The 57671-nt window shown below is 46.3% G+C and carries 51 protein-coding genes (1 of these 51 running past the window's edge); 25 read left to right on the top strand and 26 right to left on the bottom strand.

What is annotated here, in order from left to right:
- On the top strand, positions 1 to 574 hold the 3' end of the coding sequence (locus QT996_RS16300; RefSeq protein ID WP_333047744.1) for an AAA family ATPase. It extends 5486 nt beyond the left edge of the window; only the last 574 of its 6060 coding nucleotides appear in the window; its start codon lies off the left edge, out of view; the stop codon is at positions 572 to 574.
- 9 nt (positions 575 to 583) lie between these two features.
- Positions 584 to 2083, top strand: a complete 1500-nt coding sequence (locus QT996_RS16295) for a response regulator (RefSeq protein ID WP_333047743.1) — start codon at positions 584 to 586, stop codon at positions 2081 to 2083.
- Between the two features lie 198 nt (positions 2084 to 2281).
- Here the strand turns inward: QT996_RS16295 and hisB are convergent, their stop codons facing one another.
- Positions 2282 to 2920, bottom strand: a complete 639-nt coding sequence (hisB, locus tag QT996_RS16290) for an imidazoleglycerol-phosphate dehydratase HisB (protein ID WP_333047752.1) — start codon at positions 2918 to 2920, stop codon at positions 2282 to 2284.
- A 207-nt stretch (positions 2921 to 3127) separates the two neighbouring features.
- Positions 3128 to 3904 carry an enoyl-ACP reductase FabI gene (gene fabI, locus QT996_RS16285; RefSeq protein ID WP_006634022.1) on the bottom strand — a complete coding sequence of 259 codons (777 nt, stop codon included), beginning with the start codon at positions 3902 to 3904 and terminating at the stop codon, positions 3128 to 3130.
- A 329-nt stretch (positions 3905 to 4233) separates the two neighbouring features.
- Here fabI and ntcA point away from each other — a divergent pair, with 329 nt between their 5' ends.
- From ntcA to QT996_RS16270, 3 genes are all read left to right on the top strand, one after another.
- Positions 4234 to 4899: a global nitrogen regulator NtcA gene (ntcA, locus tag QT996_RS16280; RefSeq protein WP_445176781.1), complete on the top strand. Its 666-nt coding sequence runs from the start codon at positions 4234 to 4236 to the stop codon at positions 4897 to 4899.
- Positions 4900 to 4976: 77 nt separating this feature from the next.
- Positions 4977 to 6659: a DUF3084 domain-containing protein gene (locus tag QT996_RS16275; RefSeq protein WP_333047742.1), complete on the top strand. Its 1683-nt coding sequence runs from the start codon at positions 4977 to 4979 to the stop codon at positions 6657 to 6659.
- Positions 6660 to 6695: 36 nt separating this feature from the next.
- Complete coding sequence (locus tag QT996_RS16270) at positions 6696 to 7091, top strand: pre-16S rRNA-processing nuclease YqgF (RefSeq protein WP_333047740.1); 396 nt, start codon at positions 6696 to 6698, stop codon at positions 7089 to 7091.
- A 133-nt stretch (positions 7092 to 7224) separates the two neighbouring features.
- Here QT996_RS16270 and QT996_RS16265 read toward each other — a convergent pair whose 3' ends face one another.
- On the bottom strand, positions 7225 to 7695 hold the full coding sequence (locus tag QT996_RS16265) for a hypothetical protein (protein ID WP_333047739.1): 471 nt from the start codon (positions 7693 to 7695) through the stop codon (positions 7225 to 7227).
- Between the two features lie 444 nt (positions 7696 to 8139).
- Positions 8140 to 9720, bottom strand: a complete 1581-nt coding sequence (locus tag QT996_RS16260) for a photosystem II high light acclimation radical SAM protein (RefSeq protein WP_333047738.1) — start codon at positions 9718 to 9720, stop codon at positions 8140 to 8142.
- 375 nt (positions 9721 to 10095) lie between these two features.
- Between QT996_RS16260 and QT996_RS16255 the strand changes: the two genes are divergently transcribed.
- Both QT996_RS16255 and QT996_RS16250 read left to right on the top strand, forming a co-directional pair.
- Positions 10096 to 10485 carry a DUF1830 domain-containing protein gene (locus tag QT996_RS16255; RefSeq protein ID WP_333047737.1) on the top strand — a complete coding sequence of 130 codons (390 nt, stop codon included), beginning with the start codon at positions 10096 to 10098 and terminating at the stop codon, positions 10483 to 10485.
- Between the two features lie 237 nt (positions 10486 to 10722).
- Positions 10723 to 11313, top strand: coding sequence for a hypothetical protein (locus tag QT996_RS16250; protein ID WP_333047736.1), 591 nt, complete (start codon positions 10723 to 10725; stop codon positions 11311 to 11313).
- A gap of 407 nt (positions 11314 to 11720) precedes the next feature.
- Here the strand turns inward: QT996_RS16250 and QT996_RS16245 are convergent, their stop codons facing one another.
- The 6 genes from QT996_RS16245 to purL form a co-directional block, all read right to left on the bottom strand.
- Positions 11721 to 12806: a DUF3474 domain-containing protein gene (locus tag QT996_RS16245; RefSeq protein WP_333047735.1), complete on the bottom strand. Its 1086-nt coding sequence runs from the start codon at positions 12804 to 12806 to the stop codon at positions 11721 to 11723.
- Between the two features lie 737 nt (positions 12807 to 13543).
- Complete coding sequence (purF, locus tag QT996_RS16240) at positions 13544 to 15010, bottom strand: amidophosphoribosyltransferase (RefSeq protein ID WP_333047734.1); 1467 nt, start codon at positions 15008 to 15010, stop codon at positions 13544 to 13546.
- A 708-nt stretch (positions 15011 to 15718) separates the two neighbouring features.
- Positions 15719 to 16045, bottom strand: coding sequence for a type II toxin-antitoxin system RelE/ParE family toxin (locus tag QT996_RS16235; protein ID WP_333047733.1), 327 nt, complete (start codon positions 16043 to 16045; stop codon positions 15719 to 15721).
- The gene (locus QT996_RS16230) at positions 16042 to 16290 is read right to left on the bottom strand and encodes a type II toxin-antitoxin system ParD family antitoxin (RefSeq protein WP_333047732.1); all 249 of its coding nucleotides are present in this window, start codon (positions 16288 to 16290) and stop codon (positions 16042 to 16044) included. Before QT996_RS16230 ends, QT996_RS16235 begins: the two co-directional genes overlap by 4 nt.
- Positions 16291 to 16516: 226 nt before the next feature.
- The gene (locus QT996_RS16225) at positions 16517 to 18247 is read right to left on the bottom strand and encodes a bifunctional serine/threonine-protein kinase/formylglycine-generating enzyme family protein (protein ID WP_333047731.1); all 1731 of its coding nucleotides are present in this window, start codon (positions 18245 to 18247) and stop codon (positions 16517 to 16519) included.
- 199 nt (positions 18248 to 18446) lie between these two features.
- A complete protein-coding gene (gene purL / locus QT996_RS16220; RefSeq protein WP_333047730.1) occupies positions 18447 to 21011 on the bottom strand; it encodes a phosphoribosylformylglycinamidine synthase subunit PurL in 2565 nt (854 codons plus the stop codon).
- A 135-nt stretch (positions 21012 to 21146) separates the two neighbouring features.
- Here purL and QT996_RS16215 point away from each other — a divergent pair, with 135 nt between their 5' ends.
- The 3 genes from QT996_RS16215 (at position 21147) to QT996_RS16205 (ending at position 24792) form a co-directional block, all read left to right on the top strand.
- Complete coding sequence (locus tag QT996_RS16215; protein WP_333047729.1) at positions 21147 to 21752, top strand: pentapeptide repeat-containing protein; 606 nt, start codon at positions 21147 to 21149, stop codon at positions 21750 to 21752.
- Positions 21753 to 21787: 35 nt separating this feature from the next.
- Entirely contained in the window at positions 21788 to 22975 is a 1188-nt protein-coding gene (locus tag QT996_RS16210) for a flagellar assembly protein H (RefSeq protein ID WP_333047728.1), read from the top strand.
- A gap of 62 nt (positions 22976 to 23037) precedes the next feature.
- Positions 23038 to 24792 carry a DUF3352 domain-containing protein gene (locus QT996_RS16205; protein ID WP_333047727.1) on the top strand — a complete coding sequence of 585 codons (1755 nt, stop codon included), beginning with the start codon at positions 23038 to 23040 and terminating at the stop codon, positions 24790 to 24792.
- Positions 24793 to 24889: 97 nt separating this feature from the next.
- On the opposite strand, the gene mrdA is transcribed toward QT996_RS16205, so the two are convergent.
- Positions 24890 to 26716: a penicillin-binding protein 2 gene (gene mrdA / locus QT996_RS16200; RefSeq protein ID WP_333047726.1), complete on the bottom strand. Its 1827-nt coding sequence runs from the start codon at positions 26714 to 26716 to the stop codon at positions 24890 to 24892.
- 548 nt (positions 26717 to 27264) lie between these two features.
- On the opposite strand from mrdA, the gene QT996_RS16195 reads away from it, so the two are divergent.
- Together QT996_RS16195 and cysE are read left to right on the top strand one after the other, a co-directional pair.
- Entirely contained in the window at positions 27265 to 27747 is a 483-nt protein-coding gene (locus tag QT996_RS16195; protein WP_333047725.1) for a hypothetical protein, read from the top strand.
- A gap of 171 nt (positions 27748 to 27918) precedes the next feature.
- A complete protein-coding gene (gene cysE, locus QT996_RS16190) occupies positions 27919 to 28716 on the top strand; it encodes a serine O-acetyltransferase (RefSeq protein ID WP_333047724.1) in 798 nt (265 codons plus the stop codon).
- Positions 28717 to 28864: 148 nt separating this feature from the next.
- Here the strand turns inward: cysE and QT996_RS16185 are convergent, their stop codons facing one another.
- Entirely contained in the window at positions 28865 to 29446 is a 582-nt protein-coding gene (locus QT996_RS16185; protein WP_333047723.1) for an Npun_F5749 family FMN-dependent PPOX-type flavoprotein, read from the bottom strand.
- 72 nt (positions 29447 to 29518) lie between these two features.
- Here QT996_RS16185 and QT996_RS16180 point away from each other — a divergent pair, with 72 nt between their 5' ends.
- Both QT996_RS16180 and QT996_RS16175 read left to right on the top strand, forming a co-directional pair.
- Positions 29519 to 30637, top strand: a complete 1119-nt coding sequence (locus tag QT996_RS16180) for a tocopherol cyclase family protein (RefSeq protein WP_333047722.1) — start codon at positions 29519 to 29521, stop codon at positions 30635 to 30637.
- A gap of 61 nt (positions 30638 to 30698) precedes the next feature.
- The gene (locus QT996_RS16175) at positions 30699 to 31199 is read left to right on the top strand and encodes a plastocyanin/azurin family copper-binding protein (RefSeq protein WP_333047721.1); all 501 of its coding nucleotides are present in this window, start codon (positions 30699 to 30701) and stop codon (positions 31197 to 31199) included.
- 93 nt (positions 31200 to 31292) lie between these two features.
- Here the strand turns inward: QT996_RS16175 and clpS are convergent, their stop codons facing one another.
- Complete coding sequence (clpS, locus tag QT996_RS16170) at positions 31293 to 31586, bottom strand: ATP-dependent Clp protease adapter ClpS (protein ID WP_006633998.1); 294 nt, start codon at positions 31584 to 31586, stop codon at positions 31293 to 31295.
- 253 nt (positions 31587 to 31839) lie between these two features.
- Positions 31840 to 32442, bottom strand: coding sequence for a superoxide dismutase (locus QT996_RS16165; RefSeq protein ID WP_333047720.1), 603 nt, complete (start codon positions 32440 to 32442; stop codon positions 31840 to 31842).
- Between the two features lie 381 nt (positions 32443 to 32823).
- Between QT996_RS16165 and QT996_RS16160 the strand changes: the two genes are divergently transcribed.
- Positions 32824 to 33363: a phosphate-starvation-inducible PsiE family protein gene (locus QT996_RS16160; protein ID WP_333047719.1), complete on the top strand. Its 540-nt coding sequence runs from the start codon at positions 32824 to 32826 to the stop codon at positions 33361 to 33363.
- A 359-nt stretch (positions 33364 to 33722) separates the two neighbouring features.
- Here QT996_RS16160 and QT996_RS16155 read toward each other — a convergent pair whose 3' ends face one another.
- Entirely contained in the window at positions 33723 to 34274 is a 552-nt protein-coding gene (locus QT996_RS16155) for a peroxiredoxin (protein ID WP_333047718.1), read from the bottom strand.
- Positions 34275 to 34393: 119 nt separating this feature from the next.
- Between QT996_RS16155 and QT996_RS16150 the strand changes: the two genes are divergently transcribed.
- The gene (locus tag QT996_RS16150) at positions 34394 to 35743 is read left to right on the top strand and encodes a peptidylprolyl isomerase (protein ID WP_333047717.1); all 1350 of its coding nucleotides are present in this window, start codon (positions 34394 to 34396) and stop codon (positions 35741 to 35743) included.
- A gap of 105 nt (positions 35744 to 35848) precedes the next feature.
- Here the strand turns inward: QT996_RS16150 and QT996_RS16145 are convergent, their stop codons facing one another.
- The gene (locus QT996_RS16145; protein ID WP_333047716.1) at positions 35849 to 36601 is read right to left on the bottom strand and encodes a tetratricopeptide repeat protein; all 753 of its coding nucleotides are present in this window, start codon (positions 36599 to 36601) and stop codon (positions 35849 to 35851) included.
- A 110-nt stretch (positions 36602 to 36711) separates the two neighbouring features.
- Here QT996_RS16145 and QT996_RS16140 point away from each other — a divergent pair, with 110 nt between their 5' ends.
- From QT996_RS16140 to QT996_RS16130, 3 genes are all read left to right on the top strand, one after another.
- On the top strand, positions 36712 to 37017 hold the full coding sequence (locus QT996_RS16140; protein WP_333047715.1) for a hypothetical protein: 306 nt from the start codon (positions 36712 to 36714) through the stop codon (positions 37015 to 37017).
- Positions 37018 to 37166: 149 nt separating this feature from the next.
- Positions 37167 to 37871 (top strand): pentapeptide repeat-containing protein, encoded by a 705-nt coding sequence (locus QT996_RS16135; protein ID WP_333047714.1) that lies wholly within the window; start codon positions 37167 to 37169, stop codon positions 37869 to 37871.
- A 626-nt stretch (positions 37872 to 38497) separates the two neighbouring features.
- Positions 38498 to 39229 (top strand): cytochrome c biogenesis protein CcdA, encoded by a 732-nt coding sequence (locus QT996_RS16130; protein WP_445243929.1) that lies wholly within the window; start codon positions 38498 to 38500, stop codon positions 39227 to 39229.
- A gap of 62 nt (positions 39230 to 39291) precedes the next feature.
- On the opposite strand, the gene QT996_RS16125 is transcribed toward QT996_RS16130, so the two are convergent.
- The gene (locus QT996_RS16125; RefSeq protein ID WP_333047713.1) at positions 39292 to 39489 is read right to left on the bottom strand and encodes a hypothetical protein; all 198 of its coding nucleotides are present in this window, start codon (positions 39487 to 39489) and stop codon (positions 39292 to 39294) included.
- 8 nt (positions 39490 to 39497) lie between these two features.
- On the opposite strand from QT996_RS16125, the gene QT996_RS16120 reads away from it, so the two are divergent.
- Entirely contained in the window at positions 39498 to 40910 is a 1413-nt protein-coding gene (locus QT996_RS16120; RefSeq protein WP_333047712.1) for a cytochrome c biogenesis protein, read from the top strand.
- A gap of 449 nt (positions 40911 to 41359) precedes the next feature.
- On the opposite strand, the gene queF is transcribed toward QT996_RS16120, so the two are convergent.
- Entirely contained in the window at positions 41360 to 41779 is a 420-nt protein-coding gene (queF, locus tag QT996_RS16115) for a preQ(1) synthase (protein ID WP_190743417.1), read from the bottom strand.
- 145 nt (positions 41780 to 41924) lie between these two features.
- Here queF and QT996_RS16110 point away from each other — a divergent pair, with 145 nt between their 5' ends.
- Complete coding sequence (locus tag QT996_RS16110; RefSeq protein WP_333047711.1) at positions 41925 to 42521, top strand: hypothetical protein; 597 nt, start codon at positions 41925 to 41927, stop codon at positions 42519 to 42521.
- Between the two features lie 84 nt (positions 42522 to 42605).
- Here the strand turns inward: QT996_RS16110 and speD are convergent, their stop codons facing one another.
- The 6 genes from speD to QT996_RS16080 form a co-directional block, all read right to left on the bottom strand.
- The gene (speD, locus tag QT996_RS16105) at positions 42606 to 43028 is read right to left on the bottom strand and encodes an adenosylmethionine decarboxylase (protein ID WP_333047710.1); all 423 of its coding nucleotides are present in this window, start codon (positions 43026 to 43028) and stop codon (positions 42606 to 42608) included.
- Between the two features lie 363 nt (positions 43029 to 43391).
- On the bottom strand, positions 43392 to 44453 hold the full coding sequence (locus tag QT996_RS16100; protein ID WP_333047709.1) for a pentapeptide repeat-containing protein: 1062 nt from the start codon (positions 44451 to 44453) through the stop codon (positions 43392 to 43394).
- 507 nt (positions 44454 to 44960) lie between these two features.
- Positions 44961 to 45143 carry a hypothetical protein gene (locus QT996_RS16095; protein WP_333047708.1) on the bottom strand — a complete coding sequence of 61 codons (183 nt, stop codon included), beginning with the start codon at positions 45141 to 45143 and terminating at the stop codon, positions 44961 to 44963.
- A gap of 797 nt (positions 45144 to 45940) precedes the next feature.
- Positions 45941 to 47152 (bottom strand): histidine kinase, encoded by a 1212-nt coding sequence (locus QT996_RS16090; protein WP_333047707.1) that lies wholly within the window; start codon positions 47150 to 47152, stop codon positions 45941 to 45943.
- A 400-nt stretch (positions 47153 to 47552) separates the two neighbouring features.
- Complete coding sequence (locus tag QT996_RS16085) at positions 47553 to 48035, bottom strand: BON domain-containing protein (protein ID WP_333047706.1); 483 nt, start codon at positions 48033 to 48035, stop codon at positions 47553 to 47555.
- Positions 48036 to 48527: 492 nt separating this feature from the next.
- On the bottom strand, positions 48528 to 49082 hold the full coding sequence (locus QT996_RS16080; protein WP_333047705.1) for a hypothetical protein: 555 nt from the start codon (positions 49080 to 49082) through the stop codon (positions 48528 to 48530).
- 69 nt (positions 49083 to 49151) lie between these two features.
- Between QT996_RS16080 and QT996_RS16075 the strand changes: the two genes are divergently transcribed.
- Together QT996_RS16075 and QT996_RS16070 are read left to right on the top strand one after the other, a co-directional pair.
- The gene (locus QT996_RS16075) at positions 49152 to 50573 is read left to right on the top strand and encodes an S-layer homology domain-containing protein (protein ID WP_333047704.1); all 1422 of its coding nucleotides are present in this window, start codon (positions 49152 to 49154) and stop codon (positions 50571 to 50573) included.
- Positions 50574 to 51113: 540 nt separating this feature from the next.
- Positions 51114 to 52148 carry a histidine kinase gene (locus QT996_RS16070; RefSeq protein WP_333047703.1) on the top strand — a complete coding sequence of 345 codons (1035 nt, stop codon included), beginning with the start codon at positions 51114 to 51116 and terminating at the stop codon, positions 52146 to 52148.
- 542 nt (positions 52149 to 52690) lie between these two features.
- Here QT996_RS16070 and QT996_RS16065 read toward each other — a convergent pair.
- Together QT996_RS16065 and holA are read right to left on the bottom strand one after the other, a co-directional pair.
- The gene (locus QT996_RS16065; protein WP_333047702.1) at positions 52691 to 53728 is read right to left on the bottom strand and encodes a hypothetical protein; all 1038 of its coding nucleotides are present in this window, start codon (positions 53726 to 53728) and stop codon (positions 52691 to 52693) included.
- Between the two features lie 230 nt (positions 53729 to 53958).
- Positions 53959 to 54936, bottom strand: coding sequence for a DNA polymerase III subunit delta (gene holA, locus QT996_RS16060; protein ID WP_333047701.1), 978 nt, complete (start codon positions 54934 to 54936; stop codon positions 53959 to 53961).
- Between the two features lie 176 nt (positions 54937 to 55112).
- Between holA and QT996_RS16055 the strand changes: the two genes are divergently transcribed.
- Complete coding sequence (locus QT996_RS16055; protein ID WP_333047749.1) at positions 55113 to 55853, top strand: DUF1868 domain-containing protein; 741 nt, start codon at positions 55113 to 55115, stop codon at positions 55851 to 55853.
- A gap of 265 nt (positions 55854 to 56118) precedes the next feature.
- The gene (cbiE, locus tag QT996_RS16050; protein ID WP_333047700.1) at positions 56119 to 57423 is read left to right on the top strand and encodes a precorrin-6y C5,15-methyltransferase (decarboxylating) subunit CbiE; all 1305 of its coding nucleotides are present in this window, start codon (positions 56119 to 56121) and stop codon (positions 57421 to 57423) included.
- Positions 57424 to 57671 lie beyond the last annotated feature (248 nt).

Below are 57671 nucleotides of genomic sequence, written 5' to 3'. Positions count from 1 at the left end.
CATTGGCTTTGAATTGATGGAGGCAATCGACGGTCAAGACTGCCTGAATAAAGCACTGTCATTTCAACCCGACTGTATTATAATTGACTTAGTAATGCCAGTGATGGACGGCTTTGAAGCGGTGCGGCGGCTCAGAAAAATTCCTGCCTTGAAGGATGTAATTGCGATCGGAACTTCAGCTAGCATTTTAGCCGTCGATTCCCAGGGGATTTTCCAGGCTGGTTGCAACGCTTTCCTCCTAAAACCAATTCGGGCAGAACAACTGTTAGAATGCTTGGGCGAGCATTTAGGGCTAGAATGGATTTATGAGGAGCGAACAACTTTCAGTTCAGAAGGTATCTTCACACATCCCCCTTCCCTAATCCAAGACCAACAACTGATTGCTCCCCCTTCGGAAGAAGTTGCAGTCCTGTTCGATTTAGCCATGAAAGGTGAACTCCTCAGTATTGAGGATCGAGCCAGCAAGCTGAAAGCAATAGATATGCGTTATGCACCTTTTGCCAATCAGTTGCTTGAATTAACTAAAAACTTTGAAGAGGACAAATTAGTAGAATTTGTTCAACAGTTTAGATGAGGATTAAGAATGAGTAGCGAATCTTTAAACAGAGGAACCATTTTAATTGTGGATGATACGCCCACTAATTTGGGTTCAATATTAGATTTTTTGAGCGCATCTGGCTTCACTGTTTGGGTAGCTCGCAGTGGGTCTAGCGCTCTCAAAAAAGTGCAATATTCCCAGCCTGATTTAATTTTGTTGGATGTTTTGATGCCAGAAATGGACGGCTTTGAGACCTGCCAAAACCTGAAAGCGAATGAGTTAATTAAAGACATCCCAGTCATTTTTATGACCGCGCTGGACGATACAGAAAGCAAAGTCAAAGGCTTTAATGTGGGGGGAGTTGATTATATCACTAAGCCCCTTCAACACGCAGAGGTTTTAGCTCGCGCTATCACGCACCTGAATCTGCGAAATTTAACTAAAAAGCTTCAGGCACAAATTGTCGAGCGCGAGCGAGCGCAAGCCGACCTGCAAGTTTTGACACAAGAGCTAGAGACGCGAGTAGAAGAGCGCACCGCTGAACTTTCCCAAACGAATGCACGCCTCAACCAGGAGGCTGCTGAACGCAAGCTTGCAGAAGCAGCTTTGCAAGCATCGGAAGCGCGAGAGCGGCACAAAGCCCTAGAGCTCGAAAATTCCCTGCACGAACTCAAGCAGGTGCAAAGCCAGCTCATTCAGAGCGAAAAAATGTCCGGGCTAGGCCAACTCGTAGCTGGCGTAGCTCATGAAATCAATAATCCAATTAATTTTATTTATGGAAATCTTTCCTATGCTCTGGAATATTCAAAAGCTTTGGTCACTATCCTTGACCTCTACGAAAAGCACTATCCTAATCCGGCTCCAGATATACAAGCAGAAATCGCAACAAGCGAGCTAGATTATCTCAAAGACGACTTGCCTAAATTGTTCAAATCGATGTACTTAGGAGCCGATCGCATCCGCGAAATTGTTTTATCTCTGCGCCTCTTCGCACGGCAAGAAGGATATGAAATGAGAGCGGTCAACCTTCACGAAGGCATCGACAGCACGCTGATGATTTTACAGAGTCGGCTAAAATTTAAGTCAGACCGTCCCTCGATTGAAGTAGTGCGGGACTATTGCCCAAATCTGCCCGAAGTGGACTGTTATGGGGGAGAAATGAATCAGGTATTTATGAATGTACTTGCAAATGCGATCGATGCTATTGACGAGTGGAACAAGCAGAGATCGCTAGAAGAAATTAAAGCGAATCCTAGCGTGATTCGGATTAGCACAGAAGTAACAAGCAACAATTGCGTAGCTGTCCGAATTGTGGACAATGGGCCAGGGATCTCGGAAGAGGTTCGTCGCCACGTATTTAACCCGTTTTTTACAACAAAACCCCCCGGTAAGGGTACAGGGATTGGGTTGTCGATTAGCTGGCAAATTGTAGTGGAAAAACACCGGGGAAGCTTGGAGTGTAATTCTGCACCAGGCAGGGGAACAGAGTTTACTATTCAGATTCCGATTCAGCAGGAGTCTCCTGTCTTGTCGCTGTCAGGTTGATGCTCTGCAAAAAAGTTAGTGAATCCATAGGGTTAATTTTTTAAACGACTCCCCAATCTAGCAAGCTTAACAAAAGTTGTGTTGCCACTGCTTGTCAAGTTTCCTCACCAACGCTCGTCATCCCAGGGGCTATACATAGCAGATATATTTTGAGTGAGAGCTTTGCAGTAGCCCAGAAGCGCTACTGCAAACCCCATACTACAAAACTCCTTTAGAACTCGGAATCCGAGTGGCGCGCCGCGGATCGATTTCTACGGCCATCCGCAGAGCTCGCGCAAATGCCTTAAACGCCGCTTCTACAATGTGATGAGAATTTCCGCCCTGCAACTGTCGAATGTGCAGTGTCATTTGAGTGTGGTTCACCACCGCCGAAAAAAACTCTCTCACTAATTCAGTATCGTAAGTGCCGATCCGTTGGTTGGGAATTTCCAAGCTGTAACTTAAGTGAGGCCGTCCCGAAAAATCTAGCACTACTTCAATTAAAGCTTCATCCAAAGGTGCGATGAAATGCCCGAAACGAGAAATGCCCGATCGATCTCCGACAGCTTTGGCCAGGGCTTGGCCTAAGGTAATTCCCACATCCTCGTTGGTGTGGTGGTCATCTATCTCCAAATCACCGATCGCCTGCACGTCCAAATCGATCAATCCGTGAGAAGCAATCTGGTGCAACATATGGTCTAAAAACGGAATCCCCGTAGACGCCTTGCAAGTTCCCACACCGTCGAGATTGAGGCTGGCCGTGACATCCGTTTCTAGTGTCGTGCGTTTCACCAACGCGGCCCTAGCTGGTTGAACTGAATTTGCAGGAGGCACAGAAGGGCGATCGATTATCTCCATAATTTGCAATGGGTCATTCATTAGTTATTGATAATTAGTAATTGAAGATTACAGCTTGAGCCGCGCTGATTTTCAAGTGTTTAGTTAAGAGAATTATGCAAAACTAAAAACTCTCGAAAGGGGCGGGTTTTGCATAAAACTTACTTGTTATAGTTAAAGTTTATTGTCTCAACCCGCCCCTACATAACTCAAAATTCTCGACAACTGTTACATTCCCATGATTTCGTAACCGGCATCGACATACAAAACTTGACCCGTAATCCCGCTAGCGAGATTGCTGCACAGAAAAGCCGCAGCATTTCCCACTTCCTGCTGAGTCACCGTCCGCCGCAGTGGCGCCACTTCCTCAACGTGGTGGATCATGTCCAGAATACCGCCAACTGCTGACGAAGCCAGAGTCCGAATCGGGCCAGAAGAAATTGCATTTACCCGAATATTTAACGGGCCCAGTTCAGCAGCCAGATAACGAACATTCATTTCCAAAGCCGCCTTAGCAATTCCCATCACATTATAATTAGGAACTACCCGGACGCCGCCCAAATAAGTCAGCGTCACAATACTGCCGCCCTCGGCCATCAGGGGTTTAGCAGCAGCACAAAGCCGCACCAGCGAGTAAGCGCTAATATCCAAAGCATTGGAGAAACCTTGGCGCGAGGTGTTGGTGAAATCTCCCGAAAGTTCGTCCTTGCCGGCAAAAGCCAGACAGTGGATCAGGACATCTAACTTGCCCCACTTGTCGGCGATGGTTTGAAAAGTAGACTCAATTTCGCTCTCGTCTTGGACATTGCAGGGCAAATACAGACTGGGATTGAGCGGTTCCACCAGTTCAGCGACTTTGCGCTCGTGCTTGCCTTTCTCGTCCTTCAAATAAGTTATGCCGAGGTTGGCCCCAGCTTTGTGGAGCTGCTGAGCAATACCCCAGGCGATCGAGCGATTGTTGGCAATGCCCGTAACAAGAGCATTTTTTCCGGTCAAATCTATCATCTGTAGTTTATCTAAAAGCAACTTGCACCGTTCTCATTGGCTCTCTGCGACAACCCCGCCAGTTTAGACACAACTGATTCAGATTTAACTGATTCAGACACAATTGAGACACAATTGAGACACAATTGATATTAATTTTGCTGTGGAGCTACATGGGGGCGGAATTGAAAAAGTTAAGAGAAGGGCTAGATTTAATCATACAGTGCGTGTTTACCTTAACATTAGATGGAAGTAACCGAATCCTTGGATATTGGAGGTTGGGCAGTATATTTACTCAATAAGGTTAATCGGCAAGTTATAAAGTATTGATTAGTACAAAGGATCTAGTCGTGACGCATGATAGACCGCTAGCAGCCGTGTTCCGCCAAATCAGCGGCGGGGCGTTTCCACCCATTGTGGAAACCTTTGAACGGGGCAAGACAATTTTTTTCCCTGGAGACCCGGCTGAGCGCGTCTACGTTCTCATCAAAGGTGCTGTCAAGCTCTCCAGGGTGTACGAAGCAGGGGAAGAAATTACAGTCGCCCTCCTGCGCGAAAATAGCGTATTTGGGGTGCTGTCTCTGATTACGGGACACCGATCGGACAGGTTTTACCACGCGGTAGCCTTTACGCCGGTGGAATTGATCTCGTTGCCGATCGAACAAGTCGAGAAAGCGCTCAAGGAAGACCCGGAACTCTCGATGGTAATGCTGCGGGGACTGTCGTCTCGGATTTTGCAAACCGAGATGATGATCGAAACGCTGGCTCACCGAGATATGGGTTCGAGACTCGTAAGCTTTTTGCTGATTCTGTGCCGGGATTTTGGCGTGCCCGGTACAGAGGGGATTACGATAGATTTGAAGCTGTCCCACCAGGCGATCGCCGAAGCGATCGGCTCGACGCGGGTAACTGTGACTCGTTTGCTCGGGGATCTCAGACAAGAAACCATGATCTCGATCCACAAGAAAAAGATCACAGTCCACAACCCGGTGGCCCTAAGCCAGCAATTCACTTGATGCCGAGAAAGTATAGGATTTTGGATTTTGGATTTTAGATTCAATCCAAAATCCAAAATCCAAAATCTAAAATCGGAATGACTGCTGGATACATCCTGGTATTTGTAATTTTAGTGTTGGGGGGTGTGATCGCCACTGTCAGCGATCGCCTTGGGACGAAAGTCGGCAAGGCAAGGTTGAGTTTGTTCAAACTTCGCCCCCGCGATACTGCTGTTGTTGTGACAGTTATGGCCGGCAGCATCCTGTCAGCACTGACTCTGGGCATTATGTTTGCTACTAGCAAGCCGCTGCGAACGGGAGTTTTTAGAATAGACGAGATTCAAAAAAGGCTCAACAACGCCCGCAGAGAAATCAACCAGGCCACTCAAGAAAAAAATCGAGTTGAAACTGAATTAGCTCAAGCCAGAGCCGCTCAAGCGCAAGCTAGAGCCAATTTAGAGCAAATTAATCAATCCCTCCAAGCAGCTAATGCTGAGCAAGCTCTGACGCAAACAAAATTAAACTCGCTGCGGGCCCAGCTCAACAGCGTGCAGGCAGCCAAGTCTAAAACTGAACAGCAGTTAAGTCAGGTAGAAGCGGCTAAATCCCAGACAGAAGAACAGCTCAGCAGTGTGGAAGCTGCTAAATCCCGCACCGAAGAACAATTGAAACTGGTTGAAACTGCCCGATCGAGTACAAAAGCTCAGCTCGATCGCACCGAGAACCAATTGAAAACAGTTTCTGCTCAAAAAACGACTTTAGGAGCGGAAATCGCCCAACTGCAAGAGGAACGCCAACAGTTAATCGGGCAGGTAAAAACTCAAATTGCCCAGCGCGATCAAGAAATTGCCAAGCGAGAGAGAGAAATTGCCAAGCGAGACGCAGAAATTGTTGATCGCAACGAGCTAATTGCCCAGCGAGACAAGGAAATTGCCCAGCGGGTGCAAAATCTCGCCGAGCGCGATCGAACTATTGTCGAGCGCGACAAAGTAATTGCCGAGAGGGAAGCACTCTTAGAAACCTTGGCACAGCAACAAACTCAACTCGAACAGCAACAAACTTTATTGCAGCAGCAAGTGCAAGTTTTGGAACGCGATTTTCAGGCAATCCGCGAGGGTACAGTTGCCATCAGGCGGGGTCAAATTTTAGCTGCTGGCGTCGTTCGCATTATCGAACCCGGTATGGCAAGCCGCGCGATCGATCGACTCTTGCAAGAAGCAAATAAAACCACCGTCGGACTCATGCAGCCACAAAATAAGAAGGTTAGAGACCAGGTTATTCAAATTACTAAAGCAGAAATCGATCAACTAATTAGTCAGGTTAAAGACGGTCAAGATTACGTGGTGCGGATTGTCGCCGGCGCTAATTACCTGCGGGAAGAAAAGGTAATTAAGGTATTTGCAGAAGCAGAAATCAATCGAGTGGTTTTCCGCGCTGGAGATGTGATTGCAGGGGTTGCTGTCGATCCCGTGATTTTGACCAACGAACAGGTACGGCAGCAGTTGCTGCAATTGATAGAAGCTTGTCAATTTCGCGCTCGCCTGATCGGTGTTGTCGGCGGTAGAGTCCAAGTTGCCGACAGTCAGATTGAAACTTTAGCTGGTTTTATCGATCGATTGCAGCAGTACGAGAAACCGCTAGACGTTCAGGCGATCGCCGCAGATGTCACTTACATCGCGGGCCCGCTTAAAATAGATTTAGTTGCTCTTGAAAAGGGAGTCGTTGTTTTCCGCACGGGACAACAAAAACCAGGCCCAGGAGATTTGAAGATTAAAAATTAAATTTGGTAATGGGTAATGGGTATTTGGTAACTGACTATGATTTTAGGTTTCGATCCGGGTAAAGACAAGTGCGGCATCGCTGTAATGGGTATAGATAAGAACGTCTGCTACCATCAAGTTGTGCTGTCCGAAGCAGCGATATCTACTATTCAATCTCTGTGCGAACAGTTTTCTATTGAGTTATTGGTGATGGGAGATCAAACGACTTCTAAGAGTTGGAAACACAAACTGACGCAAAGTTTGTCGCCTGCGCTCAAAATTGTTCAGGTTGATGAGAGATACAGCAGTTTAGAAGCGAGGGAACGCTACTGGCAAATGTACCCTCCGACGGGAGTTCAGCGCTTAATTCCGAAGGGGATGCGAACGCCACCGAGACCAGTGGACGATATTGTGGCGATCGTCTTGATTGAGAGGTATTTGAACAAAAGTTAGTCAATTTTATAACCGTTACCACTGATTCTCTTTAATTATTAAGGAATCAATAGGTTTTGGCTGGTAGTGAATTTTTCACTTAAATAAAATACACCCTAGATTTATCTAGTTGATCATTGAATAACAGTTAGTGCTACTTGATGACAGCCTCGGTCAAAATTACCTTACCATTCTGCCGGACTTGCAGGCGTTCGGGGTTTATCGAATAGATAATATTGCCGTTAGTCGCTTCATAAGTTCCGTCGTCACCTGTCGTTACTTGCATGACATTGATTTGCGTGCCATTTATCTTGCTGAGGCCGCGGTAAAAAATCTCGCCTTCCTGGGTTTTGCAAATGTATATAGAAAAGTTGGGCGTTGCGAAAAATTGCACCATTTGGGCCCTCGGACATCCCTCAACTTGAGCAATTTGCAGCGGTTGATTATTGCCCAAAGTGTTGGGTGCGATCGCCCGAACTTTCCCAATCGGTTGATTTAGTGCCGTTGCTTCTGCTGAGGCGGTTAAAAAGCCGTGAAGCGAAGCTATCCCGAAGGGAATCGCACTAATGCCAGCCATAACTAGACTTACTTCTTTAATGCCCTTAACTCTATTTTTATAAAACATCTTGTCACTCCTGGTTTTAACTATATAATTACATCTTAAGCGATCTTTGTTCGCTCTGCGATTTTTAATAGAGTTATTGCGTAAATTTTTGATAAATAGGTCAACCGCAAATTTCAGGCCGATAAACACAGATAAACGCAGATAATTTGAAGATTGTTTTCTAGTTTGGCTATCGGGTCTAATGATTGGTCTAAGATTGATTATTGTAGTAAGAGTAGACTTGAATTGCCCAAGTCATTTTAATCAAATTTTAGGACGGGCTAGAAGCCCATTCCACAAGAAAAAATGTGGGATGGGCTTCTAGCCCGTCCTAATTATTTTTGCAATTCAAGTCTAGTTTCTCGCATTGAGATTTTTAAATAAAAAGGGAAAGAGAAGATACAGTTTTCCTCCATTTCCCTTTTTTTGAATAAGGACTCAAGTCCGATGCTGTGAACCTGGTAATTAATTAACTGCTGCCAACTGTTTGTCTTTGATTTCCACAGGCGCGGTTAATGCCTCTTCCAAATCCGCACAGCCGAGTTTTTCCTCCAAAATAGCCATCACTTCGCGGCCGAAATCATTGGAATTACGCTGCCAAGCTTCTAAACAAATTTGTCCGAAGAACGAACCCAAAGGTTCAGGATTCCACAGCAATTTTCGCGCTGTCCAAGGCATCAAACTCATGGGATCGTAACCCGGTTGCAGAATCTCCTGTTTAAAGGCGTATTCTTCTAAAATAGTGTGAGGCTGCAACCCGATAAAGAAAATCGCTGGTTCTACTTTATCGGCTCCGAAAATTCGCTCTAATTCTCGGTGATAAGCAATAGTTTGCCGGATGGTTTCAAAGGTTTCGTCTATGACGTTAAACGAGTAATTAACGGAAACTACATCTTTGTAACCGGCGGCTTTTAAATCGCGACAATTTTCCAAAACTACTCGCAAGTTATAGCCCATCCGCATTTTCCGAACCAGTTCCTGGGAACCGCTGGTGATGCCGATTTCAAAGTAATTCATCCCCGTTTTTACCATCAAATCGCACAATTCTGGTGTGAGATTGTCCGCACGGATGTAAGCGGCCCAGTGTATGTCGTCCATGCCGGCGGCGATGATTTTTTGCAATAATTCAACTGCATCGTCGATGAATTTGCGTGCTGGGATAAATTGAGCGTCGGTAAACCAGAAATTGCGGATACCTCGATCGTACAATTGCCGCATCTCTGCCACCACCTCAGCCGCCGGATTGATCCGCACTTGCTTGCCTTCAATCACCGTATAAATGCAGTAACAGCAATTATGAGGACAGCCACGCTTGGTTTGGACTCCGACGTAGAAGTCCATATCCTGTAGATAATAGGAAAATTCCGGCCAAATGGTTTCGATGTAGTTATAATCGCAGGCAGTTTTCTCGATGTTGGCTGGCTTTTCGTGAATTAGCTTCGCGCGGGGCACGGTTTCTCCCACCACATAACATCTTTCCTCGGCCAAATCTTCGCCCTTAATCAACTTCTCCAGCAAAGCTTCGCCTTCCCCCACCGAAACCACAGTTCCCGCCGGCAAACTGCGGCCCAACTGCTCGTAAAACACGCTCACAGCACCGCCTCCGACCACTGCACGAGCTTCGGGGCGGTATTTCCGGGCCCGCTTCAATCCGCGCTCGATCAGTCCCAAATTGCGCCAGAGTTCGGTGTAGTAAGACGCTGCTAAACGCAGTCCTCCGAGGGCTCCCCGGAACTTGATCAGCGGATTTTTGGCGTAGTAAAACTCGAAGGCATTTTGCAGCGGGTTGCCGCCCCTGCCGCCCACGGGCGCGTAAATTTGAATGTCCCGCCAAGAGAAAACTAGCAGCGTCGGCTTAAACTCGTCTATGCTGGCATCCAAAGCTTTAGCGAAATCCAGGGGGGGTACGGCACCTAAATCAAAAATGCGCTGTTCGACATCGGGAAACAGCTTGTGTACGTGATCCGAAAGATACACAACTCCGATCGGGAAAATAGGATTGCAAGGGAGGCGAACGTACAGGACTCGGTTTTCTCGGTTTTCCATGATTGCCATATCCTAAAGTGGAACTTTTTCAGCTATGTTAATATTCTTTTAATATAACTTTACAATCTGTCTAATTTTCGCAATTTGACATTAAATATTCTTAAATTTTTCTATTGGAATTAAGGCCGAGCTTGTTGGTGTCGATCGGCGAGAGCAGCAGAAAAAAGCTAATTTTTAAGTCAATACAGCGTATTTTGACATAAAATCCCAGCGGAGAGTCAAAAAGCCGATATTTATCCGGTTAGACTTTAAGTTAGGTACGATCGGTCTCTAATGTATTAGGGAGTTGGTAGTCGGCTTTACAGTTGGCTGGGATCGCCTAGTGTTAGCCTGAGAAGATAACTAAAACTTTTAGGCAAGGCTCCCTCAGCATTTATGGCTCAAATTCTTGACCCCCTACCCTCAGACACCGACAGCAAGATTCTGTGCTGCTACGTCAACGCCACCAGTCAAATTCAGATTGCTCGTATCGCCAACATTCCTAACTGGTACTTTGAACGAGTAGTGTTTCCCGGACAGCGCTTAGTGTTTGAAGCGATACGGGCCGCAGCATTGGAAATTCACACCGGGATGATGGCCAGTGCAATTTTGTCGGATACAATTCCTTGCGATCGCTTGCAAATTAACGAAGGCCCCTATTCAAACGTCAATCCTAGCAGATCGCGAGAGGCAGTTCAGGGCGATCGAACAGTAATAGCCGGCCGCCCCAAATCCCGAGAACTCTCAGAACCTTTGACTGTACCGGCACTAACCGCCGTGGATTAATCGGAGTTGTGAGTTTTGAGTTATAAATTGTCAGTTAATTGATAGCTCTGCACTCAAAATTCCAACTTCTGCAAAACGGTAAAAATTCAACAGTTAAGAATCAAAGTTTCTGAAATGAATTTTAGATAAAAACTCGCAACTGCAAATATTGTCCGGTTTTTCGTATTTCCCTGAGTTTTGTTGGCGGCCCCGGAAGCTGTGCAAAAATATCATTAAACAGCTTCTAGAATTTCAGCCATGTCAGCACAACCGATCGCCTCTTCCCCATCTTCGGCCCCAGTATTTGAGCCGGCGGTATTCCGGCTTTCTCCCCTGATTAGAATCACGTTGTTGAGCTTGTACACAGCCCTGACAATTCCATTGCCGTTTTTGTCGGAAGTAACGAAAGCACCGGTGCCCCCGGCCGCACTCTGGGTGGCAATAGTTGTCGGCGCTGCGGGCCTGTACGGCGTGCTCAGTGAAAGGGTAATTTTGAGCGAGGAAGGGATTGAAGTCACATATCCCAACTGGTTTCCGCGTTTGTTTCGCAAGGGTTGGTCGCTACCTTGGACTGAGGTAAAAGCTCTCAAACCTCGATCGACTGGTCAAGGAGGTTTAGTTTACTATTTTTTGAGTCATTCGGGTGAAGGTTATTTGTTGCCAATGCGAGTGGCTGGATTTGGTAAATTAGTCGGTTTGGTGGAAGCAAAAACAGGTATTGATACTAGAGATGTCCGCCCTTTGTCTCAGCCTTGGATGTATCTTATTTTGCTCTTCTGTACGCTGCTGCTGCTGTTGGTGGATGCGTGGACTATTGTCACGGCGATCGGGCTTAAAGGCAATTTGTAATATTATGCCCGGTACAATAACCGTTATCAGGTTGGTAGTGAGGACTTCAGCCCTCATAAAACTTGCTCGGAGAGAAGCCCTGAATAAGCTGTACTGGATTGAGTTTTTACCTTTGGGGGGCAAGAAACCCACCCCACAAGATTTGCCATCAAAATAAGTATATAGATTCAACGCGCGATCACTTACAAACCTCTTTGATTGTGATATTTTATGTGGCTACGATTAGCTGAAAAACATTTAGCTAGTTTGCATTTTTAAAACTCTTAAATTTCTTGTGGGGTGGGCATCTTGCCCGCCCCCAAGATCCAGGTTAAATGTGGCACATCTTATTATCAAACACGCACAAAAAAGAAAAACCCGGTTTCTTTAAGAAGCCGAGTTTTTACGTATTCTATTGTTTATTTAAGCTACTTAACTTCAGCCGATCGCCGAGTGCTAGGCGATTCGTAGTAAACTCCAGAACCTGTATCGGAGACAAAATGACAATCCCAGTAAGAGCGAATAAAGCTCTTCCAAATTGGATCGGTTGACTTGCGATAATAATCGCCCAACACTGGTTTAATTGCTTCCGTTGCTTCCTTCAAGTGATAGTGCGGCATCGTCGAGAAAATGTGGTGCGCTACGTGAGTCCCGATGTCGTGATGGATGGAATTGATGATTCCGTAGTCGCGATCGATCGTAGACAATGCACCTTTCAAGAAATACCAATCTTTACCGCGATACCAAGGAATATCGGCTTCTGTGTGGTGCAGGTATGTTACCAAATCCAGCCACATCACGAACACTACATAGGGAACCAAGTAGAACTTGAGTAAAAACAGCCAACCAAACTGATAGGTTAGGGCGCCTAAAAAGCCTACCATCAGTACCAACGATGCGGAACTCGTCAACACATCCCATTTTTCGGAGGGACGGAAAAGCTGGCTACCGGGCATGAAGTGAGAACCTGCCCGAACGCCCGATCCGCGAAACAGATAAAGTGGGTAGGCAAATAACATCAAATAGAAGCGTCCCAGCTTTTCGTACCAGCGCATTTGTTCGTAATGGCTCTCCGACACGGGATACCAGCTTTCATCGTTATCTAAGCTGCCTGTATTCGCGTGGTGGGTTCTGTGACTGATCCGCCAACCGTGGAACGGGACAAGAATTGGAGCGTGGGAGAGGTGTCCGATCAGGTTGTTGAGCCATTTGCTCTTAGAAAATGAACCGTGTCCGCAGTCGTGGCCCACTACAAACAATGCCCAAAACATGGTTCCCTGCATTAACCAAAATATTGGGTAAAAGAGCCAGGAATCGACGGTGTAGGCGATCGCATACAAACCTGCGATGATGCCAATATCTAAAAAGAAGTAAGCCAGAGATTTCCAGGCCGAGGGTTCAAAACAGTGGGCTGGAATAGCTACTTTGATATCTTGAAGAGTAAAAGGTAACTCTGTTGTACGAGAGGACGAGCCTTGATTGATCGGGGGATTGAGAACAGTATTTGATTGCACGAAGTTTCCGATTTAAGCTGACTTGAGAAACCGCATTCCGCCTTCTTTTAACAGTCAATCGATTTTAGATTTTAGATTTTAGATTTTAGATTCACTCCACAGATGAATCTGGGGGCTTAAACTACTAATATCTAAATTTTTTGGCTCTCCCCGACATGAGTCGGGGGGTTGTATCCCTATGCAGGTGAGGTAACATTCAAACTGCAAGGAGCCATATTTTTACTCTGCAAGGGTTTCTAAAGTTCTTTAGTTCGCATGAACAGCCCGTCCGCGATTCTCAAGCAAGTTGGCTTGTGGAATACTTGTGTGGGAAAAATTAGTGCGATCGACCCTGTTATCTGAAAAAATCTCATGTGCCCGTTGTTGGTGCGAAATGCGACTTCAATCTGAGAGTGGACATCTGGAGGAAGTACCTCCAGTCTGCAGGTAGCATACAGCGCTTCGAGCAAAAATTGTGAACGAGTGTGTAGGGAAAAGCCCATGGATTTTTGATTGGCGATTTTAGATTCAAGGAAAAATCTCCAATCTCCAATCTCCAATCTCCAATCGGAGTGTTGGGTTTCACGCAAGTTCTACCCAACTGACTGTTCACTACACTTCACAAATTCTGCAATTATTGCTACAGCTAAGCTAATGTAACATTTCTACACACATTCTGGCAATGACTTACCAGAAAATTTTGAAAATTCATAAATTGCAGAAAGTGACGGGCGATCGCTTTCTCGCTTTTAGATTTTCTAGGTTCCAGCTTTTTCTAATATGAGCTTAGACCGTTTTACCATTTCTGGAACGTCGATCGGATAATCACCGGTGAAACACGCCGAACAAAAACTCATTGGGTCTTCGTTAGTCGCCCTCAGCATTCCATCCCAACTCAAGAAAGCCAAAGAATCAACCCCTATTTGGGCGCCGATTTCTGCGACTGATTTAGTAGCAGCAATCAACTGATCTTGATTGTCGGTGTCGATCCCGTAGAAACAAGGATGAGTCACCGGCGGCGAGGAAATTCTCATGTGAACTGCCGTTGCGCCCGCATCCCGCAAGGCTTTGACGATTTTGCGACTGGTAGTGCCACGCACGATCGAATCGTCGATAATAATTACTCGCTTTCCCTCCAACACATCTTTGAGAGGGTTGAGTTTCATGCGGATTCCTGACTCCCGCATTGTCTGAGTCGGTTGAATAAAAGTGCGCCCGACGTAGCGGTTTTTAATCAATCCTTCGGCGTAAGGAATGCCGGAAGCTTGAGAAAAGCCGATCGCGGCCGGGATTCCAGAATCGGGAACGCCGATGACTATATCCGCATCAGCCGGAGATTCTGCTGCTAACAAACGCCCGATCCGCAGGCGGTAGCTGTACAAACTTTCACCTTCCATTTGGCTATCGGGGCGAGCAAAATAGATCATTTCAAAGATGCAAAGTTTGCGCTTTTGTTGCTGACTCCAGTGGAAGGAAGCCATACCTTCATCTGTAATCCAAACTAATTCTCCCGGTTCTACATCCCGCAAAAATTCAGCACCGATAATATCCAAGCCACAAGTTTCCGATGCTAAAACGTATCGTACCGGAGTTGTGGGGAGGATGCCAATTACCAGCGGGCGGACGCCGTGCGGGTCCCGGACTCCCATCACGCCTTTGGGGGTGGCGATCGTCAAACTAAAGGCTCCTTGGCACATAGCAAACGCACTGATCGCTGCTTCCAGCCAGTCTTTGCCCTTGTCTACCTCGGAACCGATCGCCACTGCGATCGCCTCTGAATCCGTCGTGCTGACAAACTCGCACTTCCGAGACAGCAATTCTTCCCGCAATTCTTTGGTATTGACAAGATTCCCGTTATGTGCCAATGCCAGACTTCCCAAACGAGTTTCGACAACCACAGGCTGAGCGTTGACCACGCGGGACGAGCCGGTAGTAGAGTAGCGAGTGTGGCCTACAGCTAAGTTACCGGGCAAGTGACCTAAACTCGATTCGTTGAAGACTTGGGAAACCAGTCCCATATCTTTGTGCAGGTGGACTTTTTCACCGTCAAAGGTGGCAATTCCTGCTGATTCCTGACCCCGGTGCTGCAAGGCATACAAACCGAAGTAGGTCAACTTGGCGACATCTTCACCCGGTGCGTAGATACCGAAAACGCCACAAGCTTCCTCGGGCTTGTCGGGTTTGCTAGAATGCTCGTCAGCCGCGAAGGAATGGTTGGGAATCATAGATGGGTGGGTTCCTAATGGGGAAGGTGGGTTAGGGGGACAGTTTCAGCGGGAAATCTTGTTTGCGAAAGCGTCGCATAACTTAACATTCCCTTAATCTTGCCACGAATCTGTCATTATTTCCAAATCGTGTAGCATTTCAGACAGAAGCGATGCGGCGTTTAATGGCATTGTAGTATCGATCGCCCCCTGATCCTATATTAACCTTGATTTATTGTGGGCGAGGGATTCGGTGAGGGATTCGGCGATTGAAAGAGACTGTTGGCTAATTCGCCGAGGGTGTTACCCCTCACATCTGGAATCCAGCATTTGGGTTCGCTATTGGTAGTTAATAGCTATATGGTTAATTAAATACTTAGTCCCGAGACACTATTTTTAGGGGTGACGGGTGAAACCATTTTTAAATTCGCCCACAGTCTCTTGAAATCGCTTCTTGTCAAACTCTCGTCCCAGCAGAGGGGAACGAATAGATCGGCGATCGTGCAATGAAAAATAAATTAGAAACTTGCTTGATGGGCTTTTTCAAATATTAGGATTTAAAGCCCATATATCTTGACTTTTCCATAAAATTGATCTAGTATATCATCATGGGAATCTGTGCGACCATGTAATGTCCTTTTGGGCGCGATCGAGTATTAAGTAATGTCCACACGAGTGAACCGTGGGATGGAGATTTTGCAGCCTGAAAACTTTCCCTAATCTACAAAGTCAATCAGCTTCATCTCCTGACAAAACTTCCTCTAAATCTCTCGCTGCGTGCAGAATTCTCACTACCTCAATATAGTTATCAAAAGACAAATAGAAAATCAGATAATTTTCAAAACCCCTAACTGACAATCTTCGCAAACCCTCCAACCGTGGATTTTGAACCGGATACAGGCGGCCCATTCCCGACATTTGAGCCAATCTCGCAAATGTCTGACGTGCTGCATCAAAAAAACGCCATGCAGCATCAAGATTATTTTGAGCAATATAAGCAAAATTTTCGTCTAAATCTTGACTTGCTCTTGGTGTAATGACAATCCGTTTAGTCATTGCTGCTGTGGGTCAAGTTTATGCACCAACTGAGCGCGTTTTTGCTCCCACCAATCATCGGTAATCTCTATAGAATTCCCACTATCCAAACCAGCCAACAATAACGACTCAATCCGCGCAGCTCTTGCTTGTTCTTGGCGAATTAGGTGCAAGATGTATTCCGCTGCATTACTGTAGCCTCCGATTGCCACTTGTTCGTTAATAAAATTTTGAATTGAATCGGGAAGAGGAAGATTGAGGGTCATATTTTTTATCCTTCCTGATGTGCGACCTTGGCATATTTTAATTATTATAAATCAGGTTCGATCAATTTCCGTTTTTGTAGGGTGCGTCGCTGTGAGATTTTTGAGGAAATTTGCAGATTTGAGATGGCGACGCACCTGAGTGACTCTCACGGTGTGTCGCTGCGAGATTGTCGATTTGATTTGTAGATTGTTCAATGCAACGCACCCTACCACTACTACGCGGAAACTAGGACGAGGAAGAAACCGACGCTACCGCAACGCGAAAACCCCTGCCCCAACATCTGAGGTCCGCCGAGACGCAGTAACGACGGGCACCACGGCAAACGACCGCATTGCCGTTCCATGAACCACCACGCTGCACTCGGTTATTATCCCTTCCAGTTTCCCAAGAACTTCCGTCAGTCGGTGCGCCATTGTAGTTATCATGCCAGCGATCGCTGCACCATTCCCAAACATTCCCGTGCATCTCGTATAAACCAAAGGCATTAGGTGGAAAACTCCCCACATCCGTTGTTTGTTTGCGGTAAAGTCCCTTCGGCGCAGAACCATAGGGATTATTGCCATCATAATTAACTAAATCCGGGGTAATCGTTTCGCCAAAATAGAAAGGCGTTGTAGTTCCGGCGCGAGAAGCATATTCCCATTCGGCTTCCGAAGGTAAGCGATAAATCTTGTCAGTTTTTTGAGAAATTTTCTGGCAGAATTCCAGAGCATTATTCCAGCTTACTTGTTCTACAGGACGTTTCAAACCTTTGATCTCAGAAGGGTTATTCCCCATCACTACTTCCCACTGTTCTTGAGTAATGGGATATTTACCCATAAAAAAAGGAGAGATATTAACAGTACGCTGCGGCCCTTCATTGTTACTTCGCCCTGCTTCTGTACTGGGGGAACCCATCACGAAACGGTCGCCAGGAATTGCTACCATGTCTAAGATTGCACCGCTACCTAAATTTTCCCGGAAAAATTGTGATTGACGCTGTTGGCGGTTAGTTATATTACCCCGCACATCAACTGTCACCGTGTCAAAGTCAAACCTTTTTAAAGTATGTATAAAATTTGGCGTTGACTGACGTTGAAAATCTCTTAAAACTTCCTCGGCTGATTGATAGCGCGGTCGGATATCTTTTGCCAACAACTTAGATAAAATCAATGCCAGTTCCTTGTCTATAGGATTCTTCAAATGTTTCTGCCAATTGGCAGTCCAGCTATAACCGTGTTCCGTCCACAAACCATCAGGATGTACTCCCGTCAGTAGATGAAAAGCCGTCGCCCCCAAGCTAAACAAATCGCTGGCTGGATAAGCTTCACCTCCTTGCATTTGTTCAAGCGGTACATAACCAGGCGTACCAATTCGCGTTCCCGGTTTCGACATCACTGTTCCCGACAACTGTTTGGAAACTCCGAAATCAATCAGCATTAACAAACCGTCGCTGCGACGGCGCATAATATTCTCAGGCTTGATATCTCGGTGAATAATTTTTTGTTCGTGAATAAACTTGAGAACAGGTAGAAGTTCGAGTAATAGTTGCTTAACTTGGCTTTCTTGCCAAATTCCCTGATTTTGGAAAAGCGTCAACAAATTATCCCCATCAACAAACTGTTGTACGAGATACAAATAGTTTTCTTCTTCAAAACAGGCATCTAGTGATGGAATTTGCGGATGTTGTCCTAGCTGTTGCAGTTGTCGGGCTTCTTGCTGAAATAATTCTACAGCTTTGTTGATCGCCCAAGTTCCCTGGACATTTGGTGCTAATTGTTTAACGACACAGCGTTGATTTAGTCTATCAATATCTTCTGCTAAATAAGTTCTGCCGAAGCCACCTTGACCGAGGAGTTTGATCGTGCGGTAACGCCATCGCAGGATGGGGACGAGTTTAACGCCACAACTGATGCAATATGTTTGTCCGTCGGGGTTGTCAGGTTTTTCGCAGTTGGGATTGATACAGCAAATCATTTATTTTAGGAATGATACTGTTTATATTGTATAGATTGACTGGGCGATTGACTCGACGATTAATTGGGCAATTAATTGGGCGTTTGAAATCGGTTCTGCACAAACAAACTCCGCCTGCGCGGACTGAAAATTTTAAACCCGCGTCGGCGGGTTTCGTCTGTGTAGAGGCGGTTTCAACCGCCCTTTATATGGAATGCGATTAGACAGATGCAATCCGACGCTCGATCGCATTATAGAATCGATCGCCCATTTCACCCATCGCCACCTCAATTAACACTTGATTGTCAGCACTCACAACCCGCAAAGGTGATTCAGCGCAGCAAACTAAACCAATTTTCTGCCACATATTGGTCAAATGTTCTTGCAGATAAGACTCCCAATTTTTTTGATTTTTCGGTGCCACTGAAACTACAATGCAGTTGCCCATTTCACCAAACAAAATTTCATCCCAGCGGCTGACCTTTTCCGAATTGAAACTAAGATGAATTTCTGCACCCATTTTAGCAGAAATACAAGATTCCGCGAGGGCTATCGCAATTCCACCTTCCGCACAATCATGGGCAGAACCTACCCAACCTTGCCGAATTCCATCGCGACAAACCGATTGCACTTTTCTTTCTAACTCAAAATCTATCCTTGGCGGTTTCCCAGCTACAATCCCGTGAATTGCCGCTAAATATTCCGAACCTCCTAAAGTAGGAGAAGTATCGATTTTTGAGCTTTCAGATGAAACTTCTGAGTTTTGGGATGATTCACCAATTCCCAGCACATAAATTAAATCACCTTTCTTTAGCCAAGCTTGGCCACTAATCTTCTTCAAATCTGGAATTAACCCTACCATTCCGATTACCGGAGTCGGATAAATTGGTTGAGGATTTCCCTCAGCATCAACAGTTTCATTGTAAAGAGAAACATTGCCGCCAGTCACAGGCGTTCCCAACTCCCGACAAGCATCAGCAATCCCGCGACAAGCTGACGCTAACTGCCAATATCCGATCGGCTTTTCAGGACTGCCAAAATTCAAATTATCAGTAACTGCGAGAGGTTCAGCACCCACACAGCTTAAGTTTCTCGCTGCTTCCGCTACGACTGCTTTTGCACCTTCATAAGGATCGAGATAAACATAACGAGAATTGCAATCAACCGTTGCAGCAACTCCGGGAATAACCCCTTGCTGCGGCACTTCCTTCTTGCTAAGGGGGGGAGAAACTTTTGGAGTTTCCCTACCTTGTGCCTTTGTAAATAGAGGAATTACCTCTTCTTCCTGTTTGCTTTCCGAAGCTTCAGAAACAGCATCTTCTCTCTGTAGATCCCCCTTAGCAAGGGGGTGTTCTTCGAGCCCTTTAGCAAGGGAAGAGTGGCAGGGTTCTAGCGGACGCAATCTGACAACCGCAGCATCAGCACCTCCCGGTAAAACAACAGTATTGTTTTGCACTTGATGGTCGTATTGGCGATAAACCCAGCGTTTAGAAGCGATGGTGGGAGTATCTAAAAGCGTCAGCAAAATCTGATTCCAAGTTTGGAAATTGCCGTTAATTTCGATACCTTTAACTGTGGATTGTGGCAGCGAATCCGCCGTCCATTCCCATGCTTTTTTAGCATATTTGGGCGGCTCTGTCAACAATTCTCGGTGATAAATTGGTGTGTTATCTGCCAAAGCTGTCGCGGTAATTTCGGCAGCGATTTCGCCTTTAAAGAGAATTCGGACGATCGGCTCTTCAATCACTGTACCCGCGACCACGGCGTGCAATCCCCAGCGGTGGAAAATATCGATTAATTCCTGTTCCCGTCCTTTTTGGGCAACAAACAACATCCGTTCTTGGGATTCCGAAAGCAGGTATTCGTAGGGAACCATACCGCTTTCTCGAACGGGAACTTTGTCTAAATCGAATTCAATGCCGACGCCGCCTTTGGCTGCCATTTCTGATGTGGAACAGGTGATTCCGGCCGCGCCCATGTCTTGGGCGGCGACGACTGCACCGGTTTTGAATGCTTCTAAACAAGCTTCAATTAAGGATTTTTCTAAAAATGGATCTCCTACTTGGACTGCGGGGCGATCGTCCATTGATTTGTCTGTCAATTCTGCACTGGCAAAACTTGCTCCTCCCATGCCATCTCGGCCGGTAGTTGAACCGACATAAAGCACGGGATTTCCGATGCCGGATGCCCCGGATTTGACGATTTCTTGAGTTTCCATTAAACCCAAGGCCATGACGTTAACTAGCGGGTTGCCAGAATAAGCAGGATCGAAGTAAACTTCGCCGCCAACTGTGGGTACTCCGATGCAATTTCCATAATGGGAAATTCCCGATACTACGCCTTTAAACAATCTCTGAGTTTTAGCATCGTCTAAGTTGCCGAAACGCAGGGAATTCAAAAGTGCGATCGGGCGAGCACCCATTGTGAAGATATCGCGGAGAATTCCGCCGACACCGGTTGCTGCACCTTGGAAAGGTTCGACTGCTGACGGGTGGTTGTGGGATTCAATTTTGAAGGCGAGTTGCAAGCCGTCTCCCAAGTCTACGACGCCGGCATTTTCTCCGGGCCCGACGAGAATTCGATCGCCCTCTGTGGGAAACTGTTTTAATAGTGGCCGCGAATTTTTGTAACAGCAGTGTTCGCTCCACATAACGCCAAACATTCCCAATTCAGCTTTATTGGGATGGCGACCTAGACGCTGAACGATTTCTTCATATTCTTCTGGTTTGAGTCTTTCAGCGGCAATTTGTTCGGGGGAAAATGGGGATTCGGAGATGGGAGACATGGAAACTCGTTATAAACCACAGGCTTTATTCTAAATGCCCTGTGGTTGGTTAATCTAAAATCTATAATCTAAAATCTATAATCCTAGGTCTTTGGGTTGTGAATCTAAAATCTAAAATCTAAAATCTAAAATCGCATGACTCAACCTCAAAATCTCAATTTTGCTAACCAAAACTTGCGGAACCGTTCTTTTAAAGGGCTTGACTTGTCAGGGGCGAATTTCAGCGGTTGCGACATTCGAGGCTGCAATTTCACCGGAGCTATTTTGAGGGGGGCTAATTTTCAGGGTGTCAGAACCGGACAAAGCCGCAGGCGGGTGAGAAATTTGATTGCTAGGGCTGGGGTAACGGCGATGACAGTGACGGCGGCTGGGGCTTTGACTGGACTGATAGCGGGGGCGGATGCGGGGGCTGTGGCTGTGGCTGGAACGGCTGCGACGGCGATTGCTGCGACTCGGTGCGAGGCTGGGATTGTGGCGGGGGCTGTGGCTGGGGCTGCTGCTGCGATCGGGGCTAGCGGTATTGTGACATTTTTGGGCGGAGATACTATCAGGGGAATTGTCTTATTTTTGGTTTCTGGGGTAATTCTTGGGTTAACTGCGATCGGCTTTTTTATTGCTGTTGAAGAAATAGAAAAATTGTCGGTAACGTCGTTTAGAAAAGCTGATTTAACTGATGCTGTTTTCGATCCCGGGGCAGTTCTAGATGCCGATTTTTCCGATGCGCGAGGCTTGCCGTGGTAGACAACCTGCTTCTAAAATCTAAAATCTAAAATCGGATGACTAAGTTTCCCCACGATCAGTTTGCAAAAGAATACCTGCAAGAGTTATTGTCGCCTCTTGGAGAAGTAGAAACGAGCAAAAATGTCACTGCTGAAGTTAGAGAAATTGATGTTTGGTTTCAACCAACTTCTTTTGAGGGCGAATATGAATATGTCCAAAGTTTGGGTTTGTTAGGTAAAATGGCTGCAACGGCGGCGATAATTGAACCGTTTCGCAATCCTGTGACTGCTGAGGGAATTTTTAGCTGTGTCGTTAAGTTATTAAATAGTAGGGCAGAACTGGGGCGGCGGGCTAATCGAGAAAATCAACGTTTTGAGGAAAGACAATTACCGATGTTGTGGATTCTCACTCCCACTGCTTCGGAAGCTTTATTAAATAGTTTTGGTTTTCGGACTTCCGAAGAGTCTGAGGGCTGGGGGAGGGGAGTTTATTTTTTATCGGAGGTTTGGAGAGTTGCGTTAATCGCTATTCACCAGCTACCGAGGACTCCAGAGACTATGTGGTTGCGGATGTTGGGTAGGGGCCGGGTGCAGCAAGGGGCGATCGCAGAATTAACTGCATTTCCCATTGATGCTTCAATTCGAGCTAATGCGCTACAATTACTTTACATCTTGCAGGAAAATTTGCAAGCGAATACACCAACTAATCCCACAATGGATGATGAAGATCAGGAGTTAGTTATGGCGATCGTACCCCTTTTTCAACAAAAGTTACAAGAAGCACGAGAACAAGGTCTTGTACAAGGTATTGTAAAAGGTCTTGAGCAAGGAAGAGAACAAGGTCTTGAGCAAGGAAGAGAACAAGGTCTTGAGCAAGGAAGAGAACAAGGACAGCGGTTAATTTTAGAGAGTTTCTTGCAGGTCAGATTTGGGGAGTTAGACCCGCTAACTGTCACCTTTTTGCGCCCGGTATCGGCTCTACCTACTGCCGAGTTTACTATGTTGTTAGTCCAATTATCTATGCTGCCGATCGCCCAAACCGATCGCCAACAAGTCCAAAATTTGCTAGCGGAAAGTGTTTTGAACAACCGCTTCAGCCAATCTGGACAAGAAGAACGCCCGGTTAATCTCATCCCCAATTTGCTCGGCTTATCCCCAGAAAATTTATCATTACTGCTGTCAGAATTGCCTCAATTATCGCTGGAAAATCTGATAGCTAGATTACCCAATACACTTGAAAACTAACAATGTGGCGAGAACCCCGACTTCTTAAACAAGTCCGGGTTCTGGGTGTATAATCAGAGACTGTGGTAATTTGTCATTTGCCGATGAAATTGCGATCGTTCTTTTCTTTCCTCATTGCTGGCGTCTTGGCACTCTTAGGCTTGAGTGCCGGTGGTTTTTACTGGCTGACAACCCAAACTCCCCTCAATTTACTCAACGGCGGGCCGACAACTACTCCGGCTGCGGCTGTGTTTGTCTCTAAACAAGCACCTTTGTTAGCATCAATGCTGGTAAATCCCGATCGCCTCGAAGCATTGCGGCAAGTTTTTGCCACTCCCGAAGAAAGAAGTCGATCGCACGCAGAATTTGAGCAAATCAAAAAAAGTTTTCTCGCCAATACAGGCCTGGATTACAGTCGAGATATCCAACCTTGGATAGGTGACGAAATTACCCTCGCCGTCACAACGCCCGATTTGGATGGCGACAGCAGCAACGGCAAAGAAACCGGGTTTTTGCTGGCAGTTTCCTCCCAAAATGTCGATCGCAGCCAACAATTTCTCGACTCCTACTGGCGAAAACAATCTCGAACTGAGAAAACAGTGCAGTCGGAACTCTATAAAGGCGTCCAACTAAATTACAAAAAATCACTTACAGCTAACAAAAAATCCGCTGCAACTTCCCCTTTCAACTCCTTTTCCCTGCCGAAGTCAACTTTGCCGCGTAGTTTCGCCACAGCGGCAATCGGCGGTCGTTCAAATTCGGGAAATAACCCCAGTTTTGTTTTATTTGCCAACAGTCCGACGGTGATTCGAGATGCAATTAATAACGTTGAAGCAGACAATCTAAATCTCAACAATACCCCGGAATATCAAAAAGCTTTACAGCAGTTAAATCAAGGCAGAATAGCTTTAGCATTTGTCAATCTCCCGCAGTCAGCAACCGAGCAAAATCTCCAACTTTCTCTTAATTCTCTCGCAGTTGCTGTCGGAGTCAACCGACGAGGATTGGTGGCTCAAACTGCTTTAGTGACATCGCGAGAAAACACAGCTTCTCCCATACTCTCGGAACCTGTGCAAGCCTTGCAGTACATTCCCTCAGCGAGTCCTTTCGCGGTCGCCAGCACCGATTTAAGGAATTTTTGGGCGGATTTGTCATCGGCGGTGTCCACTAATGCAGAAGTCTCAAAATTAGTCGATCGCACTCTCGCAGATATTCAGCAAGTTTGGGGCGTCAACCTGCAGCAGGATATATTTGACTGGGTGCAAGGAGAATATGCTTTAGCAGTGCTTCCGAATTTGTCAAATAGTGCTGACTGGATTTTTGTCGCCGAAAACTCTGCGGATTCCCAAAAGGCGATCGACAAACTCGATGAAATTGCCCGCAGCAAAGAATACAGCATCGGCAGCTTCACTCTCAGAAACCAGAAAATTACCGCTTGGACGCAGTTGACAACGAGCCCCAATTATGGGATAGAAAATAATAGAAAAAGTGCGATCGAAACCGAGGCCAAAGGAGTCCGAGCCACCGTCGGCAAATACGAAATTTTCACCACTTCAGTAGAAGCAATGGACGCAGCACTAGAAGCAGCAGAAACAGGCTCTTTAGTTGCCAATCAAGATTTTCAAACCAGCATTGAACCCCTACCGCCATCTAACGACGGCTATTTTTATTTAGACTGGCCCTCCAGCAGGTCAATTTGGGAAAAACAAATCCCGCTGTTGAGGTTAATTGAACTTTCGGCAAGACCATTGTTCGACCACTTGCGATCGCTCACCGTCACCAGTACGGGAGAGATCACAGGCATTCGCAAAGCTACAATATTTATGCGGCTGAATTAGTCAGAAGGAAGAAGGAAGAAGGAAGAAGGAAGAAGGAAGAAGGAAGAAACTATGCCCAATGCCCAATTCCCAATTCCCTATGCCCAATTCCCAATAACTAAGGACTAATAACTACTGACTCCTTCCCCTTTTTCGGTTGCCCAAAATAAGCTTGAAACACCTCTTTGGCGACCGGGGCCGCGGCAACAGAACCAAAACCGCCATTTTCCACAACCACGGCGATCGCAATTTCCGGCTTGTCAGCAGGCCCGAACCCCACATACAAAGAATGATCGTTGTGTCCGATGACCTCCGAAGTCCCAGTTTTGCCCGCCGTCATCGGAATCGTACCGTCATTCATCCCCTGTCCCGTACCCTCGGCTACCACGGCGATCAGTCCTTCCTTAATCACCTGAATTGTCGAAGGTTTCATCCCAATCTTTACCCGTTGAGTCTCCGGTGTGCTGGTCATAGAAGTCAAAAGATGAGGCTTCACCCGATAGCCCCCATTAGCGATCGAACTCACCATCACCGCCGCCTCCAAAGGAGTCACCAAGACCAACCCCTGACCGATCGACATCGTTACCGTATCACCCGCATACCAAGGTTCTTTATAAATTTTCTCCTTCTCCTCCGGCGTCGGGATTTGACCGTGATCGCCGCCGCCTAGCCCCAAAAGATTCAAATCCGTATCCTTGCCAATTCCCAAGCGGTGTCCCCACTTAGAAATTTGCTCCGGCCCCGTACTCATCCCCACTTGATAAAAAAACGTATTGCTGCTGAAAGCCAAAGCCTCTCGAAAGCCTATATCGCCGTAACCGCCGCTGTGTTCGTTAAAATCAATTCCCCCCACAGTAATGTAAGACGAAGTACCGAGAATTGAGTCCGGCGAAAATTTGCCCGACTCCAAGCCCGCGACGGAAGTCACAATTTTAAAAGTGCTGCCGGGGGGATAGCCTTGCATGGCCCGATTCAAAAATGGATTTTCCTGGTCTTGAAGAGTTTGCCACTCATCCTTAGTGATTTTTCGCGTAAACAGATTAGGGTCAAAAGTCGGGTGGCTGGCCAGAACTAATACCGCCCCAGTTTTGACATCCAGCGCCACTACTGCTCCCCGGCGGTTCCCCAGGGCTTTTTCGGCTGCTTTTTGCATGGACAAGTCTATGGTTAGCTGCACCGCCTCACCGGGTTTGGGCGGTGTCTCTCCCATCAGCCGCAATTCTTGATTTTGGGCATTGACCTCGATCAGCCGATCGCCCCAAACTCCCGCAATCTTCTTGTTAGAACTCGCTTCTATGCCCATTTGACCGACAATCATCCCCATCGGATATTCAGGATGAGCTTCCAAATCTGCTGCGGTAGCTTCGCCAATATATCCGAGAACGTGAGCCGCCAAACTGCCTTCGGGATAATAGCGGTTAGCTTCGGGCCGCACTTCCACTCCCCGGATTTGTCCCACCTGTTCTGCTAGTGGCACAAACACCTCTGGCGGCATCGCTTGCTTGATCCGCACCGGTCTGTAGGATAGAGGATCGACCTCTTTTATTTTTTCTAAAATTTCTTTTGCCGGGATTTTAACCAGCGGACTCAACTTTTCTGCTGTCGCTTTCCACTCTTCGGGCGTTTGTTCTTTCGGCCACAAATATACCGATCGAGCTAAATTGTTTGCAGCTAGCAACTTGCCTTTGCGATCAACAATGTGTCCGCGATTCGCCGGCATTGGCACTAGGCGAACGCGATTGTTTTCGGCTCGTTCCCGGTTTTGCTTCCCTTGTACAAGTTGCAATTCCACCAGCCGACTAGCGTGCAGGCCCAGCAAACCGGTTGCCACCAGCATTAATACGATCGCCCGGTGTATCGGACGCTCCTGTTTCTTAGGAGTTTCCGCCAGGGTTCTGTCAGAAGAGTGAAATGCTGAGATTGAATAAACTTGTCGTTGCATCATTCTATAGGTAGATGTCAAATCCTAGATTTTAGATTCTTGAATTGTCAATTTTGAAGTATACATCATCAAACCGGGGACAATCGGGCCTTGATTCTTGGGGGAAGTGGAATGATTGATCATTAACTTTTGACTAATCACTAATAACTCATGACTGCGGACTAATCCCCCAAGCACCAAGAAATAGCGAGAAAAATCAAGGTCAGGCTCAGCCAATTAGGGAGGTGGAGCCAGCCGGATAGACCTATAGGTAACAATACCAAGGCCTGTGTCAATAGGGAACCGATCGCCACGAGCAAGGCTAGGAGTATCAAATTTATCATCTTGACACCGTACAATTTCGGACATGAGTTGATCGCCTGTGGCAGAAATCCGAGTGGCACAAGCGAGCGCGATCGTACAGGGATTGTCCTGATAGACATAAGGAAGAGAAGCCAGAAGGTTTTGAACTAATTTAAAAAAAATTATTCTTCCTCCCGAGTTTGGATTCTAGGGGCTGCGATGGGTAAATTCTGAGTTGTGATGTTAAATAGTGACCGAGGAGTATTGCCATGTTGTTTAATCAGCGAGCCAATTTGAAAAACGGTGCGCTCTTGGCTGCGATCGCCGCGATCGCCGCCCTACCAGTTTTAGCAGAAACAGCCAATTTCGGCACTTTAACTTTATCGCGAGGTTTTGCAGCCCCAACAGCAGTTTTGAGAGGTTCCACAGGCGGCTCCTACTCTCTATCTGCCATAGCCAACGCCGATCGCCACAAAAACAAATGTTTGGGTTTTGCCACCCCAACTCCCGACCACATCATAGTCTTGCAGCAAAACTTTTCAAAACTCACAATCCAAGTCAACAGCGGAGGCAAGGACACAACCTTACTCGTACAAGGCCCCGGTAATAGGGTGCGCTGCGGAGACGATGCAGGTCAGAATAAAGATGCTGGCATACTTGATTCTGACTGGCAAGCCGGCTCTTACAGGATTTGGGTAGGTACTCTCGAACCCGGAGTCAAGTCTAACTATACAATCTCAGTACAGGAATAAAACGCAGCGGCGCTGTTGGATGGCGGCAATAAAATGTCGTCAAATTCTATCCCAATCTCCCACACTCTTAATCTCACACTACCCAATCTCCCGATCGACCGCTCACTTCCCCCATCCAGTAAAATGTAAAATCGAAAGTGGCGTGTTTAACCAAAATAGGTAACTCCGAAAGTGCTAAAGACTCTTAGAGCTGACTTCAGTATAATTTTCGATCGCGACCCTGCCGCTCGCAACTGGCTGGAAGTTTTGTTTTGCTACCCCGGTCTTCAGGCTCTAGTGCTGCACCGCCTCGCACACTGGCTTTATGTGCTGGGGCTTCCCTTCATCCCCCGCTTGATTTCCCACATTGCTCGCTTTTTGACCGGAATTGAAATACACCCAGGGGCAACGATCGGCAAAAGCGTATTCATCGACCACGGTATGGGGGTTGTGATCGGCGAAACAGCGATTATCGGCGATTTTGCCCTAATTTACCAAGGTGTCACCCTCGGCGGCACAGGCAAGGAAAGCGGCAAACGTCACCCTACAGTCGGCGAAAATGTAGTTGTCGGTGCCGGGGCCAAGGTACTCGGCAATCTGCTAATTGGCAACAACGTTCGCATCGGCGCCGGTTCGGTTGTGCTGCGCGACGTACCATCTGACTGTACGGTGGTAGGGATTCCCGGCCGCATCGTCTATCGATCGGGAGTGCGCGTCAATCCCCTAGAACACGGCAGTTTGCCGGATTCGGAAGCAGTGGTAATTCGCTCTTTGCTCGATCGTATCGAATCCCTCGAACAGCAAGTAAAAAGTTTGCTTCCTCAAGCATCTGTCTCCTTAAATTCTGTTCCCAATTCGCCTTCAGGATTCCCAACTTTAAATCAAACGAGCAATGTAGCTGTAGCTGAAAAAACCCAATTAGCTGTTGCCACCACTTGTCAGTTAAAAGATAAAGCAATTCAAGAGTTTTTTGACGGCACCGGCATCTAAAATTTGAATTGGGAATTGGGCATTGGGAATTGGGAATTGGGCATTGGGCATTGGGCATTGGGCATTGGGCATTGGAACTGACAACAAATAACCAATAACTAATAACTAATAACCAATAACTAATGACTACTGACTACTGACTTCTTTTTCAAGGATTAACCGATCGCACAGACCAATTTCCCTCCGCGTCGCGCCAATAAAGCGATCGGTTTTGCGGTTCCCCCCGCAACTCCAAAAAATCCACCGTTTCCGGTTCCAACAACAGCAAACAAAAATTAGGCAGCGGCTCGATCGCATTTGGGGAAGCAGAATCAAAAGCACTAGCCTCGGCTTTGTCATCCCCCGACTGCGGCCAAGTAAACTGCGCTCTAGCCGCCTCAGAAAGCTCCTGCCAAGCTGTGCGGCGCGATGAGCACAACTGGGCCTCTGGATAATCTGCCCCTACCAAAACTAGCTTTCCAGCAATCCGAAATTGTTCGCGAGTTTTTGGGAAATACCAGCAAATTTCCCCCCAAGGATAGAGGTTAATTTCCTCTGCCTTTTGACTCCGAATATCTGTAATAAACTTTAACTGGTTGGTGTCTTCCAAAAAGCCTCGAAACACCACAGTGCGGTTAGCCGGACGCCCGGTAGCGCGAACAGTTGCTAGTTGCAAGTAGCGAGCAAAAGCAAGACTGCGATTGCGGTGGAGCGCGCGAGCTAAGGGCGATCGCCAAAGTGGTAAAGACATAAAGGAAGAAGGAAGAAGGAAGAAGGAAGAAACAGTTATCCGTGAATTCCCTGTCATGCTATTGGTAATTCTATGTCAAATTCACTCTCAAAACTCAAAACTATTGAAACTCCCCACAGTGGCTACCACTGGGACGGCAGTTCCCGCCGCTTTTTTGAAGGCTGGTACTATCGAATAACATTACCGATTCACGGACAATCCTTTGCATTCATGTATTCCATCGAAGACCCCAGAGGCGGTCAACCTTATAGTGGCGGTGCAGCTCAAATTCTCGGTCCGAAAGATAGCTATTTGTGCCGCACATTCCCCGATGTAAATAAGTTTTGGGCCCACCGAGAAAGCTTAGGTTTCGGACACTGGGGCAAAACTAATTTACAAATTAAACCTCAATATTTAGAGCCGCAAGTATTCGACAGCCAGGTCGAAGAAGGCTATCAAGCTACTGCTAGTTTGAATCAAGGTTATCTGCACGATCCAGGAAGTGGCAGTCGCTGTTTGTGGCAGTATGAACTCCAACCTATTTACGGCTGGGGCAACTCTGAGGATATCCAGAAATCTACGGCGGGAATGCTATCTTTTCTGCCCGTATTTGAACCGGGATGGCAAATTTTAATGGCTCACGGTTTAGCCACGGGCTGGATCGATTGGAACGGCGAACGCTACGAATTTAAAGATGCTCCCGCTTACAGCGAAAAAAACTGGGGCGGTGCTTTTCCGCAAAAGTGGTTTTGGATTAATTGCAATTGTTTTCAAGGCGAAAAGGATTTAGCTTTAACTGCTGGTGGTGGCAAGCGGGGCGTGCTGTGGTGGATGGAATCGGTAGCAATGATTTGTCTGCATTACCGAGGCAAGTTTTACGAATTTGTGCCTTGGAATTCGCAAGTTAGTTGGAATATTGAGCCTTGGGGAAGCTGGAAAATGCAGGCTAGAAACAGTCAGTTTGAAGTTGAGTTAATTGGCACTACAAACAGTCCTGGTACTTATGTGCGAACTCCTACAGAAAAAGGTATGGCTTTTTGCTGCCGGGATACGACGCACGGCGAATTGCGCTTGCAACTGCGAGAGTTGTTGGGGGGAAAAGTTGAAAACAATGGCAAGCAGCGTTCTAGAATTATCTTAGAGGCTCAAAGTTCTTTATCGGGTTTGGAAGTTGGGGGCGGGCCTTGGGATGAAGTTTGGCGATCGAATTAAGTCAGTAGTGATTAGTCATTAGTTATTAGTCAGTTAATAGTTAACAGTAGTCATAACAGCCATGATCAATTTACTCGGTTGGCAATTAGGGAAATTCTACCGCAGCCAGCGGTTACAACCAGCTCTCAAGGTTATTTTGGGACTAATTTTATGTTTGAGTACAATTTTGATGCCGGCGACAATTGCTAGTGCTGCAGGTGATTTGTCTCGCCAACCAGTCACCGAAATTACTGTTAGTTTAGGTAACGAAGCTGGGGAACTTAAGTTTTTTCCGAATTTGCTAGAATTTGAATCGGGCAAGCGCTATAAATTAGTGCTACAAAATCCAAGTTCGCAGAAACATTATTTCACTGCTAAAAACTTTGCTGATGCGAGTTGGACTCAAAAAGTTGAAGCGGGCAAGGTGGAAATTAAAGGAAGTATTCACGAATTGGAACTTAAACCGGGCGCTAGGGCAGAATGGATGTTTGTACCGATGAAATCGGGAACCTATAACCTTCGATGTACCGTAGCTGGACATAGGGAAGCGGGGATGATTGGCAAAATTACGATCGCCTCTTAACCCCAATCTCCGTCGCCTCACCGGACATCCTATCAATTTCCGATTAATTAGCGACAAACAATCGATCGAACTTTCGAGCCTTTTACACACTTTTCAAGTAGACTCTAGCGGAGCCATTGTCAGTCCCGCACGGCTTAATTGCATATGATAAAGTTCTGCTTGCTCTTGGGGGCCAACCCAGACGGTGGCCTGGCCTTCGTGGTGGATTTGGTTGGCGAGTTTCCAAGCTTGATCGCTCGTCATCCCTGGAATGTATTTGGTCAAACATTCCACAACGTGCTGAAATGTGTTGAAATCGTCGTTGAGGACTATTACCCGATAGTTGGGATAAGGTTTGCGGGTAACTTGACTCGATCGAACGGGTGCTATGGTTGGTGAAGAGGTCATCGCGCGAACAGCCACTGAAACTACAAAATTCGTAAAAGAGTTACCGATTACAGTATAACCCTATTTATGAAATTTTTAACCGCTATTTGGCAGTTCGATCGGCTTCGAGGTTTATTTTCACCGCAGCACCCTGCGTTGCACCGCGCCCGTCAAACTCAAGTTAATTAATACTCATCTCAACAAAGACTTTAGTCCTCACTACCAACCTATGAAGTTGTGTAGTAAGGACTAAAGTCCTCAAACTCAGATGCTACTAAGCCGCAGCCAAATTTGCTGCTGCGAAATCCCAGTTAGCCAAATTATCCAAGAAATTAGTAATGTAGTCGGGACGGCGGTTTTGGAAATCCAAATAATAAGCGTGTTCCCACACATCCAAAGTCAGCAACGGAGTTTGCCCGTGTGCAACCGGGGTGTCAGCGTTCGCAGTTTTGGTAACTTTCAAAGTGCCGTTGTCCACAACCAGCCAAGCCCAGCCGCTACCGAACTGAGTTGTCGCAGCAGTCTTGAATTCTTCTTTGAATTTGTCGAAGCTGCCGAAGTCGGCGTTGATTTTGTCAGCTAAAGCTCCTGTCGGAGTGCCGCCGCCGCCCGGTTTGAGGGAATTCCAGAAAAAATTGTGGTTCCAAACTTGACCTGCATTGTTAAAAATGCCTGCTTTGGATGGGTCTTTAGCAGATTCCTTGACAATTTCTTCAAGGGATTTGCTCGCCATTTCAGTCCCTTCAATCAGTTTATTCAGATTGGTGACGTAAGCAGCGTGGTGCTTGTCGTGGTGGAACGAAAACGTCTCAGCCGACATATGAGCTGGTTCTAGGGCGTCAGCGGCGAAGGGTAATGGTGCGAGTTCAAATGCCATTGTGTTCAATCCTCTCTGGATTACTTTTGGTTTTTCGGTTGACTGGGTGGCTTTTGTATGATTAAAGCCGAGAGTCACTAGCTTGAGTTTATCAAGCTGTGGTAAATAATTCTTTACAATTTTCCTATTTTATAGCAGTTGCAGCATTTCAGCATTCAGACTTCTATTTTTTAGATATCAAAGCTACTTATTGCAGGCTTCATTTAGCATAAACTATCACTAAATGTCAAGCCACCTGGGAGGCAAATAAAAGTGTGTGTGAAATTGTCAACCGCTCGAAATTTTATGAGACTGATAAATAGATTAAACCTGTAAATTGTCAAAGATTAACCTAAGTTCAATTAAGCTGTATGAAAGTCAAATAAGTTGCAGGAGCTGTCAATGGAAAAGCGTTTAAACAATTCGTCCAGTAACCCCGCTCAATGGTTGAATCTGCAATTAATCGTCACCGCTCTGGAAACAGTCCAAGACTTAATTGTAATTTCCCTATGTATTGGTTTGTTTTGTTTCATGGTGCTAGAACTGCGAGAAATGTTCTTCTCGCTGCTACCTCCTTTGAATTTCCAGCAAGTCACGGCCGATATTTTATTTCTATTAGTTTTAGTGGAATTATTTCGGTTGCTAATTATTTACTTGCAAGAACAAAGAGTTTCGATAGGCGTAGCTGTGGAAGTTTGTATTGTATCAGTTTTGCGAGAAGTTATAGTGCGGGGAGTGCTGGAAACTCCCTGGGTTCAAATATTATCAACTGGCGCATTTTTGCTGGTTTTGGGAGTGTTGTTGGTAGTCCGAGTTTGGTTGCCACCAACCTTCGAGGGCATTGACCCGGAACGCCGCCTTGCTAGCCGAAATAGAAAATTTTCTGATCCTGAATCTTCTTCCGAGCCTGTGGCAGTCAATAGCAAGTTTAATTCTCATTGAGTATGGCGGGACAGGCGATTTTAGATTTTAGATTTACTCTGATATTGCTTGTCACGTTACCAGCCATCATTTCCAGTAAAAATGAGATGTTGCACAATTGTCAAGAACGGGCTCTGGGGCCCGTTCCACCAAGAGTAGATTTTCTTGTGGGGAGTAGGGGTTGGGCAGGATGCCCACCCAAAAAAGGATTATTGACGATGGTGCAAGATGTGAGGTCAAATCAACCTGATAACGTTTGTAGAGAGGACTACAATCCTCTGAAAATACCGAGGAATGTAGTCCTCTCTACAAATACGAGCTTCATCCGCCATTGCCCATTATTAAAATCTCAAATCTCAAATCTCAAATCTAAAAGGGTATTACCCGTTAGCCTGTAATTCCCCCAAACGAGCCAACACTTCTTTGGAGTGAATCGCCGGATTAATCTTCACAAAAGTTTCGCGCAAAATTCCTTCAGGGTCAATAATAAAACTGTGTCGCGCCGAGATAAAACTCATCCAAGAACCGTAAGCTTTACTCACTTTACCGTCGGTATCAGCTAACAGGGGAAATTTCAAACCTTCGGAATCGCAAAATTCTGCATGAGAATCGACATCATCAGCGCTAATGCCGATAATTTGAGTATTCTTTGCCAAGTATTTCGGCAAGTCTTGCTGAAATCGACGCGCTTCGATTGTACAACCGGATGTAAAGTCTTTTGGATAAAAATAGACTACCACCCACTTACCGCGATAATCAGACAGGGACACTTGTCCGTCGCCACTGTTTGTTGGCAAACTAAAATCCGGCGCTGGTTGATTTACTGTCGGAAGCTTGCCACCTAGGGCAAATGCAGGTGTGGCAAAATTGAAACTTACAAAAACTAGACAAATTGCCAATAAAGTGCTAAAAAACTTGCGACAGGACATCATAAATTTAGAAGTAGAACTGTACTTAAGACAAGTTTACAGTTTTCTGATTAAATGGGTAGGGGCAATTCGCGGATTGCTTCTAAAACCCAAAGATCACTCACTCAAATAGCAATTTACCCATGAGCGCTGCACTCCCGTTAACAGGCAAAGCTATAGTAGTCCAGGTAATTAACGGTCAACCCGTTACGATCGAAGTAGACGGCACTAATGCCCCGATTACTGGGGGAAATTTTGTTGACTTAGTTGAACGCGGTCTTTACGACGGGGTGATGTTTCACCGAGTTGTGCGCCAGCCAGATCCTTTTGTGGTGCAAGGAGGCGATCCGCGCAGCCAAGATCCTACAATTCCAGCCAGTCAATTGGGAACGGGTAATTTTATTGACCCGGATACCAATCAGGCGCGTTTTATTCCTTTGGAAATTAAGCCGCAAGGGGCCGCGCAACCTGTTTACAACCAAGTTGTAACCCAGACGCCGCAGTTGCAGCACACTCGCGGGGCCGTGGCAATGGCTCGTTCTAATGCTTTGGATTCGGCTTCTTCGCAGTTTTATTTTGCTTTGGATGATTTGCCATTTTTGGATGGTAATTATGCTGTTTTTGGCAACGTTATTCAAGGTTTTGAAACGGTGAATGCGGTGCAGCAGGGCGATCGCATTTCGACTGCAAAAGTGGTTCAAGGAATTGTTCCCAGTCGGGTTTCTAGCATCATTCCCGATGTTAATGTACTCAACGATTTAATTAACAATACCAATTTTGTAAATCTGCCTTTGCGAGCCCTCAGATTGGCCAACACCCCAAACAACTATCAAGTCACTTCCCAGGACTCTCAGCAAAATCCTAACGGTGTAGTGGGAGGTAGCGCAAACGATCGCATCGTCGGTTCACCCACTGATGATGCAATTAATGGCAGCCAAGGCAATGATAGTATCAGTGGTGAAGTGGGTGACGACTTTTTGCGAGGTGGCAAAGGTAACGACTCCATTAGCGGTGGTGTTGGCAACGATATTCTGATTGGCAATTTCGCTGACGATACTCTCAATGGTGATGCTGGTAACGACTTTTTGCGAGGCGGTCAAGGGAATGATATCTTAATTGGTGGTGATGGCAATGATATTTTGATTGGAGATACAGGCAACAATACTCTTACAGGAGGTAGTGGTGCAGATACTTTTGTTTTGCTTGGAGTAGATCCTGCTTCTCTTCCTTTTATTACCCTACCCCCGACAAGTCATACAATAGTTGATTTTCGACCAGAGGAAGGCGATCGCATTGCTTTGACAGGAAAATTATCCGATACTACATTCACTCAATCGGGAAGCAATACTGTCATTAACTTGGCAGGGGCTTCTACTGTAGTACAAAATTCTACTGTCGCCTCTGTTCAAAATGCAGCCTTTGCAATTCCTTTATCTACGATTCTTCGTCCTAACGCTCTACCAACTGGCGATGCAGCCTTGAGAATTGGCTAACTTTAACTATAGGTGTAGGGTGCTTATGGCGCACCTTACAAATTCCCCAATTCCGCATTCCCAATTCCGCATTCCCAATTCCGCATTCCCAATTCCCACATTCAATTAACACCATAGCTTTGTAATTTGAGAAACTGCCTCTTGATAAGAATCCATTCTCCCCTGCTGCTTAAAAAGCTCGGCCGCCTTCTGAAAATCCTCAAATGCTCCCTGAAGCTCTCTCAATTTATATCTAGTCACTCCTCGGTTGAAGTAAGCTTTAGCAAAATCGCTATCGAGGCGAATTGCTGACTCAAAATCAGCTAGTGCGGCCAGGGAATTTTCCATCTGCAGGCGGATAGCACCTCGGTTAAAGTAAGATTGAGCTACATTAGGGTTGAGCAGGAGTGCCGAGTTGTAATCGGCGATCGACGCAGTATAATCTTTTAAACGAGTCAGAATAAACCCCCGATTGCTGTAATACTTGGCTCGGTAAGGATTGAGTTCGATAGCTGTAGTTAAATCTGCGATCGCCGATTGCTTGTAGCCTAATTTGTAGCGGGCCACACCGCGATCGTTGTAAGCTGACGCAAATTGCGGATTAATGTTAATTGTGGCAGTAAAATTTTTAATAGCACCGTGCAAGTCTAGTTGTTCGAGATTTTTTAAACCCTGAGTGTAAAACTTTTTGGTACTAACTTTTAAATTTGCCTCTTGTCGGGATTCAGCTTGCTCCCCCGAAAATACGCCGGCCATATGAGTGAATCCCAAATATTCGATCGAATGGAAAATAGTTGTGACAACTAATTGGGTTGGGAGAAGGGGGATAGTAGGCATGGGAGGAGTGGTGTTCAACTGTATGCTGTCATTTTCCTCCATACTTCAGCTACTGACAGTGATATCCGTAGTGTCAGGAAGGTGATAAGTTTGATGAGATTTGGTGATGCTGGGGCATTGACTTATGTGATGAAAGTTCGGCTTAGTTAGTGATGCCGATCGCAATTAACACCAATTCCGTCTACAACCCTTTAAATATAAGGCTTTCAGGCTCGACTAGCGGTTTCTTGATTCCCATAGTGAGCAGTTTATACCAGGATTGTTTGCAGATATGCCCCTGGGGGAGCGATCGCAACTGCCTGCTGCAAGTATTACTTTGTAGCGATATTGCACTGGCAAATATCGATCGAACTTGCGGTCATCTTAATACCGGATTTTTAGAAAAAATATTAGTTTGGCAGCGAGGCATCTGTGAAGCAACCGGGTTTCTAGCTCAAAGCGCGTCTAAGACTGGCTAAGTTAAGTTTGTGCCTGCGCCAACCCTGATAAACCTTTCACTACACTAATATTTTTGAGTAATCTTGCTGAGGGAATTTGCAGATTATTTGCTATGCTTTGATTAGACATCAATAATTTATGGCGCAACTTAGTGTCAATGAAAAGAGTTATGAGGTTGAAAACTTTCTTCGCGGCAGTGTTCGCGCTTGTTCTGTTCACTCTCTACTTAACTCCTCCTGTTATGGCCGCGAATGCGGAGGATGTGAATCAGCTATTAAAGGATAATTGGTGCGTCAGTTTTTTGTGGAAACAGTGCGATTTGAGCGCAGTCGATTTGCGGGGAGCCAATCTTCAAGAAGCCAATTTGAGCGGTGCTAACTTGTCCGGTGCTAATTTGTCCGGTGCTAACTTAAAAAATGCTGACCTTTCTGACGCAGACCTCAGCGGTGCTAATTTAGCAAATGCTGAGATTTTAGGCACGGATCTCAGTCGAGCTAATTTGACAGAAGCTAATTTCAACTGCACGAAATTGTGGGATGCTAATCTCACCTTGGCCAATCTGAGTCGCGCCAATTTACAAGCTGCTAATTTGTTAGATTCCCGGCTTTGGGGAAGCAATCTTACCCAAGCTAATTTAACGGATGCGACGCTGCACGGTGCTGACTTGCAATATGCTAATTTGGCGGACACTAATTTGACAGGTGCTGACTTGCACAGCTTCTTTTTCCGAGGTTCCAAACAAGTCACAAATTTGAGCAATGCTAATTTAGAAGGCGCTATTTTAACGGGAGCAAATCTCAGAGGTGCGGTGCTGGCCGGGGCAATAATGCCAGACGGCTCTATTAATGAAGAAAGTGGCTTTAATTTAAAATAGAGTTAAATTAAAGTCTGCTTGGGAAATTTCAACAACAGGCTTTCGGGCCGATTTCGCAGTCAATGAATTATCTGGTGCAATAGGCTGCGCCCGTTGCCAACAGCTTGTTGACGATGCTGTAAAGATATCAATTTAAACCAGGGTGCGATCGACCTTTTAACTCCCAAGCTGCGCCCGTTGCCAACAGCTTGTTGAGGAGGCTGTCAAGATATTAATTTAAACCAGGGTGCGATCGACCTTTTAACTCCCAACCAGTAAATATCGCTAAAATCTTAAATCTCAAACCGAACCTGCGCGCATCTGTTACAATTTTCAACAAAGCCCCAACAGCCCCGAACCTGAAGTCACCTGCCTAGGGGTACAAGCCCCCGACAGGAGTAGTGAAGAGCAAAAAAATTAGATATTTAGTTTAAACTCCCAGATTTCTCTGTAGAGTCAATCTAAAATCTAAAATCTAAAATCGCTCGACTGTGGAAAGTAAAAAAATTAGATATTTAGTTTAAACTCCCAGATTCCTCTGTAGAGTCAATCTAAAATCTAAAATCTAAAATCTAAAATCTAAAATCGCTCGACTGTATAGTCAATCTAAAATCTAAAATCTAAAATCTAAAATCTAAAATCGACTGATGGAAACCCTGCAAACCCAACTTTACGAAATCGCACAATTTGCTAATAATTTAGTAAATACTCAACTGACAAACCTCAGTTTAGTCAGCGTCGGAGTCATCTTTCTGGCAGGGTTGCTAACGAGCTTAACGCCCTGTATGCTTTCAATGTTGCCGATCACGATCGGCTACATCGGTGGATACGAAGCAAAAAGTCGCCTGCAAGCTGCAGCCCAGTCTGCGTGGTTTTCCCTGGGATTAGCCACCACCCTTGCGGGTTTAGGTATTGTAGCATCATTTGCCGGACAAGTTTACGGCAAAATAGGCCTGGGTTTGCCGATTCTTGTCAGCATTATTGCTATTCTAATGGGGCTGAATTTACTCGAAGCTTTACCCTTACAAATGCCGTCTTTCGACGCTGTGGGGTGGGTTCCGAAAGATTTGCCTGCGGGGGTGCGATCGTACTTATTGGGATTAACTTTTGGTTTAGTAGCGTCTCCCTGCAGCACTCCGGTTTTAGCTACACTCTTAGCTTGGGTTTCCAAAACAGGAGATACAGTTTTAGGTGGTGTGTTGCTGCTGTTTTACGCTGCGGGCTACGTCGCTCCGCTGATTATAGCAGGGACTTTCACTGCTAGCATTAAAAAGTTGTTAGAATTACGTCGGTGGTCGAGTTGGATTACGCCTGTTAGCGGCGTTTTGCTAGTAGGATTTGGCGTTTTCTCTCTGCTTTCCCGCATCCTTCCCGCGTAAGGTTCGTAGTCACGGCTTCAGCCCTTATTTAGAGATATAGCAATCACTAACGAATGCGTAAATTATTTTTTTAACGGACCGCGAAGTAAGAAAAAAAAAGACAAAGAATTAAAAAAATGATTGAGACTTAATCGATAAGAATAATAATATTTATTCATTTTTTGTTTTTCCCTGCTCTTTCTTCCTTCTTTCTTCTTCCTTCTTCCTTCTTCCCTCTTCCTTCTTCCTTCTTCCCTCTTCCTTCTTCCTTCTTCCTTCATAATTACCAATGACATCAAAAGAAGTATTTCTATCAAAACTCTCAAACTGGGCGACTGCCCCTCAAAGGTTTTTCAAACGAGAAATCTTGCCGATACTCGCAGATTTGCGGCTGGCAATTATCTTGCTGCTGGCGATCGCATTTTTCAGCATTTCCGGCACCGTCATCGAACAAGGTCAATCCATACCGTTTTACCAATCTAACTATCCAGAACACCCGGCTTTGTTCGGCTTCCTAACTTGGAAAGTTGTGCTAATTGCAGGACTTGACCACGTGTACCGCACTTGGTGGTTTTTGTCAATCCTAATTTTGTTCGGCAGCAGCTTAACAGCTTGTACATTTACCCGACAATTTCCCGCATTAAAAGCCGCCCGCCGCTGGAAATTTTATGAAGAACCAAAGCAGTTTGAAAAGTTAGCTCTCAGTGCGGAATTAGAAACAGTTGGTTTAAGTTCGTTAGAACCACTTTTGCAGCAAAAAAACTACCGCATATTTCGAGAAGGCGAAAAAGTTTATGCTCGCAAGGGAATAATTGGTAAAATCGGCCCGATTATTGTTCACGCCAGTATGCTAATTATTTTAGCTGGGTCGATGTGGGGCGCGATGACGGGATTTCTTGGTCAAGAAATTGTTCCCAGTGGCGAAACATTTCAGGTGCAGAATATCCTGGATGCGGGGCCTTGGGCGGGGCCGCAAATACCGAAGGATTGGTCGATGCGAGTTAATCGGTTCTGGATTGATTATACTCCAGAAGGCGGAATCGACCAATTTTACTCTGATCTCTCTGTTTTGGACAAAACAGGCCAAGAGGTCGATCGCAAAACCATTCACGTTAACGAGCCCCTTAGATACCGGGGAGTAACTTTTTATCAAGCAGATTGGGCAATAGCCGCCGTGCGAGTTCGCCTCAACAAAAGCCCGGTTTTACAATTGCCAATGGCTCAGTTAGACACTCAAGGTAAAGGCAGAATTTGGGGTGCTTGGATTCCGACAAAACCAGATTTGAGTGCGGGAGTTTCTCTGCTAGCAAAAGACTTACAAGGAACGATGTTAGTTTACGGTACGGATGGCAAATTGTTAACTACTGTTCGCGCAGGGACGGCGGTAGAAGTTAACGGAGTCATGCTGACAATTGACGAAGTTGTAGGCAGTACGGGATTGCAAATTAAAGCTGATCCGGGCATTCCGATCGTTTATACTGGCTTCGGGTTGCTAATGCTCAGCGTGCTAATGAGCTATATGTCTCACTCGCAGATTTGGGCTTTGGAAAAGGACGGCAAACTATACGTCGGCGGGCGCACAAATCGCGCTCAGGTGACTTTTGAAAGAGAAGTTGTGGAGATTTTGGACAAGTTGGCAGAACCGAAAACAGCAGAGGGAAAAAGTGCGATCGCCCCGACTTCTGTTGCAAGTCAAAGCTAACCGTAGGGTGCGCCTAGCGCACCTTACACCAACGATAAATATCAAAAAGATTAGTTGAGTTTGTAGGGTGGGCGTTGCCAGATATGTCGAGGTGGTTAATGTGAAGGTGAGAAAAACCATAAAACCGCTATTTCACGTTATGATTTTTCCAATTTCACGTAATGAAAATTGCTATACGGAGTTTTGGTTTAAAAATCCAATGCTGAAACCCCGCTCAATCGGTACTCTCGGGTGGGCCACAAACTCAACCGATGCCCAGTGTACACCTACAAACTACGAGATTTTAAGCGTTTGAACGACTTTTTGAGCATCTTGAGAGGGCTGCCCTTACTCACCCTACAATTACTTACTAATTTTATTAACCATCCTATTTCTTAAAACTATTGTGGGGTGCGCTTCGACGCCACCCCACAATTAAATCTCAATGCCACAACAGCTTAATACCTGCCCTACTTCTGGTGCGACACCTCAATCACGGTGTGGACGTTCCCCCGTGGCGAAAAATCGCCCTTAATCGTCGCTTCCAGCGGCGCGCAAGCTGCCACAAAATCGTCTAAAATTTGATTGATCGATTCTTCGTGAGAAATGTAGCGATCGCGATAACTGTTAACGTACAGTTTCAGCGCTTTTAACTCTACCACCCGCTCGTCGGGCACATAAGTAACGTGAATTGTCGCAAAATCTGGATAGCCAGAAAATGGACACTTGCAAGTAAACTCCGGCAAAGTAATGTTAATCGAGTAGCGCCGCCCGACTCGCGGATTCGGGAAAGTAATTAACTCCCCTTCCAAAATCTGGCGTTCGCCGTATTTCATTTCCTCGGTGCTTGACTTTTGCGACATACTTTGTTCGGCTGCGTAGTTGTTCATAGCGATTGACTAATAACTTGTAACATTAAATTAAATTTACGTTCAATATCTGTAACAAATATCTTGACGAATTGTGTTGCGATCGATCTAATTGCAAATACTCTCAGGCTAAACTAAAACAAGTTCACCCTCGCCATCTACAATTATGCAAAATACTACCTTATCTGACAATACTTCCCCTGAAAACTCCAATAGTTACTCTCCATCGGTACCGATTTCCCTCTATCGAGAAGTCACGGCAGAGCTGCAAGCAGCCCAAGCGATGCTCGATTCCCTCAAAACCCACAATCAGCAATTAGTCCAACAAAATCAACAACTGCGGCGAGAAGTAGAAACAGTAGTTCAAGTATCCCAACAGTTACAGCAAGTAGTCAACTCGGCTCAGAGTGTCACCCAGACAGGGATGCCTCAAATGCCGTCAGTCAAATTCAATTTCAGCATTGAACCTCCGCCCCCAGCACCTACAACTTCGCGGACTAACTCTACGATACCTCAACCCCCTCAGACAGTGGCTTTTCCCTTCCCCCTACCGGAAGCGCAGCCAAAAGGCTCCCCGATGCCGCAGCCACTTCCCGAAAAATTATTTACAGAGGTGCGGGAAACTCCTTACCGTGTGATATCTAAACCCAAAAAAACCTCAGACTTAAGCGGATTGTGGTTGGCGATCGCGATTTTTCTGATTGTGATTGCAGCTTTCGGCGCAGGTTATTTAGTTGTCCGCCCTTTATTAATGAAAAAGTAAATTCCAACAAGAATCCCACGACTCCAGCCGTGGGATTTTAAACAAAACCTAGCATAAAATGTTCAAAGTTACGCTAATTGGCCATTATCCTCTGGCGGCACTCGTTTCTACTGAACGAGGGGTATACTGCTCTTCACAAGCAGAACCTACAATACCCACCCCTGGCTCGAAACCGCGCGTGAACTCAGTGAGTTTTACCTGTTTAGCTTCCAAAGCTGTCTGTAGCACCTTCATGGCTCGGTGAGGGTCGCCGGCTCCGCAGAAAAATAAGTCTGCGGCAAAATAACCGTGTTCAGGCCAAGTATGGATTGCTATATGAGACTCGGCCAAAGTAGCAGTAGCCGTCACTCCGTGAGGACTAAACTGGTGTACGCACAAATCGATGAGAGTAGCTCCTCCGGCTTCGATCGCATCGAGTATGGCGCGGCGGATACGTTCAGGATCGTTGAGCAGGTCTCCAGGAGCCTGCCAAGCATCAGCGACCAGATGGGTTCCCAATTGTTTCATTCTGCGGGGTTTTACCTCTATTGATTTTAAGTCTCAAACCTTTTAAGGTTAGCACGGTGTCCATAAATTTTCAAGTAAATTCCCAACATATTTCCAAAATAGCGATGAGCGCGAGGATACCGGGTTTTTTGGGGCGCTTTGGCCCTGGCCGAGTGCAGGAAACATCGATGTTTCCTGCATTTCCTGCCAAAATCGGCTTTCCGTAGAATGGGGTTAAAGCCCAACCGCCTTAATCAGCTCCTGGCGATGGAGAGGCTAGAAACCAGGAAGGGCGGGTACTCTGGGCACCGCCCTACATTAACCGGGTTTCTCGGTTTTCGGTTTTGTTGAGATTGACCTACTTAATTATGGTTAATCAACTCATCAATCCCGGCTGTGAGTAGCTCCATTCGGCAAAATTGCCCCGCTCAAAGCCGCTTCATTCAAATTCGCAACATTCAAGCTCGCCCCAATCAAATTAGCCTCCGACAAATTAGTTCCTGTCAAATTCGCTCCTGTCAGAGAACTCAGCAGCAAACCTGCTCCCGACAAATTGGCGTGACTTAAATTCGCTCCCCGCAAATCGGCTTCCAGCAAGCTAGCACCTGCCAAATTCGCACCGCTCAAATTAGCTCCCCGCAAAGAAGCTTTGTTCAAATTCGCAGCCCTCAAATCAGCATTGTGCAGAATCAAACCATTCAAATTAGCTTTACTCAAATTAGCTCCCTGCAAGTCCGCACCGCTCAAATTAGAGCCATTTAGATTGGCGGATTGCAAGTCAGCACCGCTCAAGTCAGCACCGCTCAAATTAGCAGCGCAAATACAAGCCTCCCGCAGACTTGCTTCGCTCAAAGAAGCCCCAACCAAATTGACACCGCTGAGATTTCCGCGATTGAGATAAGCCCGAGTTAGATTTGCTCCGCTTAGGTTCGCCCCGTTCAAATCTACCTCGCTGAGAATTGCTCTAGTCAGATTTGCTCTGCTTAAATCAACCCCGCTCATAATTGCTCGGCTCAGCGTCGCCCCGCTCAAATTAGCCTCGGTTAGTTTCGAGCCGCTTAGCAAACAAGCTCCTACTAAACTCGCTCCAGTCATAACTGCTTTGCTCAAGTCAGCCTGAGACAGTATTGCTCCGCTGAGATTGGCCCCGCTAAAATCTGCTGCGATCGCCACAGTTCCAGTTAAACTAGAACTGCCGAGGTTAGCTTCAATTAATTTCGCTTTAGACAAGTTAGCCCCGCTCAAGTCGGCACCGTTTAAATTAGCTCCAATCAGTTTGCTTCTAATTAAGTTGGCGCCTTTCAAATTAGCGCTGCTCAAATTTGTTCGACTCAGATTAGCTTCACTCAACTGAGCTTCAATGAGGTTAGCCCCTCGAAAATCTCGTTCTCCGTTTCTATGTCTAGTTAAAAGTCCATCGGCACTTAAAAGCTCTGTGAAATTCATAAAAAAATTGAGTGAGTTTCCTTAATTTCTCGATGTTCTATGCTGTCTGAAAATTTGTACTATCGTCTTGGGTAGTAAGTTTGTTCAACCAATTCGGCCACATTAACAATCGTCAAAACTGGTTGATTGCTAGCATCACCCTGCTCACCTAGTTATAACTTACGAAAAACCCGCTTTCTAGTAAAAAATGGGTTTTTTCAGCACGGGAGTCATGAATAAACCGAATTGCTCGCCGCGTGTAAGTCCTGTAACTATTATTTTTCTAGTAGTTAGTTGGCGGTTGATGTTAGTCATTAGCAGTTAGTGGTATTTATACTAACTGCTAATGACTAACTATTAACTGCTAACCATTTACCAATATACGGAGAAGTTATCGATCGATATTGTCAAGGTCGATCGAATATTTGGGGTATTGCTGGCCGCATCCGCGCCGCCTTCTCACCCGAAAATTTGCCAGTACAGGCGATCGAATTTATGAGTGCAATCAATAAACAAGATATCGGAGCTTCAACCCCTAATGCCTTCTAAATAAGTGCCTTCTACCTTCGATCGCCCCTGAAAGCAGAGCCCGGTCAGCTCAGCTAGTGTCACCTCCCCCCACTGTGCTCGATGCCAGTGAAAACCAACAGGAAGGCTGTTTCCGTCGGAGTGCTGAGCGAGTCGCAGGCGAAGCAAGCAATACGCTGCCATTAGCCTGAGATTTCGCGGAAAAATGGAGCGCGAGCCGTTCCTGTATTCTCGCGCTGCTGTGCTTGCTGTTAATCTTTACTCGATCCATGAGCGCTTGCGGTTCTAATTAACAGAACACCCGACACCAGACGCGCTCCCCAACATAAAAGCTGTTCCTGGGCTTCTCAAATGCTTCGCTGAGGCATTCCCAGAAAAAGTATATTCCTGTAGCAGGTCTTGCCAACGGCAATTGGGCTGCTACAGCTAACTAATGACCAGCCTAAGTCTTGCCGGAAGGCGACGACAATATTATTATTCTAATATTTGCCGACCACCGCAGGCTTTTCTGAGCGCGTGGGACTTGCTACTTCACCTGTATAAGTTGCTGAAATTAGCTACCCATAATTAAAGATAGTCGCTATTTGACTAAGCGGGCAATATCTGTGGTAATTTATGTCATCAAATTTGATAATACTGCGGGGTTTAAAATCTAGCAGTAGTGAGTGTTACAGACTAAAAAACCGCAGCAAATTTCTGCTGTAAAAATTAAGGGAGCCGATCGATTCTCCGGCGCCAAGCCCAGCTCACGGACTGGGCCCCTAATCAAAATTAAACTTTTGACAGGTGGCTTTTTTAAGTTTCCAGAACAAAACAAAAGCCGGCTTTCAGAGAAAAAGCCGACTTTTGAGATAATTTTACGGACGAAGTGTAAAACTCCTAGCTCGCCAATGTTGGTTGGATCACTTTCCACAATCCGAGTGCGCGAGTGCGACTACCCTGCAGGAAGTAGAAACAATACCCAAACAAACTCTGAACTATTAAATCAGAGGGCGGCCCGTACCGCCATGAGTGGGATCGTAAATACCAGCGGTAGTATCAACCCCAGGAGTGCCGGGAGCGCCGTAATCAGCCCGAGCGCTATCGCCGCTGGGATGATAGTCGTAGGTGTTCCAATGCTGAATGCCTCCGCGGCTCAGGATGGTTTCAGCTTTAGCGACTTCTGCTTCGCTGCCGTCAACGAGTACCAAGTAATCTCCCCTTGCCACGCGATCGCTGTATGCTTTAGCTTGCTCTTCGGGAATTCCCATACCGACTAAAGCTCCGATCAAGCTGCCCGCAGCCGCACCCAAAGCCGTACCGGCGAGTGTAGTGGCGATCGCCGTAGCTGAGGCTCCTGCCAGCATAATCGGCCCGATGCCCGGAATTGCCACTAGGCCGAGACCTACCAACAAGCCTGTCAAACCGCCCAAAGTACCACCTGTGAGTGCGCCCTTTGTGGCCCCTTCATCGGATTTGTTGTCCGCGCTGTCGTGCACGTCAATCCCTGCAATCTCGCCTTTAGAGTCAGCATCCTTAGCAATGACCGAAACCCGATTCATATCGAAACCGGCAGTTCTAAGTTCTCCCAGCGCGTGTTCCGTCTCGCGGCGGGTTGAAAATACTCCCACGGCGCGCTTCTGGTGGCCGGAAGCTCTGCGGCCAGTATCTGCCGGCACATCGTAAATGCCCCAATCCTGAATGCCCCGCACGCTCATAATTCCTTCGGCTGTGGCAAGTTCGGCATCTGTTCCTTCTACGAATACCAAATATTCTCCGCGCGAGACGCGATCGCTATAAACTTTAGCTTTTGCTTCGGGAACTCCCAAACCGACCAAACCACCTACCAAACCGCCCGCTGCAGCCCCAATCGCGCCTCCGACTACGGTATCTGCCAGCAGAGTGGCGATCGCACCCCCCGCCATCACCGGGCCCACTCCCGGAATCGCCAGTGCCCCAAGACTTCCGAGCAACCCAATCAAACCACCCGTCACGACTCCCGCTGTCGCACCTGCTTTTGCGCCACCGCCCACTTTGTCGTCGGTACTCTTACCAGCGCTAGCGCCCGCAATTTCATTGCTATCGAGCTTTTCCCCAACTACCGAAACTTTATTCATCGGAAACCCGGTACTTTGCAGCTCCATCAGGGCTAGTTCTGTATCTCGGTAATTAGAAAATGATCCTACAGCTCGTTTGTGTTGACCTAAAGCCATTTTTTTTCTCCTCGAAAATATACTACTTTTACACAACCACAGAATTTATGATCTACCATCAATCACATTTAGTCATTTTTTCCCAACAATTTTCATCGGTCGCTGGGAATAACTTTCAGCTCTATCTTCAGGTTGGTTTCCCACTAATTATCAGACCTGAAAAATCGGAAATTGGGAAGGGGGAAGTTGCAGGTATTGCGCGAGTTTTGAGTGAGTGAATTTTAAATTCCCTTTCAACTCTTTAACTTAAAACCTCGCTCTCCCTAGAGAGTCACCTAAGCGTTGCAATCCGCTCCCCAAGCAATCTTAACAATGCCAAACTTTACCCTCTTCCCTCAGACTTCTCTCCTAGATCGCTAAATCATTCTTCCTTTTTGCCCTCGGACTTCTTCCTTCTAATTTATTGCTTGCTGCTAGGCGATGCGGATGCAGCGGGGGCGACAACAGCAGTAACATTCACTTGTTTGACACCCTTAATCTGTTTAGCTAGCGGCTCAATTTTAGCTAAATCAGTTTGACTGGGAACTGTGCCACCTACGGTGACAAGCCCGTCTTTTGCATCCACAGTTAGGGCCCCTTTAGTGATGTTTACTTCTAACTTGGAGCGCACTTCACTTTTGAGGTCGCCATCGGCTCTTGTTGCATCGCCGCCCGTCACATTGTTGCGCTGTTCTCTGGCCCTGATATCATTATTTGCTTGGTTTTTGCGAATATCGCTAGTGGCGTCATCCTGAGTTTTTTTAACTGTATCGGCTGGGGGCGGGGTAGTGGTATTTTCTGTGGTAGAATTAGGAGCATCAGAGCTAGTTTTAGCTCCGTCGCTGCAAGCGGCAGCTCCAAATAATAGGAGGCCGCTGAGGAGAATTGGTGTTAGTTTGTTCATAATATGTTAATACCCTCCGGGTAAGCTTTCGATGAGGCTGACTTCGTTGAGCCAGATTTAGGGACCAGATTAAGCAAGACAGAATCTTTGTTTGTGTCTTTCCTTGGTGCTTTTTTCTGCCTGCGTTGGTTTTTTATAGGATTTAAAAATCCTTATATCAAATATATAAACTTGAGCAAGGATCTACATCGCTCCACGGGTGTAAAATTTATCTATGTCGTTAGATAGAGTACAAAAAACCAAATAAGGTCTTAGAGCTAATTCAACTTAATGAGTCAGTCCGGGACGCACTATTCCTCAGAAACCCGGTTGATTCCGAAATGTTTAGTTACTAAAGCTCATATTTTCCTATACACCAAGTTTAAAAGCTTAAGTTTTATTAATAAATTTGAGCGCTACTCCCAACTAATTTTTCCATCTTCCCGGTTCACTCAATATCTATCCCTGAAATCCGTTAAAGTCCGGAAACTACTCAGCGTAAAACTTCCTGCTTCAAAACAAACGAAAAGAGTCGAGAAATTTTTGAGCATTTTCTGGTTCTGGGGTAGTGGCAACCAGGCCGTAAACGCGCGTTTCCACTAAAAAAACTTGACCTACACCTACAGGTTCATTGGGGGAAATTGGCTGAAACTCAAATTCTTTTCCCGGATAGCCTCCGAGGGAAATATCCCGCACTTGCAAGGCTTTAGCATTGGCTGCAACGACGAAAAAATCAACGGCATTATTTAAAGTAATTCTGATATTATTGATATTATTGTTCGTCAGCCTAAAATCTAGGTCAAAGTATTGAAGCAAATAAGTTTCTTTGTTTTTTAAGTTCGAGCGGTATGTATGAGCAATAATTTGATTTGAAAAAGTTTCTGAATTAATTTTGGGATTTCCCGGCATATCGATCGCAAACTGACCCATCGCCGAGCAAAATGGCTGCCACTCTGGCGTCTGAATTTCTGCCCGTGGCGGGGCTGGTTGAGATACAGCGGGACGGGCAAACTTGACAGGGTATGAAAGTAATGTAGCAGTAACTAGAAGTAAATTCAGAAATTTCATTTGGGTAAAAATTATATATGCCCGATCGATCTGCGCTAGCCTAGAAATATATCTGCAAAGGGGCGATTTATGCTGAATATTATATTTACTCAACGGCGAGGCAACTCTCAAGGACGATCTAAAACCACTAAAACCAATAAAACCAATATACTTGCTGCTGTAAATACTTGGCTGGCTGTGTGTCTGCTGGCTACTGTTACAGCTTGTGCAAACAGCCCCAACAGCAAGGCCCTCGAAGAATCTTTAGCCGCAGATCCCAAATTAAAACAAAACCCAGTGGTTTTCTCTTCCCCGCCACCAGCGACAGCAATTGAGACAAACTCTACCGCCAAACTTCCTCCCGATTTTCCGCCAGAGATTCCACTATATCCTAATGCTGAGTTAATCGAAGTTAGTGGGGAAACAGATGCCTCGCCAAAAAATGTGCGGCTGCGCTGGGAAAGCAGTGATCCGGTTAATTCGGTTCAGGACTTTTACTCTACAGAGTTTGGGCGTCGCAACTGGGAAATAGTCAGCCGCCCCACCGCCGAGGGACAAGGTTCTTTGGTAGCAACGCGAGATAATTTACGGGTAACTGTGTCGCTTTCTCCTACTCAGAAAGTAGGAGGTTCTACAGAATTTGCGATCGACTACAGCAAAGAAAGCCCCGAAATTGCCGCCAGTCCCCAACCTAATAATTCCGAGTCTAGCGCATCTCCAACCGCTTCACCAACTCCATCTAATTCAGAGGGAACTACTCCAACGCCCTCGGCCTCGCCAAAATCAGCCAAAGTTAGCGAACAAGAAAGCCAAATTCCTCAACAGTTGCGGCAGTATGTGGCAGATTTAACTCAGTTGGAAGTGCTGAAAGTGCGATCCTCTCCGAAGGCTTCGCTAACGACAGAAAGTGCTAATTTAGAAACTGCCAGCACTTTGCCCAAACCCAACAAAATTGTCACGCGCCGCGAATACGCCCGCTGGTTAGTAGCAGCTAACAATCAGATTTATGCTAGCCGTCAAGCCAAACAAATTAGATTAGCAGTAGACTCTAGCGAACCAGCCTTTTCTGACCTACCCAAAACAGACCCGGATTTTTCAGCAATTCAAGGTTTAGCAGAAGCCGGTGTAATTCCGAGTTCGCTTTCGGGTGAAATTAAAGATGTGAAATTTCGCCCGGATGCACCTTTAACTCGCGAAACAATGATTCTCTGGAAAGTACCTTTAGATACTCGTCAAGTTTTGCCCACAGCTAACATTGAGGGAGTGAAAGAAAAGTGGGGTTTTCAAGATGCTTCTAAGATTGATTCCCAGGCGTCGCGGGCCGTTTTAGCTGATTTTAACAATGGAGACTTAGCGAATATTCGCCGCGTTTTTGGTTTTACTACTCTGTTTCAGCCGAAGAAATCCGTGACTCGCGCCGAAGCTGCTGCTAGTTTGTGGTATTTTGGCGTTCAAGATCAGGGATTGTCGGCTAAAGACGCTCTGGAAGCAAAGTCTCCACCAGCTCAATAAACTTGTTTGGGGTGGTTAAAAGTTTTGAACAAAGCATCTACTTACCAATACCCAAGAAACCGGGTTTTTTCTCTGTAACCAAACCCGGTTTCTGCGTCCACGACGGACGAAATTTTACCAACTTTTGACAAATCGGCACGCGATTGCCCGCCACAAAAATTGCAGCTTGAGTTCCTAGAATTTCGGTGAATATGGCTTACCCAGAAACCGACTTTTATCTACGAAAATGCCCTGTAAAACGCGAGGCATATCCCGTGAAAAACTTCGTTTCGTTAATTCCTCTGGGGGAGTTCTCGTAAAAAATCCTTTCAACAATTAGACATCGGCTTTTCTGTCCTTGTGGCCTACCCTAGGGGATAGATTTTTTTGGCTTGAATCTTAATTTCTGTATCCTGCCATACAACCGCTGGATTTGGCGGGCAAATTTTCTACATATTTTAACTAATACTTTGTTCAAAACTCTCCGTAGGATTCCGGATGCCGTAGCGGCCTTAACGATAAATGAACAAGAGTGTTTGAGCTCTTGGAGAGCATTTTTTAATGTACGATATTACCTTATTTACCCCGCAAGACATGGCTAAATGCAGCTTAGTCCTGCGCCACTTAGGTAGAAATACTGCTAGTATGGAAGCCAGCAGCCAGAAGATTGTTAACTATATTTACCAACATTTTTGCGATTCGCAAACTGGAGAAAATACCTGTGCCTTAGTGCGTTTGTTTAAAACTCATGCCTACGGGGAATTAGAAGACTCATTGCAACAATCCGCCCGCCGCTTGATGAAGGGCAATTCCCCCGCCGCCGACATGAAATGTTGGACTATGCTAGCAGCAGCAGGCACACAACCGCAGTGGAATTCTCGGCACACAGCAGCAGAAAACACAGCTATTCCATTAGTTAGCACAAAATTAGTGGCTCAAATGCCGGCGATTTCGGAAATAATCCGGCAGTTCGGTTTAGACATTCCTACATTCCTCGGAATTGAGCCAGAAAGGTTCCTGCAATTAGAGTCCGCAGTATTAAATATTTTTCACGTATCAGAAGCAAAGGGCAGCCCCTTTATTCCTGAGCAAAATTCCTTAATTATCCCCTACCAAGTCAAGTCTGTTTTGGGATTTGGGGGACTTCTGCCGTCAGGAAGTTTGTTTGCGGTAGTGATGTTCCTGAAAGTTAAAATTCCCCAAAGCACGGCTGAAATGTTTAAAGATTTGGCACTTAGTGTCAAAACTGCATTGTCCATGCCCGACGAACAAAGTGTTTTTGAGTATTCAGAAAATTCTAAAAGTTTTGTTAATAATAACAATTTTGCCGAAACCCAGTTACTTGAACATCAAGTTGCCAATTTGATTCAATTACTGGATTTTTCAGAACAAGAAATGCTCAGACAAGCCACTGGCTTTCAACAGACTATTGACAATTTACAGCGCGAACTAGCCGAATACAAAAATAAAGAACAAGCTTTGAAAGCAAGTCAAGATAAATTTACAGGCATCCTCAATATTCCCAATGATGCTATTGTTGTGGTCGAAGAAAGTCAAGTAATTCAGCGCTTTAATCAAGGGGAAGAACAGATTTAAACTAAGCTCTGTGTTTACTAACCCGGTTTCTTTGATAAACCGGGTTGTTGCTGTATTTTTTGAGTTATACCAGTTACCCAAAAATATGCTGCAATGATCTGACAATACTCCGGACAGTTTTTGGAACGCTACTACAAGCTTTACAGGTTAAGGAGCATAAAAAAGTCGAATTAAATGCCGCGTCAGGGGTGGAGCTGACATTGATTTAATGATCCACAGGGGCTGCGAAGTCAGGCGAGAATAAGCCATTGGGCCATATAAAAACTGTCCGGACTATTGATCTGAGAGTTTAAGGATGATTATATCAAAGTAAACTACCAAGAAAGAATTGATTTAACAGGTAATGTCCTATGCACTTTTGAGGAGTCCCTGAGAAGCCTAAACTATAATTTACTTAGTTGGTGTATGAGTATGTCACTAAAATTGAAAAAAGTCAAAAGGTAAGAAAGCTTTGAGTAAAAAAAAGATTTTTTACTTTTGGCTTTTGACTTTTGACTTTTACCACATCCAGTATTCAACTCAACACTCAAAACTCAAGACTCTTAAGGCGCTGCTGCCGCCCTGCGGTTGGCAACAATCAGATTAGCCTGATACTCTGCCGCTTTTTGCTGAGCCTTTTGATAGTTCGGGCTGGTTGACGGCACTGCTTTCATGAGCCCAACCGCTTTCTGCCATTCGCTTGCTACTGTGATCCACTCATTTTGAGACTGAGCCGTCTGGGCCGAAATTGCTGCCTTCTGAGCTGTGTTAACGGCTTCCCTCCAAGAGTCAGGCTTAGGCGCGGTGGCTTTTGGTGCAGGAGAGGCTGCCTTGGGCGCCGGAGATGCAGCAGCAGCTTTGGGTGATGGAGATGTCGGAGTTGGGCTTGCGGGCGCAACAGCAGTAGGAGCGACTTTTGGTGTAGGAGAGGCTGCCTGTGGCGTACCCGGAGATGCAGCCGGAGAGGATGCGGCCGCTTTAGGCGCGGGAGATGCGGGTTTCGGGGAAGGGGAAGCAGCTTGGGGGGCGATGGGTTCTGGGTTCGAGTCGCCGAAGGGGAAAGTTTTAGTAAAGAAAAGCCCTGCGATCGCCGCCAGAGGTACTAAGATACCCACAGGTATTACCCATTTGGGAAATTGCTTTTTCGGAGGCGGGGCTTGATCTTCGTCTTCGTCTTCGTCTTCCTCGTCGTCATCTCGATCGAATTCTCCTTCTTGATAATAGTCTTCGCCTTCGGGCTCGACATCATCTAAACCTACAGAGTCGTCAGGCATTCCACTATCCAAGGGGTAAGGCATTGAATCCGCAGGCATCAGATCAATTTCATCTTCCCACGCAGGCGATCCGTCACCTGTTCGACGCCCGTAAACCTTTACAGTGTGAATTGATTCGAGTCCCAGCTTCGTCATGCCGGTGCGGATGAAATCGACCAATACCATTTGATCCGGTACTTTGTCTGCCTCCAGAATTATGTGGAGGCAGCCGTTGTCCCGCGTCACATCGGCGTTGATGCCTTTGGGTTTGAGTGTACGGTTGATGCTAGATGCGATCGCTTTTGGATCGCCTTGCTTGAGCAGTTCCCGCGGGTTCTGTTGTGTCATGGGTAGCGCTCTTTTTTTGGGGGGGGTGGAGAGCCGGCAAATAATATTAACCGATCGGCATTCGGCGGACAATATTTATTTACCACATTAACTTCTACTTTGCCATTCTGAGAGTATTTCTAGTATCTCTTGACCTTTTGGCCCGTGAGCCGGTATCAAGCACATAGCCGAAGAAAGAAATTTGTTGTAAAAATTTACAGTAAGGGGCCGATCCTGTGCCCTGTCGCGCATCAGCGAAACAAGCTAGAAAGTTCTATAACTTTGGTTTGCAGGGTTGAGATTTCTTCTCGCCCCCGCTTTAAAGAAGCTTCTAACTCTAGCAGCAAAGGCAAACTTTTTTGCAGTTTTTCTAAGCTGGCGTTCTTGACTTCTTGACGAAAATAGTATACTCGTTTCGGATTGCCCAGATCTAGAGCTTGAGCAATTTTATCATCGCGATCGCCCGCTTGGATCATTGCCTTTACCCAGAGCCAAATCCGAAACTTACCAGTCAAGCCAGCCACAATCCTCAAACCAGGCTCGCTGCGGCCAGTTAAGCCGGCCAATAAATCCAAAGCGGCGGAGGTATTGCCCTCGCGAATCGCATCGGCTAGCTGGAAGGTATTTTGGGCGTGACAGTGCACCAGTGCGGCAACTTCTTCCGGGTTCAGAGGTTGGCTGCGGTTGCCCGCAAACAGCAGCAATTTTTCGAGTTCGCTGTATAGCTGGCGCGTATCGCTGCCAATGGATTGGGCCAAAAGTTCGATCGCTGTGGCGGTCAATTTTACGTTCATTTCGCCCGCGACTTGGCGCACCCGCTGGGCTAATTCTTTGTCATTCCAAGGCGGAATCGGTGAAAATTCCCGCACTTGGGCGGACTGGGAAAGTAACTTGGTAGATTTGAGCCGGCTGTCGGGTTTTTTGACGGATGTCAGCAGCAGCACGGTGGTAGGGGGAATCACTGGCAGCGTCCGTTCAAATTGCGCTAACAGTTCGGGAGAGCACTGCTGCGTTACAGTCGTATTTGCCAGCCAGACAAAACGGCTGCCAGTACCGAAGGGGGGCGTTAAGGCTCGATCAAGTCCTTCAACCACAGCGTCGGCTCGATCGGCAATAATCTTGTCATAGTTAAAACTAGCCCAGTTGGGATCGAGGACTGTTTGGCGCAAACTTGTCACAGCCTGCGCGATCGCAAAGTCGTCTTCCCCCCAAAACAGGTAAATTTGCATGAAAAACGCTCAGTAGCCCAAAAAATCAGAATTGCAGGTTCCGCAAGTCCAACATATCCTGAATTGGACTGTTGGATGCCCGCACCATAATATAAAATTTGGTGTGGGAGTTTGTCACCGCGAGGAAATCAAGATTGGATGATACTTATCAAGCTTACGTAAATCGGGTGGCGCGAATGACGCTGCTGGACTCCTACAAGTCCCAGGTGGAACACATTCAGGAATCTCCAAAATTTAAGCCCGACGAAGCAGGCAGGAGAGATCCTGTACCTTTTCCAGGTTATTCGGTGATTACGCCCCCTGCAGGGGAAGATGCAGAAAATGCTGCATTTTATAGTAATTTGCACTCGAGCCAACAACGGCTATTGCAGGAAATAGGGGAGGGTGCGCTCGTGGCACTGCCTCCTGATAGCTTCCATTTAACCGTAGCCGATTTGATTTGGAGCAGCGCTTTTCGAGATGCCTCTGATAAAAATCCAGAATTTGAGGAGCAACTGCGCTCGCGCATGGCCGATCGTTTTGCCGCCTGCAAACCCTTGGCGGGCGGCGCTCCCATTCGCTGGATAGTGCTGGGGTTGATGGTGATGACTAGAGCTGTGGGTGTTTGTTTGGCACCGACGGACGAAAACTCTTACAAGCAAATTCTGGAGTTTCGCCGATCGATCTATCAAAATCCCGATTTAATGGCTTTGGGAATCGAACAGCAATATCATTTTACGGCACACATTACTCTGGCTTATTTTGGGGACACCGGGCCGAACTTAGACCGCGATCGCTTGTGCGCTTTGCTGTCAGAGTTAAACGAGCAATGGCTGGACACGCCGCAAGAACTGTCCGTAAACCGAGTGGAACTGCGGAAGTTTGACGACATGACCACCTACCTCCGGCAACCGGAATGGCCTGTTTTTGAGTTTTAACGAAGGAAGAGGGAAGAAGGAAGAAGGAAGAGGGAAGAAGGAAGACGGAAGAGGATCGATGTGAAGATTTTTTCCCATCTGCCACTCTCCCCATCTCCCACTCTCTCGCCCCCTCTCCCACTCTCCCACTCTCCCCTGTGACAAGAGTCCGGATATTGCCTATTAAATGCTTTAATTATTTTTGTTTGACAGTAAAGTCAAGGAAAAAATTTATGAAAAACCAGGAAAAATCAGTAATTCTGGTTTTTTACTTTTTGCTTAAAAAGTGACAGTACACGTTGTTGGTATAGGTTTAGATGGAGCTGCTGGGCTGAGTTCCTCGGCGCGGCAGGTTGTAGAAATGGCCGCTCTGCTAATAGGCAGCGAGCGCCATTTGAGCTATTTTCCCCAGCACGACGGAGAGCGCTGGGCGTTGGAAGATTTGACCGAAACAATTCTGGAAATTCGGCGCTGGTGGGCAACTGAACCCGAATTAGAACCCTCTGTGGGGACGGTGGAACCCCGCGATCGACCGATCGTAATTTTAGTGGCCGGCGACCCGCTGTTCTACGGCTGGGGAAAGTTGTTAATTGCCCAATTGCCGACAGAAAAATTGACTTTTCACCCCCACGTCAGTTCTGTGCAGTTGGCTTTTAACCGCTTGCAAATCCCTTGGCAAGACGCTCATTTTGTTGGCTCTCAAGGACGTTATTTTGAGGAACTGACGGCAAAACTAAAACTGGGTGTCGAGAAAATTGCGGTGCTCGCCGACGAAACTCATACTCCGGCGGCCCTGGCAAATTTGGTGAAAGCTCTAGATTTGCCTACCCGCTACGAGTTTTGGGTTTGCGAAAATTTGGGTTCTGCTGACGAGCGCGTGGGCTTGCGTTCTCTGTCAGCTTTGCTGGGAGAGTCTTTTGCACCGCTGAGCGTGGTTGTGATGCTGCGGGAGTCCCCGCCGAGGGCAGAACCTTTGGATGTGGAAAAGTTGCCTTTGTTGGGAATACCGGATGCAGCTTTTATCGGTTGTGGCGACAAGCCGGGTTTGACGGTTGAACGAGAAGTGCGGGTGTTGGTGCTGGGACAATTGGCTTTGCAACCGGGACAAGTTGTCTGGGATGTGGGTGCTGGTAACGGTTCTGTGTCGATCGAAATTGCTCGTTTATTCCCGCAGTCTGAGGTTTATGCGATCGAAAAAACGGTTTCTGGTACTTCTGCGATCGAGTTCAACTATGGCCGTTTTGGACTGCAAAATGTGTTCTCGATTTACGGAACCGCCCCGGAAATTTTGCACCGCTTGCGTCCTCCGCACCGGATTTTTATTGGCGGTAGTGGCGGAGGGTTGACTAAAATTTTGGGCGTTTGCGCCCTGCGGCTGCTTCCTGGAGGCTCGATCGTCCTGGCTTTGGATGCTTTTGAGGATATTGCTACTGTGTTGAGCTGGATGGGCGATCGGGTGCGCCGGGAACCGCACTGGAGTTACCGAATCGTGCAAGTGCAATTGTCGCGTTCTGTAAAGGCGGGCAATTTGACTCGTTTTGACTCGCTGAATCCGGTTTCGATTGTGACGATCGATCGACACTTGAATTAATGTCTGAATTTTAACCGCAGATTAATAACTTTGTTATCTATGTTTTGGTTGTAGTTTTTGTTCCCGCTTTATTGAATCTAATCTTTTTTTTACCGCAGAGGGCGCAGAGGGCGCAGAGGAAGAGAGGAAGACTATAGGTAATTTTAAAGGGGTTTGGGGTATGAGGTTTTAATCCCACATTCCGCAGGTGCGAGCGCAAAATCCAGTATTTTTAAGAGATGAGAAATATTGAAGCGTCAAATATAAGA

This window comes from Microcoleus sp. S13C4, assembly GCF_036700865.1.
In the GTDB taxonomy this organism is placed as follows: domain Bacteria; phylum Cyanobacteriota; class Cyanobacteriia; order Cyanobacteriales; family Microcoleaceae; genus Microcoleus.
This window is presented reverse-complemented; position numbering and strand designations above follow the sequence as displayed.

Excerpts from the sequence above, each read along its gene's own strand:
- QT996_RS16295 (WP_333047743.1), top strand. The coding sequence starts at position 584 with ATGAGTAGCGAATCTTTAAACAGAGGAACCATTTTAATTGTGGATGAT.
- hisB (WP_333047752.1), bottom strand. The coding sequence starts at position 2,920 with ATGGAGATAATCGATCGCCCTTCTGTGCCTCCTGCAAATTCAGTTCAA.
- fabI (WP_006634022.1), bottom strand. The coding sequence starts at position 3,904 with ATGATAGATTTGACCGGAAAAAATGCTCTTGTTACGGGCATTGCCAAC.
- QT996_RS16275 (WP_333047742.1), top strand. The coding sequence starts at position 4,977 with ATGACTGCTGGATACATCCTGGTATTTGTAATTTTAGTGTTGGGGGGT.
- QT996_RS16270 (WP_333047740.1), top strand. The coding sequence starts at position 6,696 with ATGATTTTAGGTTTCGATCCGGGTAAAGACAAGTGCGGCATCGCTGTA.
- QT996_RS16265 (WP_333047739.1), bottom strand. The coding sequence starts at position 7,695 with ATGTTTTATAAAAATAGAGTTAAGGGCATTAAAGAAGTAAGTCTAGTT.
- QT996_RS16260 (WP_333047738.1), bottom strand. The coding sequence starts at position 9,720 with ATGGAAAACCGAGAAAACCGAGTCCTGTACGTTCGCCTCCCTTGCAAT.
- QT996_RS16255 (WP_333047737.1), top strand. The coding sequence starts at position 10,096 with ATGGCTCAAATTCTTGACCCCCTACCCTCAGACACCGACAGCAAGATT.
- QT996_RS16250 (WP_333047736.1), top strand. The coding sequence starts at position 10,723 with ATGTCAGCACAACCGATCGCCTCTTCCCCATCTTCGGCCCCAGTATTT.
- purF (WP_333047734.1), bottom strand. The coding sequence starts at position 15,010 with ATGATTCCCAACCATTCCTTCGCGGCTGACGAGCATTCTAGCAAACCC.
- QT996_RS16235 (WP_333047733.1), bottom strand. The coding sequence starts at position 16,045 with ATGACTAAACGGATTGTCATTACACCAAGAGCAAGTCAAGATTTAGAC.
- QT996_RS16230 (WP_333047732.1), bottom strand. The coding sequence starts at position 16,290 with ATGACCCTCAATCTTCCTCTTCCCGATTCAATTCAAAATTTTATTAAC.
- QT996_RS16225 (WP_333047731.1), bottom strand. The coding sequence starts at position 18,247 with ATGATTTGCTGTATCAATCCCAACTGCGAAAAACCTGACAACCCCGAC.
- purL (WP_333047730.1), bottom strand. The coding sequence starts at position 21,011 with ATGTCTCCCATCTCCGAATCCCCATTTTCCCCCGAACAAATTGCCGCT.
- QT996_RS16215 (WP_333047729.1), top strand. The coding sequence starts at position 21,147 with ATGACTCAACCTCAAAATCTCAATTTTGCTAACCAAAACTTGCGGAAC.
- QT996_RS16210 (WP_333047728.1), top strand. The coding sequence starts at position 21,788 with ATGACTAAGTTTCCCCACGATCAGTTTGCAAAAGAATACCTGCAAGAG.
- mrdA (WP_333047726.1), bottom strand. The coding sequence starts at position 26,716 with ATGATGCAACGACAAGTTTATTCAATCTCAGCATTTCACTCTTCTGAC.
- QT996_RS16195 (WP_333047725.1), top strand. The coding sequence starts at position 27,265 with ATGTTGTTTAATCAGCGAGCCAATTTGAAAAACGGTGCGCTCTTGGCT.
- QT996_RS16185 (WP_333047723.1), bottom strand. The coding sequence starts at position 29,446 with ATGTCTTTACCACTTTGGCGATCGCCCTTAGCTCGCGCGCTCCACCGC.
- QT996_RS16180 (WP_333047722.1), top strand. The coding sequence starts at position 29,519 with ATGTCAAATTCACTCTCAAAACTCAAAACTATTGAAACTCCCCACAGT.
- QT996_RS16175 (WP_333047721.1), top strand. The coding sequence starts at position 30,699 with ATGATCAATTTACTCGGTTGGCAATTAGGGAAATTCTACCGCAGCCAG.
- clpS (WP_006633998.1), bottom strand. The coding sequence starts at position 31,586 with ATGACCTCTTCACCAACCATAGCACCCGTTCGATCGAGTCAAGTTACC.
- QT996_RS16165 (WP_333047720.1), bottom strand. The coding sequence starts at position 32,442 with ATGGCATTTGAACTCGCACCATTACCCTTCGCCGCTGACGCCCTAGAA.
- QT996_RS16160 (WP_333047719.1), top strand. The coding sequence starts at position 32,824 with ATGGAAAAGCGTTTAAACAATTCGTCCAGTAACCCCGCTCAATGGTTG.
- QT996_RS16155 (WP_333047718.1), bottom strand. The coding sequence starts at position 34,274 with ATGATGTCCTGTCGCAAGTTTTTTAGCACTTTATTGGCAATTTGTCTA.
- QT996_RS16150 (WP_333047717.1), top strand. The coding sequence starts at position 34,394 with ATGAGCGCTGCACTCCCGTTAACAGGCAAAGCTATAGTAGTCCAGGTA.
- QT996_RS16145 (WP_333047716.1), bottom strand. The coding sequence starts at position 36,601 with ATGGAGGAAAATGACAGCATACAGTTGAACACCACTCCTCCCATGCCT.
- QT996_RS16140 (WP_333047715.1), top strand. The coding sequence starts at position 36,712 with ATGCCGATCGCAATTAACACCAATTCCGTCTACAACCCTTTAAATATA.
- QT996_RS16135 (WP_333047714.1), top strand. The coding sequence starts at position 37,167 with ATGAGGTTGAAAACTTTCTTCGCGGCAGTGTTCGCGCTTGTTCTGTTC.
- QT996_RS16130 (WP_445243929.1), top strand. The coding sequence starts at position 38,498 with ATGGAAACCCTGCAAACCCAACTTTACGAAATCGCACAATTTGCTAAT.
- QT996_RS16125 (WP_333047713.1), bottom strand. The coding sequence starts at position 39,489 with ATGAAGGAAGAAGGAAGAAGGAAGAGGGAAGAAGGAAGAAGGAAGAGG.
- QT996_RS16120 (WP_333047712.1), top strand. The coding sequence starts at position 39,498 with ATGACATCAAAAGAAGTATTTCTATCAAAACTCTCAAACTGGGCGACT.
- queF (WP_190743417.1), bottom strand. The coding sequence starts at position 41,779 with ATGAACAACTACGCAGCCGAACAAAGTATGTCGCAAAAGTCAAGCACC.
- QT996_RS16110 (WP_333047711.1), top strand. The coding sequence starts at position 41,925 with ATGCAAAATACTACCTTATCTGACAATACTTCCCCTGAAAACTCCAAT.
- speD (WP_333047710.1), bottom strand. The coding sequence starts at position 43,028 with ATGAAACAATTGGGAACCCATCTGGTCGCTGATGCTTGGCAGGCTCCT.
- QT996_RS16100 (WP_333047709.1), bottom strand. The coding sequence starts at position 44,453 with ATGAATTTCACAGAGCTTTTAAGTGCCGATGGACTTTTAACTAGACAT.
- QT996_RS16095 (WP_333047708.1), bottom strand. The coding sequence starts at position 45,143 with ATGGCAGCGTATTGCTTGCTTCGCCTGCGACTCGCTCAGCACTCCGAC.
- QT996_RS16090 (WP_333047707.1), bottom strand. The coding sequence starts at position 47,152 with ATGGCTTTAGGTCAACACAAACGAGCTGTAGGATCATTTTCTAATTAC.
- QT996_RS16085 (WP_333047706.1), bottom strand. The coding sequence starts at position 48,035 with ATGAACAAACTAACACCAATTCTCCTCAGCGGCCTCCTATTATTTGGA.
- QT996_RS16080 (WP_333047705.1), bottom strand. The coding sequence starts at position 49,082 with ATGAAATTTCTGAATTTACTTCTAGTTACTGCTACATTACTTTCATAC.
- QT996_RS16075 (WP_333047704.1), top strand. The coding sequence starts at position 49,152 with ATGCTGAATATTATATTTACTCAACGGCGAGGCAACTCTCAAGGACGA.
- QT996_RS16070 (WP_333047703.1), top strand. The coding sequence starts at position 51,114 with ATGTACGATATTACCTTATTTACCCCGCAAGACATGGCTAAATGCAGC.
- QT996_RS16065 (WP_333047702.1), bottom strand. The coding sequence starts at position 53,728 with ATGACACAACAGAACCCGCGGGAACTGCTCAAGCAAGGCGATCCAAAA.
- holA (WP_333047701.1), bottom strand. The coding sequence starts at position 54,936 with ATGCAAATTTACCTGTTTTGGGGGGAAGACGACTTTGCGATCGCGCAG.
- QT996_RS16055 (WP_333047749.1), top strand. The coding sequence starts at position 55,113 with ATGACGCTGCTGGACTCCTACAAGTCCCAGGTGGAACACATTCAGGAA.